We start from the raw sequence: 46,755 nt of genomic DNA, 5'->3' as shown, positions 1-46,755 counted from the left end.
GTTGTTTAATTATTATATCGTTTTGTTCGTTTGCTGAATATTCCGCATAAAAACGAGCGTTAAAACCGCACGAATTGTGCATACAAAACGCTTAAACCGTGCATGCTCGCCGCACCATTGTGCATATAGTTGAACGGCAAAAGATCCTGCGGTAAAATGTTGATACACGCAAATTGCGTGAATTCAACAAAAGGAGGTCATAGAAATGACCAATTATCGTGAGATCCTGAGGCTTCAATCACTCGGGATGAACAAATAGGAAACAGCCGCAAGCGTAGGCTGTTCCAGGAACACAGTTGCAGAAGTGCTGCGCAGAGCAAAGGAAAAAGGGCTCAGATATCCGCTTCCACCCGGAATGACAGATGTTATGCTTGCTCAAACCTTGTACCCGTCAGCAGCTATGAAGACTGTGTACAAAATGCCGGATTATGCGTATGTAGCAAAAGAAATGATGAAAGACGGCGTAACACTCAACCTGCTGTGGCTGGAATACTGCGAAAAATGCCTGTCATCAGGTGAAGTTCCTTATCAGTCTACACAGTTCAACAAGTATTACAGAGAATATCTGGCAAAGTCAAATCCGTCTATGCATCTGAACCATAAGCCCGGTGAGATGATGCAGGTAGACTGGGCGGGAGATACAGCATCTATTGTTGATACCGATACAGGCGAACTGATCCCGGTGTACGTTTTCGTTGCTGTACTCCCATATAGCGGTTATGCTTATGTCGAAGGCTTTTTATCTATGGATCAGCAGAGCTGGACAGCAGCACATGTGAATGCATACAAGTATTTCGGCGGTGTTGCAAGGATAATTCAGTGTGATAACCTGAAAACCGGTGTGCTGCATCATGGGCGAAATGAAATAGAACTTAACAAGTCTTATCAGGAGCTGGCTGAGCATTATGGTACAGCTGTTCTTCCGGCCCGTGTCCGTGCTCCAAAGGATAAAGCTATGGTAGAGGGCACGGTAGGCGTCATTTCAACATTCATATTGGCTGCACTAAGAAACCGAAAGTTCCTTTCGTTGTCAGAATTGAATGAGGCTGTCCATGAAAGGCTTTATGAGTTCAATCATAAGCCTTTCCAGAAGAGAGACGGCAGCAGAGCAAGCGAATATGAACAGGAAAAGCCGTTTTTACTGCCGCTGCCTGCACATCCCTATGAATTGTCGGTGTGGAAGGTCGCAACAGTTGGTCCGAATTATCATATCTCAGTTGACGGTATGAATTATTCTGTCCCGTATGAATACATCAAGCAAAAGGTCGATGTCAGACTCACACGCAGCGCTGTTGAAGTGTTTTTCAATGGCAGCAGGATATGCTCACACATACGTTTGTATGGCAGGAAGAATCAGTACAGTACTACCGAGAGTCATATGCCTGAAAAGCATCAGCAGTATCTGCAGTGGAACTCAGAAAGATTTATCAGCTGGGCAGGCAAGATCGGTCAGAACACCAGAACTGTTGTTTGTGCCATCTTATCCGGGTACAAGGTCGAACAGCAAGGCTACAAGGCTTGTATGGGACTATTGAAGCTATCTGACAAGTATACTCCTCAAAGGCTTGAAAATGCCTGCAGAAAGGCATTAACTTTTACGCCGAGGCCATCGCTTAAAAATGTTCAGGCTATTCTGGCCTCCGGGCAGGACAAGCAAGACAAGCCACAGGCGGTCACTAACTCTTCAAAATACGGATTTACAAGAGGAAACGAGTATTATGGAGGTAAAAAGTGATGCTTACAGGAAATACGATCACAAAGCTGCAGGAAATGCATATGACAATGATGGCAAAGGCGCTAAGGGAGCAGCTAACTGATCCAGAGATGAACTCGTTGAGTTTTGAGGACAGGATAGGACTTATCGTCGACCGTGAATGGACTTCAAGGAAAAGCAATCACTTGAAGCGTCTGATCAAAAATGCCGGATTCTCTGACACAGAGGCTTGCATAGAGAATGTTGAATATCACAGTGACAGAAATCTCGATAAAGCCCAGATAACAAGGCTGGCTGCCTGCAATTACATTACACAGCATCACAATGTTATTCTCCTTGGCGCCACAGGTTCGGGCAAGACTTATCTTGCATGTGCATTGGGAATGGCGGCAGCAAGGAATTTTATGAGTGTGAGATACATTCGTCTGCCTGACTTGCTCGTGGAATTATCGATCGCAAGAAACAACGGAACCTTTCCAAGAACGATGCAGCAATTCAAAAAGCCGGCGCTTCTGATAATAGACGAGTGGCTACTGTATCCGCTTCGGGAAACAGAGGCGAGAGATATCCTTGAGATAGTTGAGACCAGATACAAGAAAGCATCTACGATATTCTGTTCTCAATTTGATATCCCGGGCTGGAGAGAAAAGATCGGTGATCCAATAATGGCTGATGCGATATGTGACCGCATTGTTCACGACTCTTACACGATAGTTATCGACTGCAAGGAATCGATGAGAAAGAGAAAAGGTGTGAACGAAGAGGGTTGATATGGCACCTGCGTTGCATCAAACAGACCGACTTGCGTCGGTCATGAGTTTAACGCATTAAGGTTTTCCAAGGAGAGTGGGTCTATGCTTAAGCATAAAAAAAGAGTGACGCACCCGGCATCACTCTCCTTGCTAAACCCCGTATCAGGCGCTCAGGTCGCACTCCTGCGTTGCCTTATCCTCCTGTACGGCTAAAAGCATACTAATGATACCATGGCACAATGTATATTGTCAATACTCAACCGCGCGGAATCCATGCACAATTCAAGCGTTCTCCGTGCACGGTTTCAGCGGAAACCATGCACAAAACGAACGGTTTATGTGCACTCACGGAGCGGAATATGCAGTTTGCTTTCTTTGTGTATGTACCTATGTTTATTATGCTTATCAATGCTCCTAAAATTAGTAAACAAACTATAATATAGGTTATCAATGCTATTATTTCAGCTGCATCTTTTGGTACTCCTATATATTCTAATAGAACTACTAAAAATAATGTATTCATAATCTTCAACTCCCATATATTAATAGAACTCTTTTATTTTATCATGTTTTACTTCATCTGTCAAATATAGCCATATCTCCTTAACTGTGGAGAGGGACAAGAGGGAAGGTCTGACTGTTGAGAGTACTTTTAGGGGTTGACAATGGACTTGTAAAGTGATATGCTGGAACAGTGGTAATTTCCGGCAAGGGGGAGTTGCTAAGGGCTTAGTATTACCTTTAGCAATTTCTGTGCAGTGTGCAAAACTGCACAGAAATAATGTATTTACGCTGTTTTAATGATATTAAATAGCTGTGCAACTAATTGTGCAATTATGAAATATAATTACTTTTTAACAACGTATTTACGCACTTTGAATGATATTTTATATCTGTAAGATTATTTTTTTAACTTCTGTGCAATTGTCACACTTAACTTCCGTGACAAAATTGAGTGTAATTGCAAATGAGCGAACTTATAACAAGAAACCTCTTTACCATTTTGATTTACAATGAAAAAAGAGAGGGCGCTTGTAAGGGTACAGCAACCCCAAGGAGCTAATCAAAGGTCAGTTCTAGCAGGTAAGCTCCGTTTTTAAAAATAGAAAGTTTCACTAAATAAAAATTTAGTGAAACTAAGAGAGGCGTTGTAAATGTTAGTATTGCTGATCTACTGAATTACGTGTGCAAAGAAATTTACAAAGCTTCTCAGCACATAGTACGATACAGCTGATAGTATAAATAGTCCCGGCAAGTTCATACCGAGACTATTTATAATTTTCTTTCTTTTTACAAAAGTATTCCTAAGAAAAATAAGAATCTATTACATCATAACTAACTTTGTCACTTGACCTGACCTTTTCGGTATCTGCCAAAAAGAATACCATCATCAACATATTTATCAGCCTGAGAGACCCACATTGGAAACTTTCCCGTTGTCAAAGCAGTTTGTCCGTTAAGCATTTCCCGTATGGAACGAGATGTGGCGAAATTGTCTGAGTATCAGCTCCATTCTCGTATACTCACAGTTTTCAGGACATTCATACAGCATTTCAACTGTTAGAGAATCAAGATATGCATAGGTTTTCTTCTCTACACTGTCAAGATAATCAAGGAGCTGCTCATCAGACAATACAACCGAGGCAGGCTTATTGGGATTGTCAAGACATTCTTCATGAAACGGTGGTTCATCTAATATATAGAGCATTTTTTATTGTTTCAAATTTATGACAAACTCATACACTTTTTCCGACCACGACCAAATATCTTCCATATCGCAATGCAGATAATGCGTCCGTTTGCACAGTTCAGCCGGAACATGCGGTTCAAGAACGTTTTTATATTCCTTTGGTGAGATCATTGCGTATAGCCAGTCTTTCAGCACAACTTCGTCCCTGACTTTAAGCGGCAGAACACCATCGAACACAGCATCAGGGTGATTGATAAGCCTGTCGTAGTGAAAAAAATATCTGACCCCCGGAGTAAAACCTGCACTAAGTTCCTTATCTGTCGGTGAGTGCCCGAGCCTACGTTCGGTCACAAGCCTGTCGCCCGCCTGACAGTTTCCCCAGGCGAACATTATGTAGTCAAAGTAGTCCTCAGGATCATTCGCAGCATTTCGGCTTTCTTTTTTCAGCTCCGAAGCCGATAGTCCTCTTGCCCTTACCGGGGACAGCAAGCTGCCGCATTCAAGTATATCTATTGCTTTTTCGAGAGGCGAGGTGTGGCATACAAGATTGGTCAAACACCCCTTGTATTGGGGACAGGCGGTACATTCGGTGATCTTTGCGGGAACGGGAATGCGCTTACGGTTCTCTTTACTGCAAAAAGCTTCTATCGCTTTCAGGATACTGCTGTCAGCCTCAATAGTGCAGCTTCGCCCATGCTTTTTCTCATAAGCAATAAAATCAAGAACAGACTGTATCTCCCATTCCGTAATCTCCGGATAGTTTGAAAGTGCCTTGTAAAATACGCCATCCCAACATTCGGTGTATTCAAAATCCCTTACCTTTATCAGCATTTTCAAACCTCTTTCTTAAGTTCGAACAGCCACTGTCGAAAAAATCGGGTTTGCCTTTTTATTATTGTTCTGTATTATTTTTATTTTTAGAATACTATATTTACTATTCCCACTCGATAGTTGCGCTTGGTTTTGGTGTAAGATCAAAAAGCACTCTGTTTACATTTTCCACCTCGTGGGTTATTCTATCGGTTATATGCTGCAAAAGCTCAAACGGAACATTCTCAACGGTTGCAGTCATAGCGTCCTTGGTATTTACAGCACGTATAATAACAGGATAAGCAAATGTGCGTTTTCCGTCTTTTACACCCACAGATCTGAAATCAGGAACAGCTGTAAAGTACTGCCAAACCTTACCTTCAAGTCCATTCTTAGCAAATTCCTCTCTGAGGATCGCATCGCTTTCACGAACTGCCTCAAGGCGGTCACGAGTGATTGCACCAAGGCACCTTACGCCAAGACCGGGTCCCGGGAACGGCTGACGATACACCATATTATCAGGCAGTCCCAGTGCTTTACCTACAACTCTTACTTCATCCTTGAACAGAAGCTTAATCGGCTCAACAAGTTCAAATTTCATATCTTCAGGCAGACCGCCAACATTATGATGAGCTTTTACTCCGTCGCTTTCAAGTATATCAGGATAGATCGTACCCTGAGCAAGAAACTCAATGTTATCCTGTTTACGTGCTTCTTCCTCAAAAACACGGATAAATTCAGCACCGATTATCTTTCTCTTTTTTTCAGGCTCGCTGACACCTGCCAGCTTATCAAGGAACCTGTCCACGGCATCAACATAAACAAGGTTAGCGTTCATCTGGTTTCTGAACACCTCTACGACCTGTTCGGGCTCCCCTTTTCTCAGCAATCCATGGTTTACATGAACACAAACAAGCTGCTGCCCCACAGCTTTTATAAGCAAAGCAGCAACAACGGAACTGTCAACGCCGCCTGATAATGCAAGAAGAACCTTCTTATCACCTATCTGCGACCTGAGTTCTTTTACCTGCTGGTCGATAAAAGCGTTTGCAAGGGCCTCGTTTGTAATTCTCTCCATGTTTTCGGGTCTTACATTTGAACTCATGATAAATCACACTCCAATTTATTTAATAAAATCCTACAAATTAATTATAACACAGCTGGTTACTGCTGTCAACGTCCGTCTCTCTTGACAGCAGTTAAAAGTTGAATTATAATACTATTATAAAGATTTAGATTAAGTTTTTTCAGAATGGAGTTTTCAAATGAAAAGCGAATATCTTGATGACTGCCCATATTATCTGAATGATTTTCTTACATATATGAAGGTCGTTAAAGACCGTGGTGAGCGTACCATTGAGGCATATTACATTGATATCAGGACATTTTTGAGGTATCTCAATATAAAGCACCGGGTCGCCAAAGAATCTGACTTTTACAGCATTCCTATCAAGGACACACCCATTGAGTGGCTTGAAAGATTCAGTCTGAACGATGCATATGTTTATCTTGGATATCTTGCTCAGAACCGAGGAAATTCCGTAAAAACAAGGGCAAGAAAATGCTCGGCGCTTAAACAGCTGTATTCATATCTGAATAAAAAGGCTGCACTAATAACAGACGATCCTTTGAAAGATCTGGAACTTCCAAGAATAAATCAGGCATTGCCTAAATATCTGACCGCCGAGCAAAGTGTACAGCTTCTGAACAGTGTTGATTCCAAGCACAAAGAGCGTGACTTTTGTATGCTGGTATTATTTTTATCATGCGGTATGCGTTTAAGTGAACTTGTAGGAATCGACCTTAACGATTACAGCCGTGAAAACAAGACTCTGCGCTTATTTGGCAAGGGCAGAAAAGAAAGAATAGTATATCTTAACGATGTTTGTATACAGGCACTTGATGACTACATAAACAATTACAGACCACAGGTGGAGCAACAGGCTATCTTTTTATCGGCGAACAAAACCAGGATAAATAAACGGCGTGTCCAGCAGATCGTTGAGGAACAATTAAAAGCCGCAGGACTTTCTAATCTTGGAATAACTACTCATAAGCTTCGACATTCCGCCGCAACAATGATGTACAAAAACGGTGTTGACACATTGGTTTTAAAAGAGGTCCTGGGACACAAAAGCATTTCCACGACCGAGATATATACACACATTACAAATTCCGACCTGAAAGATGCTTCACAAGCATCGCCTATTGCGGCATATAAAAAAGATAAAAAATAAGAGTGCTTTTTATGGCACTCTTTATTTTTTGCTTTTCATTCTTATAATAGAATTCTTTGGCACAACTATATCAGACAGGATCGAAAGTTCCATTGTTGCATGGTTCGCCGTTTCGATCTCTTCCCCGCTGCCGTTGAATATGTGCTCTGCTGTAAAGCTTATAGGAGGTGAATCGGGAGGTAATATCTCCAGCTCGTCTCCCCTGTTGAACTTATTTCTCTGCTGTGCATATACCCTTCCGTTTGAACAGCCCTCGACTACAGCAACAACGTCGTATTCTCTTATATATCCGCCGTTTTCGTAATACTGGCTCTGTTTCGGGTGACCAAAATAAAAGCCTGTACAATAAGCTCTGTGGCTGACCTTAAAGACTTCGTCCCTGATCCACTGTGGTAACTTAAAGTTATCCGGATCTGAAATATATATATCCATTGCCTTGCGGTAAGCGTTTGTTATAACGGAAACATAGTAAGACGATTTGGCTCTGCCTTCGATCTTAAAGCTGTTTATACCCGCTTTAGCAAGCTTGTCAATGTGCTCGATAAGGCACATATCCTTGGCGTTGAGTATATACGTTCCGCTGTCATCTTCAAACACGGGGTAAAACTCATTAGTTCGTTTTTCCTCCATAAGGTGATATCCCCACCGGCAAGGCTGAGCACACTCTCCCCTGTTGGCATCTCTGTTCACAAGATACTGTGAAAGCAGGCACCTACCGGAAAAACTTACGCACATTGCACCGTGTACAAAGCATTCGATATCAAGCTCACCGGGAGTTTTAGCACGTATTTCGGCAATTTCTTCAATAGAAAGCTCTCGTGCCAGCACGACCCTCTTTGCGCCCATATTATAAAACTCGTTGGCGGTTGCATAATTTACGATTCCGGCCTGTGTGGAAACATGTATCTCCATATCAGGTGCAAACCGTTTTACCATGGCGAAAACACCGATGTCATTTACGATCAGCGCATCAACACCTGCATCAACAGCATCTTTAACAAAGCCCTCAAGAGCAGGTATCTCAAAGTTTCGAGGCAATGTATTACAGGTCAGATAAAGCTTTTTACCCTTTTCATGTGTTATTTTACAGGCTTGCACAAGTGATTGTGCATCAAAATTTGCAGATGCAGCTCTCATACCAAAGCAGGTGCCGCCAAGATAGACGGCATCTGCGCCAAAGTCAAGAGCTGCGTGCAATCTTTCCATATCACCCACCGGTGACAAGATTTCTAATAGGTCAGACATTTTATACCTCTGATTCAGGCAAGACCAGCCTTCTTGAGGTTTGCGTTATGCTCCTCAAGTGTTCTTGCAAAGAAGGTTTCACCTGTGGCAAGGTTATTACAGAAGTAATAGTAATCCGTCTTTGCAGGATTAAGGACCGCTTTTATTGCAGCCATTCCCGGGTTACATATCGGGCTTGCTGGCAGTCCTCTGCATGTGTATGTGTCATACACATTTGTATAGAACTCAACTGAGGACTGGTCGATAGCCTTTTTCTTTATTACTTTTTCAATATACTTTGAAGTTGTATCAGACTGAAGATTAGGATATGTAGTCTGATCGTTCATTCTGTTTACAAATACAGAAGCCACCTTTGGCATTTCAGCCTCGGATCCTGCCTCCATCTGTACTATGGAAGCAAGTGTAATGATCTGGTTAAGGGAGAATTTGCTCTCCTTCACCTGTCTCATCAGATCTGCGTTCATTGTACTCTGGAACTGTGTACGCACAAGCTTTGTAACATTGTAAGCTGTATCGTTTACATAGAAGTTATAGGTTTCCGGGAAGAAATAACCTTCCATTTTATAAAAGGCATCCTTGCTTACTCCCAGATCCTTTTCAAAGTCAAAGCCCTGATCCTTATTGAATTCAAACAGGAAATCGTCCGCTTTGCAAACCTTATTCTTCTCAAGAAGATTAGCCACATCAAGCAGGTTCATACCTTCTGTAAATGTTATGGTGACCGTTTCCATTCTCTCTCGCATTGTGGCAAGCTCCTCAATAACAGCTGCATAGCCCATCGACGGTTTCAGTGTAATATCTCCGGGGAAAATGGTTTGCGGCTTTTCGATCTTCAAAGCAAGTTTGAAGAGAGTCTTATTCTTTATAATACCGTTTTCATAAAGAATATCGGCAATTTTATCATTATCCGCTCCTTCGGGGATCTTAAATATAACGTCATTCTCGGATTTTCCGATTCCATAATACTCGGTTGCCACAGATATAGCCGTCAGTGATAAAACAACGGATACAGTAAGAATAATACAGGTAAGTATGATTCCTCCAAAGATAGATCCGTTAAATCGGCTGTTTTTCTGCTTAGCCTTTTTCTTTTTCCTTGCGGCAGGTCTTTTCCTGCGTGGTCTGACCGGATTTCTTTCACTGCTTTGAGGCATAACAACTGTAGGCGTATCGTCCAGATCATCGTCATATTCGTCCTCAGGATAGTCATCCGGTTCGTCAACCGGTTCCTCAACAGTCAGATCATCGCTGTTTTCAACCGCAGTATCAGGATCGCTCTGTAATACCTTGGGGGCGTCTTTGCCATCATATTCAAGGTCTTCATCAGAAAGTTTAAGGTCCTGTAGATCATCTCCCAGTATATCATCAACGGTAAGATAACCTTTATCAGCTGTATCGGAAGCATCGTGAGCATCTCCGGAGTTAATCTTATCCGTAGCATATGTATTTTCTGAATCGTCAAGAATGTCAGTAAGATCATTTTCGGCAATCTGATCTGAGATCTCCCCGGCTGTATCCTGCACCTCTTCAACAGCCTCATCAGATGGCAGAGTTTCACCCTTGTTCATGGCAATAACTTCCTCCAGTGACAGTTTCCTGTCTTTTACATCTGAGAGATTATCGGAAGCATTTGAGTTGATTTCAGATGCTTTTTCTGAGCCTTCTGCAAGTATCTCTTCAAGGCTCATCTCTTTATTATCCATAAATAACTTCCTTTCCATTACCTTAAGAAAATGATTCTATCCTCAGTAACAATATTGTCAACAAATACATCGTAGTCGTCTGCCGGCAAAACATCGCACAGCGAATTTTCGTAGCATAATCCTGTCTTTATTCCGTTGAATCCGCTAAGGAATCTATCATAATAACCTTTACCAAATCCCAGTCTGTACCCGTTTTTATCATAAGAAAGCGCAGGTACTATACAAAGCGATGTATCGGAAAAAGAATAAAACGGCTCCCCTGCCGACGGTTCAAGGATACCGTATGCTCCCGGCGAGAGATCATCAAAACTATTTATCCTATAAAACTCCATAACATTGGGTTCACTGTAACACTTTGGACAAAAAACCTTTTTTTCTTTTAGTGCACGACTGATAATGCTGTGTGTTCCCACCTCGATACCAAGCGAAACATATACAAGCAGCTCATCGCACTGCTTATACATATCACTGTTCAAAAAACGATCAGCCACAGCGTCATCAAGCGCAGTTTTCTCCTGTGGCAACATAAGCCGCCGCTTATTCTTATATATTTCACGAAGCTGTTTTTTAGTCATTATCTGCATTGCATAGATGCCTTTATACTATCGGATGTTTCTCTTGAAACAATAAGCTGTGCAAGAGTAAGACCAAATTCAATGCTGGCACCTGCTCCTTTGGCGGTAATGAATTTTCCGTCAACAGCAACAAGCTCATCAACAACATTTGCACCCTCAAGGTCACCGTTGAATTTTGGAAAACTTGTCGCCGTCTTGCCTTTAAGAAGACCCTTATGCCCCAGTATGGACGGGGCAGCGCATATAGCAGCTATATATCTGTCATTTTGCCAACAAAAGTCCACAGCACTCTGTACCTTATCGCTTGCCTCAAGATTCAGCGTTCCGGGCATTCCTCCCGGAAGAACTATCATCTCAAGATCGTCATCAAGGGTTATTTCATCGGCTGTTATATCCGTCTTTACAATAACACCACGGGAAGATGTTACTTCCTTGCCGGTTACACCGACAGTTTTCACATCAGCCTTGGCACGTCTTAATATATCCACCGGTGCAAGAGCTTCGATCTCTTCAAATCCGTTTGCAAGGAAAACATAAATCATATCATAACCTCCGGGATCTGTATTAATCTGTTAAGTAAAACTATTTCAATTCTTTATAAAAAGCTTTGACCTCGTTTATCTTTCCACAGGTCATCTTACCCTCCGGACATCTCCCGGTCATGACGCAGGATGGACCGGCGTTTTTAAACACATTGGGAGCGACCTGGCGGCAGAGTCTGAGCATTTCGTCGGCAACAGCCTTTATTTCCCACTGTGCTCTGTTGCAGCAGCGATGTCTGAAGAAATTAAACAGGCTTCTGATATTCATTGTAACAACGATCTTTGTTTCGCAGGCATTTGGCAAAACAAATCTTGCATCCTCGTTAGCCTTTTTTCTTGCTTTGGACCTGGCTTCCTTTTCATCCATGCCCTGGGCAAGAAATGATTTCAAATGCTTAGCGGTAAGTATTTCCGCAATTTTATTATAGCTCTCGGTGAGCGCAGCCATTTGCTTATCAAACTCGGCTTTTGCCTGCTCATCGGCTTCTATCTCGGGCGGAGTTATAAATTCAAACCCGTTTTCATTTACATATCGCTGACTTTTCTGAGAATATGAGGCAATGCGGTGCCTTACAAGCTGGTGTGAACAAGCACGTGAGATCCCCTCGATACCAAAAGTAAAGCAAACGTGCTCCATAGTGCTCTCGTGACCAATAGAGGCGATCATCGAAACGAAACTTTCCACTTTGTCATCCGTAAGCCCGTCTTTAAGCGATTCAATATCACTTGACGAATAACAAAGCTTTGCAGCAGTCGCAACGATCTTTTCAGGTTCAGGGGTATAAGCAAGCAATTTGACCTTCATTACCACACATCCTTTCTTATTCCATATACAGATATTATTATAGCATTTTTATATAAAATAGTCAACATTTAAACGACATTTTTTACGTGAAAAAGACAGGATATGATCCTGCCTTTTTATGTTTAATATGGTTTATTCTTCATTTTGGCGGCTTCATCGAGAAGCTGCTGTGCATTTTCAAGCAGCAAAGGAGTAATGCTGTTTCCACCCATTATCCTTGCGATCTCATTTTTTCGTTCATCTTTTTCCAAGGATCTGACTGATGTAACAGTTCTGTCGCCTACAACATTCTTTTCAATCAACAGATGATTGTCCGCAACAACAGCTATCTGTGCGAGATGAGTCACACAAAGCACCTGACGGAATCTTGATATCTCGCCAAGCTTCATTCCGATTTTCTGGGCAGCAATACCGCTTACACCTGTATCTATCTCGTCAAAAATAAGAGTATCGATGGAATCTTTCCGGGCAATAACATTTTTCAATGCCAGCATAATACGTGACAGTTCACCGCCGGATGCTATCTTAGCCATTGGTCTCGGTTCTTCACCCAGGTTAGCAGAGATAAGAAACTCAATGTTATCCATGCCCTTCAATGTCAGTTTACCCTTTTCCTGTTTAACTACAATTTTGACATTAGGCATATTCAAAAACTCAAGTTCTGCGGTGACCTGCTGAACAAATCGCTCCCCTGCTTTACTCCTATGCCGGGAAAGCTTCATAGCCTTTTTTGAAACCTCGGTTAGCAGAGCATTTTTCTCTTCTTCAAGCTTATCAAGGCTTTGTTCACTGCCTTGGAGTTTTTCAAGTTCAATTTGAGCATTGTTCAAAGCTTTGAGCACATCATCAAGTTCCGGACCGTATTTTTTGCATATTTTACGCAGATCCTCACTGCGCTGATTTAGCCAGTCAAACCTTTTGGGGTCAACATTGAGCTTGGAATTAAGGGACTCTATTTCGTCCGATATATCCTTTATCTCAATTCGTGCGTTATTCAGTCTTTCGCTCAATTCGCCAAGCTTGGGGATCACATCGGGGTAATTCTTTATGTAGGAGTCGGCATTCATAAGACTTTCAACAACACCGGTCGTGTTGTCAGAGCCGGAAAGAATGGTATTTACCGCATAGAAGGCTTCCGAAAGAGCAACGGCATTTTTAGAAACATTAAGCTCCCGGCTTATCTTTTTATCTTCATCAGGTGTTATTTTCAGACATTCGATCTCATTTATCATATCATAAAGCTGAGAGATCCTGAACTGGCGCTGGTTTGAGTCAGCTTTAATATGGCTTATCTCTTTAGCAATGCTTTGAAGCTTGTGGAAAGAGGATTGATAATCATCAAGCAGGCTTTGTGCGTCCGAATATGAATCAAGTATTTCTATATGTCTGTCGGGAGAAAGCAGGATCTGATTGTCATGCTGCCCGTGGATGTTTACAAGCAGATCACCTACCTGTTTTAGCAATGAAACGCTGACAGGACGGTTATTTATTCTTGCTACGCTGCCACCGTCGGTTTTTATTTCTCTTTCCAGAAAAAGCTGACCGTCATCGCAGGAAATGCCGCTGTTGCTAAGAAGATGCGAACACGCATCAGGTATCTTTTCAAACACTGCCGTGATAACGGCTTTATTGGCACCGGTCCTAACGATATCTTTACTGGTACGCTGACCGAGAATAGCATTGATACCGTTTATAAGAATTGATTTTCCTGCTCCGGTCTCACCGGTAAAAACGTTCAGATAAGGCGTAAGATCTATGCTTGCTTTCTCTATAACAGCAAGGTTTTCAATGTATAATTGAGATAACATAAGCCGTCTCCTGTTACTTTGAAGATATAATAGCGTTCAATTCACGCAGCAGTCTGTCTGCATCTTTTTCACTGCGCATCAGCAAAAATATAGTGTCATCGCCTGCAAGACTGCCGACTACGTTGTCTATCCCGGAATCGTCCAGCTTTGCACACACAGCCTGTGCCATTCCGGAATAACACTTTACTACCACAGTATTTCCTGCGTAATCAACACTTTTTACTGAATCGGTTATAAATCCCAGAACCGGGTCGGAGTCATTCTCCATTCCGCTTTTTTTCAGTGAGGGAACGCTGTATTTATACTCCCCTGTAGGGGTTATTGTCTTTATAAGGGAAAGCTCCCTGATATCCCTTGACACTGTTGCCTGAGTGACCTTGATGCCTTTTTTCAGAAGAGCTGCCTGCAAGCTTTCCTGTGTATCTATATTTTCCTCGCTTACAAGTGATAAGATCATCTGATGTCTTTTTGATTTCATATAGCCTTACTGTCCCTTTCTTTATCCGGAGGTAGAAATATCTTTAAGCGGCTGCATAAGCTTTTTGTTTACCGATTCAAAGAAGCTGTCGCCGTTTATATCTATTATTTCCACATACTTATCCGATTTTGATATTGTTATGATATCTCCCTGCGACATTTTATAGATCATATTGCCGTCAACGGTAACGTTTGTCATATACGCTCCGCCCGTAAAACACTTTGCGGTAAGTATACTGTCAGTATCAAAGATCATTGTTCTTGCAAACAAAGAGTGGGGACAGATCTGGGTGAACTCGATACAATTCATTCCGGGTTCGATTATCGGTCCTCCTGCGGACATTGAATACGCCGATGCACCTGTCGGTGTTGAAAAGATAATGCCGTCGGCTCGCAGCGACGAGATAATATGACCATTTCTGCTAACCTCAAAGTCAGCTATTTTACAGCCGTCTGTTTTGGAAATAACAACATCATTAAGAGCGGTATACTCGAACTTTTCCTTATCAGAATCAGTAATAACGCACGACAAAAGCATACGCTTGCTAAGCGTATATTCGCCGCTTACAAGCTTGACAAGATCGTCAATCTGGGAATGTTCGAGTGACGCCATAAAACCCAGCCTGCCGCAATTTATGCCAACAATAGGTTTCCCGTGCTTGGAACACATCTGAGCACATTTAAGTATCGTGCCGTCACCGCCAACAGCTACAACAACATCACATTCGCTGAAACAGTTTTCTTCCTGCAAATATACCGCAGAAATACTATTGCCAAATATATCACAATACTCATTTGAAAGCAAAACTTCACAACTTTGCTTTGAAAGTATGCTGCAAGCTTTGACAACATATTCCCTGCTGTTAGCTTTATTCAGATTAGGATAAATAAAAGCTTTCATATTAACTCCTGTTGTTTGAAAAATATTCAAATGCATCACTTACGATGCTGTTGATATCAAATGAATTATTATTAGCACATTCTTTTGAAACATGGATAAGATATTCGATATTTCCGTCTCCGCCTGTAATTGCGGAAAAAGTAATACCACAGACAAACTGACCCAAGCTTTCAAATGCAGCTGTAACTTTTCTTAAAACAGATGCGTGAGCCTTTTTATCCTTTACAATGCCTTTTTTGTTCAAGGCTTCCCTGCCGGCTTCAAACTGCGGCTTTACAAGGGCAACGATCTCACCGTCATCAGAAAGTATACTGCTGACTGAACCAATTATAAGTTCAAGAGAAATAAATGAAACATCAATACTGATAAAAGAGGGCTGCTGTTCAAAGTCGCTGATGTCAAGGCAACGGGCATTCATTCCCTCGTAGTTTACAACTCTTTCATCCTTCACAAGGCTTTCATCGAGCTGCCCATGTCCTACATCCACAGCATACACAAATTTTGCCCCGTGGTCAAGCAGGCACTGGGTAAACCCTCCTGTTGATGCACCGATATCGGCACACACTTTATCTTTCACATCAAGTGAAAACGCATCAAATGCCTTGCTGAGCTTCAGTCCTCCCCTGCTGACAAACATAAGGTCATCAGCTTCACAATTAACCTTATCATCAGCTTTGACCTCATAGGAAGGTTTAGAACAGATTTTATCATTAACCGTAACTTTGCCTGTTTTTATCAGTTCCTTTGCTCTGACGCGACTTTTTGCCAGGCCGCTTTCAACAAGAAAAATATCAATCCTGCTCATCGTTTATAAAGGCCTCTATTTGCCTTGACATCTGCTCAGGTGAAAACCCGAGCTCTTGAAGTATATCGCTGCACTCACCGTGTTTTACGAAATAATCTATTGTAAAAGATGCAACGTTATCACAAACCGACGAATACTTTTCGCTTATTGAGCCGCTGTCATAAACCTCTTCAAAGAAAAACGCAACATCATATCCCGATATGATCTCAGCAACCTTTTCACTTATTGGATATATTTCAACAAGTCTGAGAAGATCACATTGGATACCCTTATTTTTCAGAATTTCTATGGCTTTTAATGCATTAGCAGAAAGCCTGCCGTATGTAACGATCAGAAATTCGGAGTCTCTTTGATAGTGATAAAAAGAATCCGTTGGTTGATCAATTTTAGCGATAGGGTCTTCGTTACCACGGGGGTAACGCAAAGCAACTATGCAGTCATCATCTTTTATGGCTTTATTCAAACAAAGACGCACCTCAGCATAGTTGGAGGGCGAATATATCTTTGTATTGGGAATTGAGGTAAGGAAAGAAACGTCAAAAATACCCTGATGAGTTTCCCCGTCACTGCCGACTATACCCGCTCTGTCCACACACAAGACAGCGTGGGAATTAGATATAGCAAGATCATGTATGATCTGGTCGTATGATCTTTGCAAGAATGTTGAATACACCGCAAAAACAGGTATATACCCCATTTGTGCAAGTCCGCCGCTGAATGTAACAGCGTGTTCTTCGGCTATACCCACGTCAAAGAATCTTCCCGGGAATTGCTTTGCAAAATTCTGAAGCCCTGTACCATATTTCATTGCAGCTGTAATAGCGCAAACCTTATCGTTTGTTTTTGCTATCTTACACAGCTCATTACCCATTACCGATGAAAAACTGTCAACAGAAACATAGTCGGGATTTCCGGTTGCGATCTCAAAAGAACCAATACCGTGATACTCTCCGGGATTCTGTTCGGCAGGAGTATAGCCCTTGCCCTTAACGGTATTTACCTGGACAAGGACAGGTCTGTTCAATGCCTTTGCAGCATTAAGACCGTTTTCAAGCTCACCGATATTATGTCCGTTAATAGGACCTATATATTCAAAGCCCAGATCCTCAAACAATGTGCTGTGCAAAAGTGCATTTTTAAAAGCGTCTTTTGAGCCTTTGATTACTTTTTTGACGGGAGAACCGATAACAGGGGTTTTATCAAGTACCTTTTCCACTGCACTCTTGGTTTTATGATAGCCCTCACGTGTTCTTAATGTAGAAAGATACTTTGCCATGCCTCCTACATTTTTGGAGATAGACATCTCGTTATAGTTGAGTACTATTATAATGTTAGTATTGCTCTTACCGGCATTATTAAGACCTTCATAAAAAAGACCGCCGGACGAAGCACCGTCTCCCACAATAGCTATTGTATGATGATCGTCACCGTTGAGTTTCATAGCTGTAGCTATACCAAGTGCAGCAGAAACAGAGTTTGAGCTATGACCACTAATAAAGGCATCGTGAACGGACTCGTCCGGTCTGCAAAAGCCGGAAATACCGTCTTCTTTTCTGAGTGTTGAAAACCTGTCCGCTCTGCCTGTCAGTATTTTATGGGTATATGCCTGGTGCCCAACGTCCCAGACGATCTTATCCTTTGGCGAGTCAAAAATCCTGTGTACAGCCACAGTAAGCTCCACCGTTCCAAGATTAGACGCAAGGTGTCCTCCGTTTTGGGAAACGGTTGTTATCAAAAGCTTTCTGATCTGCTTGCAAAGGTCATCGCATTGCTGTAAACTGAGCTTTTTAAGATCAGACGGCAAATTCATTTTCATAAGGTCAAGTTTGTTTTTATATGCCATATAAAACATCCCTTATCAGTTTATTTTCTTCTGTTCAGCATATCTTCCGTAAGCTCGGACAAGAATTGGTTGTTTTCAAACTTGCTGAGATGACCCAGTGCCTGCATAGTAAGCTGTGCGGCTATCTGTCTTGAACGAGTCTCGCCCAGCAATGAAACATAGGTACTCTTGTTCTGTTCTTTATCGCTCCCGATAGGTTTTCCAAGTTCCTCAAACGAACCGTTGACATCAAGAAGATCATCGACTATCTGAAACGCTCTGCCCAAGGCAGAGGCATACTCAGCTGCATCAGGTATCTTTTCAAATGTACCTGAAAGAATAACGCCCATAACACAGGCAGATTCGATCAATGCACCGGTTTTGAGAGATTGAAGCTTATTAAGTGTATCAATATCTATATCTTTGTCCTCGCACATAAGGTCAATAACCTGTCCGCCTATCATTCCGTCTACGCCAACGCCCTTGCTAAGGACGGAAATAAGCATAACAGCACTTTGTGCAGATACTCTTCCTTCAAGCGCAGCATTGGAGATAACCTCAAATGCCAGGGTATTCAGAGCATCACCTGCAAGAAGTGCTATGTTTTCCGGAAAAGCCTTATGGCAAGAGGGCTTTCCCCGTCTGAAATCATCGTTATCCATACATGGGAGATCATCATGTATAAGAGAAAAAGTATGGATAAGCTCAACTGCACAGGCAACATCAAGGATACTGTCTATATCCTTTCCACCGCACATACGGTAAAACTCCAGGCACAAAACAGGTCTGAGCCTTTTACCGCCTGCCATAAGGGAGTACTCCATTGCCTGGCAGACTACTCCGTGAAGCTCCGGCTTATTCTCCGTAAATTTCAAAAGCTGCTGATCTATGGACGATACGTATTTATCAAGCAGCTGTTTATTCAGATCATTCATCATTTTTTGTCCTCGCTCACCTGTTTTACTGTCAGCCTGGCTTCTTCAAGTGTTTTTTTACACTTGCCGGAAAGGTCTACCCCTTCCTTATAAAGAGCAAGGGATTCCTCCAGTGACAGCTCATCACTTTCAAGCTTTTTTACTATTTCATTAAGTCTTGACATATCAGATTCAAAACTCATTTTATTCTTCCTTTCTCACAATATCAGATATGCTCACATCAGCTGAGCCGTGGGAAAATCTGATATTTATCCTGTCATTTTCTTTCAGGTCCTTCGGGCTTCTGATAATACTGTCCTTATTACTTACTATTGAGTAACCTCTTGAAATAACCTTCAGCGGACTAAGTCCTTCCAGAAGCACAACATCTTTTTCAAACGAAGATTCAAGCTTTGAAATAAGACTGTTGATGGAGTTTGCAAGACTCCGGGACAGCATCTCAATACGCTGGGCATTGTTCTCAAGCTTTCTCTGAGGAGAAAACAAACGCAGCCGGGAAATATAACGTGATACATCATTTTCCGCTCTGTCGATCCGTAAATTCAATGCCTTTGTCATCATATCGGAAAGCTTATCAACAGCAGCAAACAATTCCGACTTATCCGGAGTTGCAAGTTCGGCAGCAGCAGATGGAGTTGGTGCTCTCAGATCGGCCGCATAGTCAACCAAAGTAGTATCTGTTTCATGACCAACCGCTGAAATAACAGGTGTTTTGCAGCCATGGACAGCCAATGCAACAGATTCGGAATTAAAAGGCATAAGATCTTCCAGCGATCCGCCGCCCCGGGCAATAATGATCGTATCTGCGCCGCTGTCATCTGCGGTTTTAATGGAATTACAAATATCATCCGAAGCGTTTTCTCCCTGGACTCTGGTATGAAAAACGCTGACCTGACAGATCGGAAATCTTCTGCCGATAACATTCAGAATATCCTGCAATGCTGCGCCGGTAGAAGATGAGATAACGGCTATTTTTCGAGGGAAAAGCGGAACCGGCGTTTTTGCTGCGTCATCAAAAACGCCGCTTTTGGCAAGCTTTTCTTTTATCGCTTCGATCTGCATATATAAAAGACCGCTGCCGAGTGGATTAACATCGGTAACTATTATCTGAAATGTTCCGCCGGGTTCATAAAGCTCCACATTACCTGTTACAAGCACACTCATGCCATTTGATATATCATTTTTCAGTCTGCTGAAATTGTTTGCGAACATAACGGCTTTAATACAGCTCCGGTCATCCTTTACGGAAAAATATGCATGTCCCGATCTGTTAAGTGTAAAATTGGATACTTCGCCTTTAACACAAACACCTTTCAGCTTTACATCAGATTTAAGCTTGAAAGAAACATATTCATTCAGCTGTGAAACTGTTAATATGGAACTCATAAAGCTTTTCCTTCCTTGAGTGCGCCGAAAATCGCAACTCCTGCCGCATTATCGCAGGAATACTCCGGTTTGGCAAAATATGAATCGAAGCTTTCAGCAAGCATATCTCTGATTATGGAATCTGACATGACTCCACCTGCAAAGACCACAGGCATCTTACCGTATTGCTCCAGAGCGTTGAACGTTATACTTCGGATACTACTGCCAAGGTATTCAAGGCAGAACCTTGCGATATCGCAATACATTTCGCCGCTTTCCAGCATATGCCTGCACATATTTTCAAGTCCGGAAAGGCAGCATGAAGTACCTCTTATAACCGGATTTATCTTAAATGATCTTTCGCTTTTCATGGCGAGCCTTTCAAGCTCCGGACCGCATGGGAAATCCAGTCCCAGCATAACGCCTGTTCTGTCAACAGCCTGTCCGGCTTTAAGGTCAAGGGAACCGCCTATCTGCGAAATATCAAGCACATTTTCCTTGTTTCCTTTACAAAGCAAAAGGTCTGTTGTTCCTCCGCTGACATGAAGGGCAATGAAGCTATCACCTGATGCTGCAAGATCCAGCCGATTGCAGGAATACAAAGCGGCAAGAATATGACCGCACTGATGGAAAGTCCTGTAACAAGGGATATTACAAGCTGATGCTATCATCACTGCAGATGACTCACCAACAAGGAAGCAAGGCATATATGAGCCGTGAGCATTTCTTGGTGCGACCGAACAACTCACGCAATCCGGTTCGGGAGAATCGCCCAAAAGCTCCCGGATAAGCTGTGGAAGCTGCTTTGTATGATGAAAAACGGCATCAGATTGCCTGATACCTTTTTCTCCGCTTTTTACAGGAAGAAGTTTTTTCAGCGAAGTAACTTTTCCAATTTCGCTGTCATACAAAGCACAGGAGGTTGTATAATTGCTTGTATCTATGCCTAAAAACAAGCTCATCGCTTATCCTCTTCCTCATTTTTTACATATTCACTTTTGGAAAACGAACCCAGAACGCCATTGACAAAAGAAACGTCCGGTTCGAGAGCATACATCTGAGTAAGGCGTACTGCCTCGCTAATAGCTACATTCACAGGCACACGCTTATCATACATAGCTTCATAGATAGCTATTCTGAGTATGGCAAGATTTACACGAGGTATCCTGTTAACTGCTCGTTTGTCGCTGAACATTGCAACTATTTCATCAAGCTCGTCTTTTTTACCTTCCACCTGTCTGACAAGTTCTTCTGCTTCGGCATTAAATGTAAAATCATCAACTTCCCTTGCAAATTTGAAAATATCTTCAAGAGAGTCTTCTCTGAAAAGCTTTTCAAATGAAAGAAGAAATGCCGCTTCCCTTACCTTTTGTCTTGACGAAGACACATCGACACATCCTTTTAAAACTATTTATAACAGCACAAAGCTGACCTTTGCAATAATGCAAAAGTCAGGCTTTATCCTCCGATATATGTATACCGCAAACATTGATATTGACCTTAGCAACGGTCAGTCCAAGCATATTCTGGATAGAGCTTTTGACCTTATCCTGTATAGCCTCGGATACGGCAACAGCTTTTGAACCGTTTTCAAGTATTATGCCTATTGTAACCGAAATTACATCGTCAACAAGACCGATACGGATATTTCCGAAGTTTTCCTGTTTAAGCCATATCTGTCTTGGGGTTTTCATAACAGGAGCAACAGAGTAAACTCCCTCGACCTCATTGACACAGTTAACTATTATCTGGGCGATAACATCCTGACTGATATGCAGGCTTTTCTCAACAGTTTCACTTTTGTTGTTCATATATATCCTCCTCTTGTAAAGATTATGAATCATTATTTTTAGATGCGCATCCGGCCATGTGACAAACCCAGATCGGCATCCGTCTATAATCAATAGTATTATAACATATTTTTCATAAAGTTACAAGTGTTTTTATACATTTTTTTTATGCAAAGATATATTTGAACTGTATACAGGCATATTACCGCATAAAATCAGGCAACATCAAATATTCTTATATTCTCATTTGCCACAGAAACTTCAGAAAGAAGGATATCTTTTATCTTTGCTGCTTCGCTTGCCATAAGACCGTCCTTCTCACCTGTTTTGACAACTATATTGGCACTCTTTCCGTCAAGATATACAACGCAATCCTTGAATCCTGCTGCTTTTACAAGGTTTTCGATCTTTGATTCGGTTTCCATAAGACCTGTTATTGTCTGTGCTTTCTGAGAAACAGTCTTTTTCTCCTCGTCGGTGGCATCTCCGCCGTCGATTATGGATTTGAGTGTCTGCACAGCTTCGTCTCTTGATGTGGTTCTGTCTATCCTTGCTTTCGCAAAATAATCGGTATCCTCCGACTGCTTGCTGACAAGCTGGGATTGACCGTAATTAACCGACTGGTTTTTGACCACATCTGTTGCCTTTATCTTTCCTCCTGCGGCTGAATATGCGTAGTTAATGTATATTGCAAGTCCGAGAACAAGTGTCATTCCAGCCAGGAGAATCTGTTTCTTTCCGATAATTAGTGTTGGTTTTTTCATATCTGTCAACCTTTCTGTTTTATTTTTTTGCTTCAACACAGATCTTGCTGTATGAAATATTAAGTGCTGCCGATACGGCTTTTATCACCCTCTCTTTCACTATTTCATTTTCACCTCCTTTGCAGACCACGACTACACCGGTTATCTTAGGTCTGACTATCTTTTTGACCAATGCCTTGTCGTTACCCGAGTCGTCCGTAATAACTATCTCTGATTTTGTATCATCCGTTGACCCCTGGGGACCATAGTTCTGTTTTTTATCGATATTTTCAGCATATATATACTCTGCTGTGCCCTCAACGGAGATCATTACGCTGCAGTCACCTACTCCGGAAACATCAGAAAGTATATCTTCAAGCTCTGTTCGGATATTTTCCTTATACGTGTCCGAGTTATATATTTCCGTTTGCTCCGAAGAGATTTTCTTAGGCTCTGAGGTATTATTATCATCGCTTTTGATCCCCGAAAATGCTATAAGTAAAATCCCCACAAGACCAATAACCACAAATATCTTTACAATCTTATCATTATTTAGATATTTATTTATTTTACCGTTTAGTTTACCCGCCAATATCGTCACCCACTATGACATCGATTTTTGTATCTTTAAGTTCGGAAGCGATCATCTTCTCAATTCTTTCGTCTTCTCTGTCAACATATACCGTTACGGATTGTATTACTATCTGATTATATTCATCTTTGCCTGATTTTATAACCACATCTTTGAACGGTATCGCTGCACTGTTCAGTTTATTCTTCAAATATGCTGACATTTCCTGGTTTGTCTTCTCAAGCAATGCTTTGGATTCGTACTCCATTATCTCATTGTACACAGTACTGTCGCTTTGGGTATTAAGCTCCCTGGATAGACTGATCTTAAAATCTTTGCCGGTGAACGGATATATCATTGTGAGAAGCAGGATAAGTCCGATTACTATCTCAAGGTGCTTTTTCAGATTTCCTTCCGGTGATACAATATCTATCATAGTGCTTATAATACCTATGACACAGACAGCACACACTACCGTTTTAATTATCCCCATTTATCCCCCTATATTGAAAGCCGTAAACATAAGTATAGCCGTTGAAACAGTGAAAACCAGGACATATGCGACAATTACACCGCCAGCCAGTGAAAGGGTCGAATTAACGCCTTTGAGACACTTTGAAACTTTTGAACGCCCGAAAGCATCATTTGCCACGGAAGAAATAAAAATCATAAGTTTAACTGCCAAAAGAGCTATAAGCGGTTTAGATGCAATAATTATCAGAACTATTACCCCTACGCTGCCGACTGTTGATCTTATAACACCCAGGCTGCCCTTTACGGTCGAGTACGCCTCCGACACGGACGAACCAATGACCGGGATAAAGCTTGACGCAGCAAATTTAACTGCCTTTGAGGACATATTGTCAACAGATGCCCCTATAACGCCCTGTATCGTCATAAGACCTGTAAGGATAGTCATAGACAGTCCAAGAGAAAAAACAACTGCTTTTTTGATTCCTGCTGAAACATCTTCAAAACATATTCTTGAATTTATACTTGCGACAAGATTCAGAGCAAGGCAGACACTTATCAGCGGAAATAGTATTTTGGATGCAAATATGCCCATAAGCTCGCAAACGAACATCATTATTGCACTGTAACCGTTTGAGCCGATAACATTACCGCTGGCGGCAGTTATCCCGGAAAAAACAGGAAGATACGCTGCAAGAAACATATTCATGCTTTTTATTGAGCTCTGAACAGAGTCAAGCGTCTGCTTAACAGTTTCTATCAGCACCATTACAGTCGTCATAAGACAAATGATGTCTGACACTTTGCCTATGCCTTCATCCCGTATTGACAATGTACCAATAAAAGCTCCGATAAGGCTTATTGCCACCATTTTTCCCAGGAGTCTGAACGGCTTTTTCACCGCATCCTTAAAGGAAGTCCAAAAACTGTTGAAAATACCTTCCGGTTTTAAGCTGCCAAATGAATCCGGTGAATCTACTTTGACATTTTCTTTTTCAAGTGTTTCGGCTATATCCTTAGGTACACCAGAATCAAGCCTTTCTCGGATCTTTTCATTGAGTTCTTTCACATTTTTGTCAGTGTCACTTTGTGCAAAAGCACAGGGTGAGCAAACAAATAGCATTAACAAAACAGCAGTCAGACATATGGTCTTTTTTAAAACATTTCGCATCTTTATAATAATAGTCCTTTTACCATATCTACAAAAGCATTGAACAGCGGCAGGGAGATTATAAGCAGTGCGATCTTCCCTGCCAGCATTACCTGTGATGCAACTGCATTTTCTCCGCAATCCCTGCAATAATCAGTGGTAAACTGGGTCAGATAAACTACACCCAGACTCTTGAACAGTACCTTGATATATGTATTATCTATTCCCGACGAATCAAAGAGTGTTTTTACCGTGGAAACAAGCCGAGAGATAAGATCGGCTGAGGAAAGCAATATCATCACACAGACTATAAGTGTTAAAAGCAGCTTCAGCTGTCTGCTGTCACTTTCTATACTTTTACAGGCAATAACCGAAACTATACAGAATCCGCAAACCGTCAGTATATTCATCTTCCAAGTCCAAATACGTTTTTTATAGTATCAAATAGCTTTCCTATCTGATTAACGATCATAAACAGTACCACTATAAGTCCTGCAAGGGTTGTCATCATTGCCTGCTCATCTCTTTCAGCTCTTTTTAAAAGCTGATTTAGGACGGCAACAATTATGCCTATGGCAGCTATTTTAAATACAAGATCGATATCCATCGACATCAGTCCTTTATATCAGCATTATTGTAAGCAGTATCCCGGCGGAAAAACTAATGGATGAAGCGAGCTTTGAACGGCGCATCAAATCATTCTTATTACGGTTAATGATCTCTTTTTCCCTTTCGGCAGCAAGCTTTGAATAGGTGATCTGTCCTTGATTATCGGTAGTTCCCAGCTGTGAAAAGAAAGCTTTAAGATTGTCCTTTGACTCTTCATTTTCAATTTTATTCCAGCAGTCAATTTTGCTTAGCATATCATACCGTATGTTAATATCGGAAGTAGAAACGCACAGAAAATCAAACTCATAAAACGCCGGGGAATTATTCAGCGACTTTACAATCTCATCAAAGGTCATATAGGAGTATTCAAGCAGAACTGTGGTTTCATTATACATCTGCAATAGCTTTTCATGCAGCCTCAGCTTTTTTATGTAGCCCAGACCAACGTACTTACCCAGCAAAGAGCATGAAATGATTATAAATAACCCACCTGTCAGCTTCAGCATAATGATTTTTCCTTTTCCCCCATGCTCAGATCTCCAATTTCCGTTATTATCCCACACTTTATCCCTGTTCCCAGCACTGCATATTTACCGAAAGCACCGGCTTTGATAAGTTTTCTTATAACCGTTTTTCTCCGCACATCTCTTAACCCTGCCCCATGGCAGGAAGCAATAATATATACGCCGCTGTTAAGGGCATATCCGAGTGCTTCAATGTCGTCCCGGGAACCTATTTCGTCCACAACTATGAATTCAGGAGACATTACTCTGACTGCGATCATAATTCCGTCATATCGGTTATAGGAACTGAAAACATCTGTTTTTTGCCCCACATCGTTCTGAGGCATTCCACCGCAGACACAAGCTATTTCGTTACGTTCATCGATCAGACTTAATGTCATGGTCTGTCCCAGCTGTCTTGTAAGATCACGGATCAGGGTCGTTTTTCCACTTGATGGCGGACCAATGATAAGCAAACCTGTCCTGCCGCCTGAAATAAGCGATCTGTATAGTTCATCTGCACAGCCTATCATTTCTCTTGCAATTCGGATATTTACCGATGAAATATCCTTGATATTTTCAATTAGGGAGGTATTTGTCTCAGACTGCACAGCTGTTCCACAGAATCCTATGCGACACCCTCCGTCAACAGTCATGTAGCCGTTTACTATCTCACGATGAAAGCTATGTACGGAATTTCGCAAAGCAAGCTGATATATCCGAGCTATGTGCTCGTCTTTGACGAATAAGCCTTTTGTATAATTATTTGTCAGAGCACCGCTCTGTGTTACGAAGTATTCTTTTGAACCTGTATTTACAGAAAGTCTTTTGCTTCGGCGCAGTCTTATCTCGCTTATGCTCTCAAGCTCACATTGTGGGATCTTTTTAATTATATCTGAAATCTCAAGAGGCAAATATGGATATATATGTTCTATTTTGCTTATCATCTTCATTTATATTTTCCTTCCCTGTCTTGTCCTATTTGATTTTATGATTACAGATACTGATTTATTCCGGTATGAATAATCAATTTTTTCTTGCATTTTACTTGGTGTTATGATATAATGAGATGAATTGTTATTGGAGGAGATAAACAAATGGCATTTAATCTTAATGAAGATCAGAAAAAAGTATTAGCATTTTCTCAGAATGTTATCAATGAAGTTAAAAAAGTTGTTATCGGCAAGGATGAAATAATCATCAAGGTTCTTTTGTCAATTCTTTCAGGAGGACATATTCTTATCGAAGATATCCCCGGGGTTGGTAAAACTACACTTGCGATTGCCCTTTCAAAGGCACTTTCTCTTGATTATAAAAGAATGCAGTTTACGCCTGATGTTCTCCCTTCGGATGTAACCGGCTTCTCTGTACTGGACAAGCAGACAAATGAATTCAGATACAAAGAGGGCGCTGCAATGACAAATCTGTTCCTTGCAGATGAAATCAACAGGACCTCCTCAAAGACTCAGTCTGCACTTCTTGAGGTTATGGAAGAAGGCAAAGTGACTGTTGACGGTGTAACTCACACTGTGCCAGATCCTTATATTGTTATTGCTACTCAGAACCCTATGGGCTCCATCGGAACACAGATGCTGCCCGAGTCGCAGCTGGACAGATTCCTTGTAAGGCTCACAATGGGTTATCCTTCATTTGACAGCGAGATAAATATGCTCAAGTCAAAAAACACCAACGTATCTACAGAAGAAGTAAAAGGCGTGGCAACAAAGAACGAGATCATTCTGGCTAAAAAGACGGTGGACGATATATATGTTTCAGATGAAGTATTGGCCTATATCGCTGCACTTGCCAATGCGACCAGAAATAATTCCAACATAAAACTCGGACTTTCACCCAGAGGCTCTATCGCACTTCTAAAAATAAGCAAGGCTACTGCCCTTCTTAAAGGCAGGGATTATGTTATTCCCGACGATATTCTATATTGTTTTGAGGATGTAGTTAAGCACCGACTGATTTTTGAGTCCAAGGCAAAGCTCAATGGAATAACTCATTCTCAGATACTTCAGACGATCATATCCGGGGTTCAGGTTCCAAGGATCAACAGTTAGGAAAGGAAAAAAGATGCTTTTTGTTTATTTGATATTACTGGTTATATCGGTAGTGTTCTATATAATGTATCTGGGCACCTTTTCTTTTTACCTGATGATTTTTATGATCTCTATGCCGGTCATACTTTTTGCTTTGGATCTTTATATGTCCAGAAAACTAAAAGTCAGCTTCAGGCAAAAAAGCCTTAAATGCCCTGCAAGCTCTGTTATACATCCGGAACTGATTATTGAAAATCCAACGATATTTCCAATATCCAACCTGGAGATTACTCTGGAATACAACGGTGCCGTTGAGACAGGCAAAAATCTTACAAAAATCAATACTCCCGTGCTTCCTATGGAAACACAGAGTCTAAAGATGAATGTAGCATCGCTGCACATTGGAATAGTTGATTTCAGAATAAAAAAGTGCCGGATCTTCGACCTTTTAAGGCTGTTTCATTTTAAACTCCGCAGCAAAAGCTTTAAACAGGGGCAAAGAGAAATGTCTGTATTTGTTTTTCCACAGTACAGTCATCTTGACAATGCGGTGTCTGATTACAGTAACTTTGGTGTGGAGACCGACGAATATTCACCGGATAAAAAGGGCGATGATCCTTCACAGATTTTTGATATACACGAATATATTGAGGGCGATAAGCCCAATCGTATACACTGGAAGCTTACTGCGAAGCAGGACAAGGTCATGGTCAAGGATTACTCACTTATGATGACCTACGCTGTCAGGATATTTTTAAATCTTAATATCTCCAGATCGCAGGACTATGATATTATTGTTGAAAGCGCATTATCGGTTTCAATGCTGCTTGTTGAAAGAGGTATCGCCCATACACTTGAATGGCTTGATCCCAAAGCAAAGAAGCTAAAATCTTATAACATAAAAAATGAACAGGAGCATCTTGACTGTGTGGACAGGCTAATAATTGCAAGGACATATATAGATGAAAACAATGAAATAGCTTCGTTTACAGATGAATCCGACTTTCTTGTCTGCGGTCATCTGATAGTTGTATCAAAGCCGCTGTCGAATCAGAGCATTTCAAAAATTACTGAATCCGGATTTGCTTCAAAATATACCATAGCGTTAGTTCAGAATGAAACAGATACCGGTGAACAGACAGATTCAAAGATTTCGGATAATGCGGATATAATCTATCTTCACAAGGACCGGATCACAGCAGCTTTTTCAGACATTATATTATAAAACAAAGCCGGAGACGTTCATAAAATGAAAAAGAAAAAGAAAGCATATATTGACAACGGGTTTATAAGCAACAACGGTGTATGCTTCGGGAATGACATTTCACTGCAATACTCCAAAAGACATGAGTCTTCATATTTTGGCATATCAAGAGCGATATTTGCGCTTATAACCAGCTTTGCGGTTATGAGTATGTTTGCTTCGTTTATCCTTCAGCGTCCCAATTACTTCCCTATTTTCCTGTGCTGTGTCATACCCGTTGTACTGATTTGTGTAATAAGATCTAAAAACAGCGGAATTAAAACCATCGGAATTATATTTCTGGCAACATATTTCTTATATTTTTTATTCCAGCTAAACGATATATCAGACGGTTTTTTCTGTAATGTTTATCTATATCTTGAAAGAGCAAAACAACCAAGCGGTATACTTGGCAACTCACTCAGCGGTATTCCGAAGTCAATGTACAACGAGCTTGCAGGATTCTTCCTGCAATTCTTATCGTCTGTAGTCAGCGTGTTAGTAACGATTGCCTGCGTTGTAAGGATCGACTTCCCAATGCTGTTTATAACCACCTTCCCGTTGTTTGAGCTGGGAATATACTGGGGCTGGCAGCCTCCGCTTTTATCGGTGACGATCCTGATAATAAGCTGGGTCGTTATCATATCACTTCACACTATAAATCAAAGAACAAACAAAATAGGCAAAAAGAACACATTTGCTGTGCATGAGAAAAAGCAGACTTATTATTTGACAAATGATAAGGAAAAATCCAGAATGTTTTTTATGCTGCTCAGCTTTACTGTTATTCTGTGTACGGCAATGATGGCATTGATAATTGCCTTTTCAAATCTTTTCGGACATAAAAGATCAGACAAAGTCAACGATCTCAGATCAAAGATCAATAATTTTGTAAATAACTTTACACTGGAAGATCTTGGTGGTCTGTTTGCTGATTACGACGGCGGGCTGGACTTTTTCGGCACTAAAGCAGTTGGCGGAACAAACGGCGGAAAGCTTGGTGAAACAGACGGCATAAGCTTTAACGGGACTACTGCACTGGTGGTCACCACAAAACCGATCAACGAGACAATGTATATCCGAGGGTACGTTGCCGGTAAATACCATGACAATTCGTGGGATCCTGTGGATTATGATGACAGCAAAGAATTTGCAAAAGAGCTTGAAGAAATCGGGATCTGTCCGCAGGATATAAACTATTTTCAGCTCACAGATCTTACAAATTTCTTTGAAGCAAACAACATTGCCCAGAACTATACCACAACTGAGGAAATAGATATCAAGGTAAAAGGTGCAAGCAAAAAATATGTTTACGCTCCTTATGGAACATTGTATTCAAACGGCAAAAAGAAAAGCGAATATAAAATGCGCCCGTATCTTGATTCTTATGTCAAGCTTGGAACAAACAATTATACAGTTGTATTCAGAAGTCCCGGCAACGACTCTTTCGGTGAGATCAGAAACAGGATAGCTGACAAATCCGTGTTTTACGATGTGAACAGCACTGTAGAAAAAGATGCTGTGAAAGGATACGAAAAATTTATCAAGGAAAATTACAGCAAGGTTACCAGTTCCGACGGTCTTCAGGCTGCATATAAGGAGATAAACGAAAAATATCTTAAGGATTCTGACCGGTCCTACTCTTCAGTTGTATATGCTATCAAAAGATATTTTCAGGATAATTTCAAATACACACTTGAACCCGGCAAGACTCCTTCCGGTCGGGATTTTGTAGATTACTTCCTGTCAACCCAAAAGCAAGGTTATTGTTCATACTTTGCATCTGCCGGCGTTCAGCTACTGCGTAAATTCGGTTATCAGGCAAGATATGTTGAGGGTTATATCGTTCTCCCCGGCATGACAAAAACCACTAACGACACCGCAGATGTTGATGTTCCGGATAAATGCGCACACGCATGGACTGAGGTTTATATCGAAGACTTTGGTTGGTCGGGTGTTGAGTTTACTCCGGGGTATACAAATAATAACCCCAATATGACCGAAAAGGAGAAAAATCCTTACGAACAGAAGCCTCCTGAGGACAGCAGCTCTGTCAATGACAGCTCCTCATCTTCCACTGAAGAATCATCACAGCCGGAGTCCTCTGATCCGGACAGCACACTATCAATAGCGGATCAAAGTTCATCTGAGGTTTCCTCAAATGATGCAAGCTCCGAAAATGTCAACAGCAGCCAGGCTCCCATTGACTCAAGCAGCGATGGAGGCAACGAAGGCAGCGGCGACAGCGGCGGAGGCGGAGTCATTGGAAGCAGCGGAGAAAACAGCGGACATTCAGGGGATATTTCAGGCAGCAGCAGTTCGGACAGAAAAGAAAAAACTGAAAGCAGCTCAACAGTAAGAATGATAATATTTGTAATTGCATTTGTTATCATCTTTATAACAGTGATCGTTCTCAGAAGAATACTGTCACTTAAAACCATACAAAGCAACTGTCTTGAAGGCTCTAAGAAAAACAGACTGAAGCATATAGTCAGATATACGGTAAAATATCTTGAACTTATAGGAATCAGCGGCAGCGATAATATCACTGATATGCAGCTGTGTAAGCAGCTTGATTCCCAGCTCAGAAAAATGGATATCGATATCACAGACAAGCTGTACAGCTTATTTGAGATCGCCGAAGAAGCTTATATGGGTAATCACGAGATAGCTGAAAATGACGTCGACAATGCTTATTCCATACTCAGATCTATTTCTGATGACATTGTTAAGCCAAAGCTTGTGCCGTTAAAACTGTTCAGAGCAAAGTTTGTAAATTGCCTGTACTGATAATAAAAAAAGAGTTTGAACACAAAAAGTGTCCAGACTCTTTTTTCATTATAAAGACAAATACAAGGTCAATAAGGCTCGATAACCACTGCCCCGCCCTGTTTTAATGATTCCTTAACATCAATAAAACGCTGGTTCGAGCTTCCCATAAACTTCAGTTCAAGGCTTCTCTTTGCAAGAATAAAAGGACCGTCAACAAGAAAATCAAGCTCTTTTAAAAGCTCCATATACCCGTTGTCTTCGTTTGCATTTGCAATAAGGTACTCATAAGTGTAGCCTGTATATGAAATGATATTAAGCGGCGTAATAAAACCATTATACGACCGTATCTTTCTGGCAAGTTCGGTGAGAGGCTTACATTGGCAGAAAGGGTCTCCACCGCTAAATGTAACTCCATCCAAAAGTTTATCCTTGATGATCTCGTTAAACAGATCATCGGTATCCACAACTATACCACCGTTAAAATCATGCGTCTGTGGATTGTGACACCCCTCACAATGATGAGGGCATCCCTGCGTAAAAATTGTATATCTGAAACCCGGACCGTCCACGATAGATTCATTGACAGTCCCGGCGATCCTTAGCTTCATATTATTTACCTCCAAGAAAAAAATCGGGCTTCGTTTCATCTGCATTTGAAACGAAGCCCCAAAAGAGAGCATTTGACTATGCTTTGAGACGTTGGATTCTTTCGTGGCTTACCCTGTGGTGTTCAGCCTCAGTTCTGCCGCACTTTGGACACCTATCCCCTATAATTCCCGTATATCCGCAAACAGGGTCACGGTCAACAGGATGATTTATGGAGCCGTATCCAATGCCGACCTCTTTCATATATCTTACTACCTTTTCAAATGCAGTAAGATTATTGAGCGGGTCGCCGTCAAGCTCAATATAGCTTATATGTCCTGCGTTTGTCAACGCATGATAAGGAGCTTCGAGTTTAAGCTTTTCAAAAGCATTTATATGGAAATAAACAGGGATATGGAATGAGTTGGTATAATATTCTCTGTCGGTAACACCCTTGATAATACCAAAACGTTCTTTATCCATTTTTACAAATCTGCCGGACAGACCCTCGGCAGGTGTTGCAAGAAGTGAGAAATTCAGACCTGTGCGCTTTGTTTCCTCATCCATTCTAGCACGCATACGTGTTATGATCTCAAGACCGAGCTTCCTGGAATTCTCGTCCTCACCGTGATGCTTTCCTGTAAGTGCAACCAGGCACTCAGCAAGTCCGATAAAGCCGACAGAAAGTGTACCGTGTTTAAGAACTTCTTCAACAGTATCATCATATGACAGCTTCTCTGAGTCGATCCAGACACCCTGTCCCATAAGGAATGGATAATTCTTGACCTTCTTCATAGATTGTATCTTGAGTCTGTGCTTGAGCTGATCTATGCAAAGCTGCATCATATCATCAAGACTGTCAAAGAAAGCACCGATATTTTTATTTGCTTTAATTCCAAGACGAGGAAGATTGATAGATGTAAAGGAAAGGTTGCCCCTGCCTGTAACTATCTCTCTTGACGGGTCATGGGCATTTGAAATTACTCTTGTACGGCAGCCCATATATGCTATCTCGGTATCAGGATTGCCCTCTCTATAATACTGAAGGTTATAAGGAGCATCGATAAACGAGAAGTTAGGGAACAAGCGTTTAGCAGAAACCCTGCAAGCAAGCTTGAACAGATCGTAGTTAGGATCAGTAGGATTAAAGTTTACTCCCTCTTTTACCTTGAAAATATGGATCGGGAAGATCGGTGTCTCACCGTTTCCAAGACCTGCTTCCTCGGCGAGAAGAACGTTCTTGATAACCATTCTGCCCTCTATTGAAGTGTCGGTTCCATAATTGATAGAGCTGAACGGAGTCTGAGCACCTGCTCTTGAATTCATGGTATTGAGGTTATGTATAAGAGCCTCCATTGCCTGATAAGTAGCTCTGTCAGTCTCTTTGACAGAAGCTTTATAAGCAAAATTCTGGATTTTCTTAACAGTCTGAGCATCAACGATCTGCACAAGAAGCTTAGCTTCTGCCTCCTGGTAGCCGTTATCGTTGGCAAGTGTAGGCACATAGCCCTTTTCCTCCAGCTGGTCCACAAGCTTCTTGGCAATAGCCTGAGAATTATCGAAACCGCCCAGAAGGTTCAGTGCTCTGTGTACATTATCACGATATCTGTGCTTAAAAGTTTTTGCCACACCTGCAGCCATATCATAATCAAACTTAGGAAGTGACTGACCGCCGTGCTGGTCGTTCTGATTGGACTGGATAGCGATACAAGCAAGTGCAGCATAGCTGGCAATATCGTTAGGAGTCCTCAGATGACCGTGACCGGTAGAAAAGCCTTTGTTGAAAAGCTTTGTAAGATCGATCTGGGTACAAGTCGTCGTAAGGGTATAAAAATCCATATCGTGAATATGAATGTCGCCTTCAGCATGAGCTTTTGCATGAACAGGGTCAAGAACATACATTTCATAGAACTCTTTAGCGCCGACAGAGCCATATTTAAGCATTGTGCCCATTGCGGTATCTCCGTCGATATTGGCATTTTCACGCTTCAGATCAGAATCCTTTGCAGACTTGAAGGTCAAATCCTCATAAACCTTCATCAGCCTTGTATTCATCTCTCTTGCTCTGGTTCTTTCAGATCTGTACAATATATAAGCCTTAGCAGTAGCTGCATGACCTTCATTTATAAGGACCTTTTCAACACAATCTTGGATCTGTTCAACAGTAGGAGCAGTAAGATTCTGCTCCAGGAGCATATCAACAACCTTTCCGGAAAGCATCAAAGCCTCCTCCTGATCGGAACCTCCAACAGACTGTGCAGCCTTATAAATAGCATTGGCGATCTTCTCTATATTAAAAGTAACTGTACGCCCGTCACGTTTCTTTATTTTAATGATCATGTTAATATCCTCCGAAAATACTTATTTCAATGCGATATCAAGATATATAAATATATAAGTAATGTATTCTGCCGGTTTTGTATGCCAACCACAATATGTTGTGGTTTGTTTGGAACAATTCAAAGTATATAGTATTTGCTTCGGTCTGTCAATGTGTTTTTTGCCAAATTAGAAGCGCGCTTTTTGTATACGTTGCACAATTTACAGAAATTGTAATTTTAGAAATGCTTTAAAATGATTTTTCAGAAAATTTCATAAAGGGAAATAGCTTGACAGTACACTGCATAAAACAGGTATGTAAAGTAAATAGCTTTATAGATAAACAACGTAAATAGGCTTGTTTTTTCGGTAAACTAATTCAAATACACGGTCGTTTTCTTGCCAAATAATCAAAATTGTGTTGTGCTATTATCATAATATGTTGATTAAAATTTTAATTTATGTTGTAAAGCGTTTTACTTGTCACGGCTATTTTTTCAAAAAAATTTTTATCTTCCTCTCCCAGTTTAATATTCTTATATTGCTTTGAAATTTTACCGATCACCGAAAAAGACATATATAAAAAAGAGCTGACTTATCATCAGCTCTTTATGTCTTGTCTTAGAAAAACAGTTTTCTGCAAACAGGGATGTGACTATATACGCTCTTCTCAAAGGCATCCGCATCCGTGGGCTTGCCTACTACTGTACCATAATGCATCGGGACTGCGATCCTTGGTTTGATAAAGTTTACAAAATCAGCAGCCTGCTTTGCATCCATTGTATACGTTCCGCCTATGGGTACGCATACAATATCGCATTTTACTGCCCTTGCTTCCGGAGTATCATCAGTATCACCGCAAATATAAACTCTGCTTTCGTCGATAGTCACCACATATCCCAGCCAACCATTTGATTTTGGATGAAACGGCTTGCTGTGATTATAAGCAGCAACAGCCTGTATAGGGATTCCGGATACCAGCGCTGTCTGTCCCGGGACCATAGGATATATATGATCGGAGTCAATATCATTTTTAAGCATGGTGCTTTTCATACTTTGAGGAACTATATATATTGTTTTTTCATTAGCTGCTTTCTCAATATCCTTTGGTGAAAAGTGGTCATAATGCTCGTGGGTTATAAAAACAATGTCGGCATCATGTTTCTCATCAGGAAGATCAAAAGGGTCAAAATACAATATTCTCGATGCATTTATCCTTATGCTGCTTTGCTCATTAACAACCAGACGCGAAATGTTCATACACGTTCCCCCTCTCTAATCAACGGATCTTGTACTTATAACATTAACTCCTGTGTCAGACACGTTCTTAATAATAACGTCTCCCATTTTGACAGGCAGTTTTATCTTAACGGATTTTATGCTCTTTACAACATCAGATATTTTATCCTTAGCAACCGCTTCCTCTGTCTTCACGGGGACAGGCTTTCCGCTTTCAGCAAGTACAGTGGTCGTCACGATCCGAACAGAAGCCGTAAGCTCTGTTTTTGCGTAATTCTCACCACGCACACAGGTATTCCCCGTAACAGAAACTACTTCACCGGTTTCATTGACCTCTGTTTTAAGAGAACAGCCCATAGGACAACATATACACGTAAGCTCTTTTATCATTGTTATGCCTCCTCTATAAATACGGTCATCTCTTCGCCTGATTCTTTAAGCATTGACTTTTTAAGCAGTAGATCTACCATTTCGCTCGGCACAAGGATCATGGACTTTTTGCGCAAAAGCTCCTTATCCCCCGACTTTATAACTATACTTACATTTTTGTATACTCCGCTCACTCTGAATCTTATATGCGTCAGTTCTCCTGCGTTTTCAACGTTTATCCTGCATGGAACAGTATATCTTACACCGTATCCCGTTTTTACCTCTATGGTTTTCCCCTGAGATCTTTTACCGCTGAGTATATACCTTGCGGCGCTTTCTCCTGCTCTTGCAGACTCTTCAGATACAAAATCCACAAGGTCATGGACATGAAGGACATTTCCGCAAGAGAAAACACCCTCAACGCTTGTTTCGAGACTTTCGTCAACATATGCACCGTTAGTTCTCGGGTCGATCTCTACACCGCCGTCCAATGAAAGCTCGTTTTCGGGTATTAGACCGCAGGAAAGCAAAAGTGTATCGCATGGATAATACTCCTTGGTTTCCTCAATAGGCTGTTTTTTTTCGTCTACCTTGGCAATATATACGCCTTCGAGTTTTTCTTTACCCTTGATATCTACAACAGTATGGCTAAGCAAAAGCGGTATATTATAGTCATCAAGACACTGAACAATATTTCGCTTCAGTCCGCTTGAGTATGGCATAAGCTCAGCGACTGCAGCAACGTGTGCGCCTTCAAGGGTCATACGCCTTGCCATAATAAGTCCGATATCGCCCGAACCTAATATTACAACTTCTTTACCTATTTTTGCACCCTCAAGATTGATAAGCTTCTGGGCAGTACCTGCCGTATATACTCCCTGGGGTCTGTATCCCGGGATATTAAGTGCACCACGAGGTCTTTCACGGCAGCCCATTGCAAGAATTACTGCCTCGGCGTAAAGCGTCTGCACTCCTCTTTTTGAGCTTATGACAGTAACTGCCTTTTTATTGCTATCCTTTAGTTTTTCAACCGAAAGTACCATTGTATCCAGTTCATAAGGGATCTGCTCCTGTTTTACCATATTTGCGTATCTTTCAGCATATTCAGGACCTGTAAGCTCTTCCTTGAAGGTATGAAGCCCGAATCCGTTGTGTATGCACTGGTTTAAAATGCCTCCCAGGTGGCTGTCACGCTCAAGTATAAGCAGATCTTCTATCCCTGCTTTTTTAGCTGCAAGTGCAGCTGCCATTCCGGCAGGACCGCCGCCAATAATGATAAGACTATGGTCATTCATTGTCCTGCCCTCCATTCTCAGCGTATCTTCCTGTTTTTCTTACTTCTTCAATAGCTATTCCCAGTTTCTGCGCCAGCAAAGCCATTGTTGTAGGCGAACAGAACCCTGCCTGACATCTGCCCATACCTGCTCTTGTACGCCTCTTTACACCGTCAAGTGTTGTTGCTCCCAGAGGTCTGTTGATCGCATCAAGTATCTCCCCTTCAGTAACAGTTTCACAGCGGCAGACTATTTTTCCATACGCAGGCTGCTGTTTTATAAGCTCGTTTTGCTCCTCGGCGGATAGGGAGTTAAAGTGTGCTATCCCTTTTCTTGTATCAATATAACTTGTTTTCTTTTGAAGCGGTAGGATCTCCCCAACAAGTTCAGCAAGATACTGCCCGATGGCAGGGGCACTGGTTAGTCCCGGTGATTCTATACCTGCAGCGTCAATAAACCCTCTGACATCGCTGTGTCCGATAATAAAATCACCTGTATCTCCAACTGCACGAAGCCCGGTAAAGCTGGTGATAACTTTATTGAAAGGTATATTCTTTACAGAAAGCAAACCTTTGGACTTAACATCGTCAAGTCCTGATTTTGTAGTAGCAACATTTTCCTTATCGTCTATGTTCTCGGCTGTGGGACCCGCAAGAAGGTTACCGTGGACTGTTGGAGTCACAAGGATACCTTTGCCCATTTTCGTAGGCAGCTGGAAAATAGTCCGGCTGACCAGAGTTCCGGCAGACTTATCCATAAGCATATACTCGCCACGGCGAGGAGTGATCTTCATCGGTTTACTGCTGACCATAGAATGAATCTTGTCAGCGTAAAGACCTGCCGCATTTATGATACACCTGGTTTTCACATTTGTATTATTTGTTCTTATCTCAAAGCCCTCATCAAGCTTGTCTATAGAAAGCACCTGTGTGGACAGCTTGAACTCAACGCCATTTGCAAAGGCATTTTCAGCGAATGCAAGAGTCATTTCAAAAGGACAAACGATAGCCGATGTTTCTGCCAAAAGCGCAGCGCAAACACTGTCCGAAAGGGCAGGCTCGAGTTTTCTCGCCTCATCACCGGATATGATTGAAACGCCTTTTACACCGTTTTTATCAGCCTTTTCTTTTAATTCTTCAAGACCGGGCTTGTCATTTTCATCAAAGCAAAGCACCATTGCTCCGTTTTGCTTATAAGCAAAATCAAGCTTTTCGGACAATTCTTTCATCATATTGCTGCCCAGAACATTGAACTTTGCCTTCAGTGAACCCGGCTTTGCATCAAATCCTGCATGAACAATAGCACTATTTGCCTTCGTGGTACCCTCACAGACATCGCTGTTTTTCTCAAGCACACAGACATTGAGATCATACCGTCCAAGTGCCATAGCTGCTGCACAACCAACTGCACCAGCGCCGATTATTACTACATCATACAAAAAGCATCACCTTCTCGTTAAATTTGTATAAAAATATTTTTAACCTTTAATAATTATATCACATTTTCTCTAAAAAATCAATAGAAAAAGGACCGATGATAAATCGGTCCTTTAAAAAGCATTTTTATTTATTTTTCACTTGATGAATCTGTCGCAGCGGTATAATCCTGCTGGTGCAAGACGACTCCCTCCGGGTATTTATCTTTTAATACGTCTTCCAGCGACGTGTTTCCCATATAGGCCAAAAAAGATACTATCAGAATAAAAACACTCATTATAATCATAAGATCAAGTCTGTAACGACCTTTTCTTTTCCTCTTATATGCCATATCTTGTCTCCTCCGTTTTTACACATCCTTATTATACTACAATCTACAAATGATTGCAAGTGGTTAAGAACAATTTTAACAAAACAAAAAGGCAGCCGAATGGCTACCCTTTGCTTGTGTAAAAATTTTGGAGAGAATGAAACGAGCTAAGATATATTATCTTAGTGTTCATATAATTCCCTTCTTGTCCTACAGTTTACATTATAACTACAAATACCAAAAATATCAAGAACAGACGAGTTACATATTACTACAATTAAATTACAAATGTTTTCAATTTGTAACTAAATCATAATTTATTAGCACCGTAGGTGTCTCTGTACTCCAGCATTTTGTCAAGAAACTCTTTTCCCTCAACAACTCCGTTTCTAATCGCATCGATAATATCATTGATATTAACAATAGAATATACCTTTACACCAAAATCCTTATAAGCCTGGTCAACCGCAGAAAGATCGCTGTCAAGGGCTTTTTCCATTCTATCAACGGTTATTACCATAGCCGTAACGTCAACATTTGCAGCTCCGATAAGCTTTGGCATAACCTCACGAAGAGCTTTTCCTGATGTCATAACGTCTTCGATAATAACAACTTTTTCTCCGTCGCCCAGCTTTTTGCCTACAAACATTCCGCCCTCGCCATGGTCCTTGACTTCCTTTCTGTCAAAGCAATAGCTGACTTCCATGCCGTATTTATTATACAAAGCAACAGATGCAGAAACTGCAAGAGGAATGCCTTTATATGCAGGTCCGAAAAGTGTCTGGACCTCAATATTGTTTTCCTTTATGCACTCGGCATAAAACTCGCCAAGCTTAGCAAGCTGTGCTCCGGTCTTATAGTTTCCGGTATTTACAAAATACGGTGCTTTCCTTCCGCTTTTAAGGGTAAAGTCGCCAAAAGTCAGCACTCCGCAATCCACCATAAATCTGATAAAGTTTTCCTTATAAGTCATGTTAAGCAATTCCTTTCTGTTAATTACTATATGTATTGTATCACATATCTTCATTTTTTTCAATAGATATTTCCAATAAAGCAAGGTGTTTTTGTTGACAGTGATTTTATATAGTGATATACTTTCCCTTGGGTGATAAAATGAAAACTCTATACGTATCCGACCTTGACGGAACTTTGCTCTCAAGCGACCAGTGCACATCTGATTTTACCAACTCAACTATAAACAGTCTTGTCAGCAAGGGTATGCTTTTTTCATATGCAACGGCACGTTCATTCAATACTTCACAAAAAGTGACCAAGGGTCTGACAGCAAAAATACCCGTTATAGTCTACAACGGCACGCTTATAAAGGACAGCTTGACAGGTGAGCTGCTTATAAAGAATACTTTTGAAAAACATCAGGCAGAGAAGCTAACATATGAGCTTATACACAATGGTATTTATCCCATAATCTATTCATTTTCGGACGGCATCGAGAGTTTTTCATACATAAAGGAAAATGTCAGCAAGGCTGAATCAGATTTTCTGATTACAAGAAAAGGTGATCCCAGAGACAGACCTGTTAAAAACCTGACAGAGCTTACCGCTGGTGAGATATACTATTTCACCTGTATTGACGAGCCGCAAAGGCTTGAGCCGGTATACAAAAAGTACAAAGACGTATACAACTGTTTCTATCAAAGTGATATTTACTCAGGGGAGCAATGGCTTGAGATTATCCCAAAGTCTGCTTCTAAGGCAAATGCAGTAAAACAACTCAAAAAGCTCTGTGACTGTGACAAAACTATTGTATTTGGCGACGGTATAAACGATATTGATATGTTTATGATCGCAGATGAAGCATATGCAGTGGAAAATGCCGACGAAAGGCTTAAAGAAAATGCAACGGGCATTATTGCATCAAACAACGATGACGGAGTTGCAAGATTTCTGCTTGAACACTTTTGAATAACAACAAAGCCTTGCTATCACAACAGCAAGGCTTGTTTTCATTATTTATTTTTAAGCCAATCCTCTTTAGTGAGAAGTGACACATGACCTGTACGCTTTTCCTTTAAAAGCGGCACATCAATGTCATGACTTGTAAACTGATAAACAAATCCGCATTTTTCCTGGACTCGCTTTGATTTTTCGTTACCATCGTAATATCCACACCAGACAGCAGACATTTTCAGATCCTCAAATGCGTATCTGAGTATTTCCCCGGCAGCCTCGGGGATAATACCTCTGCCCCAGAACGGTTTGCCTATCCAGTAGCCCAGTTCACACTCATCACTTTTATCCGTAAGATCAGTGTTATCACCAATTTTTAGTCCGACGCAGCCGATAGCCTTATTGTCCTGCTTCAGGCACACAGCAAAAGTGTATGGATCATTAAAAAAATTTCTGATTATATCAAGACTTTCTTCAACATTCTTGTGTGGAGGCCAGCCGGCGATAGGACCTACATCGGGATCTTTGGCATATTCATAAAGGCTCTGTGCATCGCTTTCTTCCCACTTTCGCAGTATAAGACGCTCAGTTTCAAGGATCATTTACGCCCTCCTTTTTGACAGCTTTCTTATGTTTTTACAACGTGCAAGCTTTTTAACATACTTCTTCGTATCACCTGCCACTACCCCATTTAGTGCCACAAGAGCAACCAGGTTAGGTATCGCCATCAATCCGTTGAATATATCCGCTATTGTCCAGACAGCTGAAACTGTCATGTAAGGACCAATGGCTATGGCAAGGATATAAAGATATCTATATACTTTTACAGCCTTTGTATTTCCGCCGGTAAGATACTCCATACACCGCTCACCGTAATAGTTCCAACCAAGTATGGTCGTAAAGGCAAAGAATACAAGGCAGATCATCAGCACAAAAGCTGGAATTGATGACGGAAGGAAAGAAAATCCGTTGCGGAAAGCATGAGTTGTCACCTCAACGCCCTCATATGGTGCATTTGTAACAGGATTTATCGCATCGTAACTGCCCATCATGACAATTGCAAATCCCGTCATAGTGCAGATCACAACAGTATCTATAAATGTACCCATCATAGAGACAAGTCCCTGTCTTACAGGCTCTTTCGTCTGTGCAGCAGCCGCAGCAATCGGCGCAGAGCCAAGTCCGGCTTCATTTGAGAATATACCCCTTGCAACACCCTTTTGCATTGCCAGAAACATCATCGGAATTGTTCCGCCGGCAACAGCTTTCATATTAAATGCACTTTTAAAAATAACTGAAACAGCTCCCGGCAGCTTATTTATATTCAGAACTATCAGGCTAACCGCAGCGATAGCATACAGAACAGCCATAAACGGTACAACCACCTGAGAAACACCGGATATACGCTTGATACCGCCGACTATAACCAACGCAGCACAAACAGTTATAATTGCGCCGGATATGACTACAGCTAAGGTATACTCTTTTCCAAAAATGGAGATCGTATTGGTTCTGTTCTCGTCAAAAAAATTCTGGAAAGCCGTAGTTATTCCGTTGATCTGGGAAAATGTACCAATACCGAAAATTCCTACGCAGGTACCGAAAAATGCAAAGACTTTTGCAAGCCATTTCCATTTTTTGCCCATACCGTATTCAATATAATAAAAAGGTCCTCCGAGAATATGTCCGTCCTTATCGATTTTTCTGTATTTAACCGCCAGAAAACACTCTGCATATTTTGTAGCCATTCCAAACAGAGCAGCGATCCACATCCAGAAAAGTGCTCCCGGACCGCCCGCAAGGATACCCACAGCTGTTGCAACGCCAACTATATTTCCTGTTCCTATTGTTGCAGAAAGAGCTGTACAAAGTGCTGCAAAGCTTGATATTTCCCCTCCGTCAGTTCCTTTTTCATTTTTGAACATAAAATAAAAAGCTCTGGGAAGATGAAAGAGCTGTATAAACCTGACTCTGAATGTAAGGAAAATCCCGACAAAAAGTATTGCAACAATCAGCGGTATCCCCCATACATAGTCATCCAGAGACTGGAGAAAATCATTTAATGCAGTCATTATAATATCCTTTCTAAACTTAATCATCTAATTTTACCATATTTACGCTTTTATTTCGTTGAAATTATACCAATTTTTATTTAACAACTTAATAACAGTATAAACTATTGAAAAAAATGCTTGTATATAGTATAATGTAAATGAGGTGAAAAAAATGCTAAAGGGATACTTTGATCTGCCTACTATTTCATTCTTTACGCAGAAAAATATCTGGGCAGGAAGTTTATATACCAATTTCAGTTACAGAATAGAGCCTGTTGATCAAAAGGGTGATGAAAACACACCTGCATTGAAAGAACTGCACACATATGTATGGTACGGGACACAATGTTTCAGCAATGTAAATGAATTTGTCTGCGAATTTCATGAGCCTATGACAGCCCAGGGTCTTGAAAACACACGCAATGACCTTACACAGGCAGTAGAAGAATTCAAAAAAGTCCGCAGAACCATAACACCGGATTTCAAACTTCACTAAAAAAACAACCTTACACGTTGTGCGAAAGACACAATATGTAAGGTTGATTGTTTTTATGAATATACCAAAGACCTATGCATCAGTTGCTGCTATTCCACAAGTGTTCTTTCGTCACAGTACTCACAAACAAGGGTTGTTCCGTCCCCGTGAAAATAATGGGGCAAATATGTTTCCTGGTGAGTGATACAATTCGGATTTGAGCATTTGGTATGAATATGCTCGCTGCCAACTATAAGCGGTGCAGGTTTATCGGTATTCTCAAGCACAGTCAATATCAGCGCCATACGAATAAACATTCCGTATTTAGCCTGTTTGAAATACATTGCCCTGGGATCGTCATCCACCTCGATAGCAATTTCATCCACACGTGGCAGCGGATGAAGCACAACAAGATCATCCTTGGCGTGCGACATTTTTTTATTGTCAAGGATATAATTGCCTTTTTGCTTTTCATAATCCTCAATACTTGCAAACCTCTCACGCTGGATCCTTGTCATATAAAGCACATCAAGCCCGTCAATAGCCTTATCAAGATCAGTCTCTTCAATAAAATCATGCCCGCCTGCACACAGCATATCCTTAATATATGTAGGCAAAGTCAACTCAGGTGTGGAGATCAGCACAAACTTATTGTTTTTGAAACAGGACATAGCTTTTATAAGGGAATGAACGGTACGCCCATTTTTAAGATCACCGCAGAAACCGATCGTCATATTATCAAGGTGTCCCTTTTCTTCTTTGAGTGTAAGCAGATCAGTGAGTGTCTGGGTAGGGTGAAGATGACCGCCGTCCCCTGCATTTATTATGGGACATTCTGTGGTAAGGGCAGCTGCCTTTACAGAACCTGCGACTGGATGACGCATTACCACTACATCGGCATATCCGGAAACGATCTTGGTAGTATCCTTAATATTTTCACCCTTTGCAACAGATGAGGTAGCGGGATTATCAAAGCCTATGATAGTTCCTCCAAGTCTTAGCATAGCTGTCTGAAAAGACATCTGTGTTCTTGTGGAAGGTTCATAAAAAAGAGTTCCCATGATCTTTCCTTCACAAGCCTTGGAGTACTTTGCCGGGTCGGCAATTATATCGTGAGCCCTGGACAAAAGTTTCTCCCACCACTGAACAGGGTAATCGTTGAGATCTATCAGATTAAGATTATTATAGATCAATTTACACATCTCCTTATCCGGATATATTATATCATAAAAGTCTGATAGTTTCAAGGTGTATCATTTAATATTTGGCTTATGGCATTATAAAAAGCTGAGTGGTCAACGGAAGAATTTATATAATCCATAAGTGCCTTGGTGCTTAATCCTACGGGGATCGAAAGCTTTTTACAAAGCTGTTTGCGCATATTGGAGCTGAAAGGTTTTCCACTCAGTCCGAGCTGATAAAAGTCATTGGCTGTAACTTTATCTTCCCCGTCTTTATCCTGTGCAAGCACTCCGGATTTTTCAAACACATCCCTAAGAACTGTGACGTCGATACCCTCCACTCCAAGCTTTCCTTCTTTTGAGGCAGTGCTCTTGCGTTTTTCCTTGCCGAATATCTCAGGGATATAGAGATTTATTATTTTGCCGCTTGAAACAATGCCTTTGATATGGTTTCTTATCATCATTCCTGCGTAGTCCGAATCGGTAAGAATTATTATCCCTGTGTTGGAAGCATAATGTCTTATAAGCTCAGATTTGTTTTTGTCGTTGAATATCCCGAATCCGTTTGTACAGATTATTACCGCATCAACTATGGCAGAAAGCTTTATTTTATCGTATTTTCCCTCAACAATAATTGTCTGGCGGATCTTTAGTTTATCCATTATATCAGTTCCTTAGTGCCATACATCTGGCAATTCCTTGTTCAAGCGTTAGCATATCAGATGATTTACCGGAAGAATGGGTCTTTAAAGTCAGATCGGTATCTGAAAGTATTTCAAGTATACTCTTTATTCTGTTAAGTGAGATATTGGCACAGTCGTTATACATATTCTTAACAGCAAATTCTCTGTTCTTAGGGTAATCAAAGTCGCTGACGACATCACTGATATTAAGAGAAGAAGATCTTGCAAGCTTGGCTCTGAGCATATCCCCTATTGAAAAGCTGATAATGCCAAGTATCTCAAAGGGCTCATAGTTTTGTTGGGAAAGTTCGTCAAGTCTTGTGAAAACAAGATCTGCCCTTGAACGGACAATGTTCATTGCAAGAGAATATCCGTCCGATTCAACGTGTTTTATACACAAAAGGTCGATGATCTCTTTTGTTATCTCCCCACAGCCTGTGTAGTCGGCAAGCTTTTTGACCTCCTGCTTTACATAGCCCGTATTGCAAAGGCATAACTCGGCAAGATATTCAGCGTTCTTCCTGGAAATTGTGCATCCCAGCTTACTCAGTTCACCTGCTATTGACCTACCCATTTCGTATGTATTTTTAAGTGCAAAATCGCAGACGCACCCTATCTTATTGCAGAAATCACAGAACCGTTTGTTTTTATCAGTCAGATTTTTCTTGTTCTTATAAAGATCCGTTCCGGTAGCATAAATAATTACAGTTGTACCCTCCTGAACGCTCTTTAGTATCTTTCGTATAGCATCTGCGTCATCTTTATTGACACTGTCCATATTCAGATCGTTTATTGTAATGACTACCCTATCGGCAAACATAGGCAAAGCCTGGGCAGCA

The 46,755-nt window shown here is 41.2% G+C and carries 47 protein-coding genes and 1 pseudogene (1 of these 48 running past the window's edge); 8 read left to right on the top strand and 40 right to left on the bottom strand.

What is annotated here, in order from left to right:
- Positions 1–277: 277 nt before the first annotated feature.
- Together istA and istB are read left to right on the top strand one after the other, a co-directional pair.
- A pseudogene (gene istA, locus T494_RS11880) lies at positions 278–1,735 on the top strand (IS21 family transposase); the annotation flags it as partial.
- Positions 1,735–2,484 carry an IS21-like element helper ATPase IstB gene (gene istB / locus T494_RS0101305; RefSeq protein WP_028504741.1) on the top strand — a complete coding sequence of 250 codons (750 nt, stop codon included), beginning with the start codon at positions 1,735–1,737 and terminating at the stop codon, positions 2,482–2,484. The pseudogene istA and the gene istB, both read left to right, overlap by 1 nt.
- A 1,438-nt stretch (positions 2,485–3,922) precedes the next feature.
- Here the strand turns inward: istB and T494_RS13580 are convergent.
- The 3 genes from T494_RS13580 to guaA all read right to left on the bottom strand — a co-directional run bounded on the left by T494_RS13580 (position 3,923) and on the right by guaA (position 6,044).
- Positions 3,923–4,174: a hypothetical protein gene (locus T494_RS13580; RefSeq protein ID WP_242836357.1), complete on the bottom strand. Its 252-nt coding sequence runs from the start codon at positions 4,172–4,174 to the stop codon at positions 3,923–3,925.
- A gap of 3 nt (positions 4,175–4,177) precedes the next feature.
- Positions 4,178–4,987, bottom strand: coding sequence for a hypothetical protein (locus tag T494_RS0101295; protein ID WP_028504739.1), 810 nt, complete (start codon positions 4,985–4,987; stop codon positions 4,178–4,180).
- 103 nt (positions 4,988–5,090) lie between these two features.
- Positions 5,091–6,044 carry a glutamine-hydrolyzing GMP synthase gene (gene guaA, locus T494_RS11875; protein ID WP_347490831.1) on the bottom strand — a complete coding sequence of 318 codons (954 nt, stop codon included), beginning with the start codon at positions 6,042–6,044 and terminating at the stop codon, positions 5,091–5,093.
- 187 nt (positions 6,045–6,231) lie between these two features.
- Here guaA and T494_RS0101280 point away from each other — a divergent pair, with 187 nt between their 5' ends.
- On the top strand, positions 6,232–7,203 hold the full coding sequence (locus tag T494_RS0101280) for a tyrosine-type recombinase/integrase (RefSeq protein ID WP_028504738.1): 972 nt from the start codon (positions 6,232–6,234) through the stop codon (positions 7,201–7,203).
- Positions 7,204–7,224: 21 nt separating this feature from the next.
- Here the strand turns inward: T494_RS0101280 and T494_RS0101275 are convergent, their stop codons facing one another.
- The 24 genes from T494_RS0101275 to T494_RS11865 all read right to left on the bottom strand — a co-directional run bounded on the left by T494_RS0101275 (position 7,225) and on the right by T494_RS11865 (position 26,970).
- Complete coding sequence (locus T494_RS0101275; RefSeq protein WP_028504737.1) at positions 7,225–8,448, bottom strand: U32 family peptidase; 1,224 nt, start codon at positions 8,446–8,448, stop codon at positions 7,225–7,227.
- A 14-nt stretch (positions 8,449–8,462) separates the two neighbouring features.
- Complete coding sequence (gene mltG, locus T494_RS13220) at positions 8,463–10,151, bottom strand: endolytic transglycosylase MltG (RefSeq protein WP_051539824.1); 1,689 nt, start codon at positions 10,149–10,151, stop codon at positions 8,463–8,465.
- Between the two features lie 17 nt (positions 10,152–10,168).
- A complete protein-coding gene (locus T494_RS0101265) occupies positions 10,169–10,726 on the bottom strand; it encodes a 5-formyltetrahydrofolate cyclo-ligase (RefSeq protein ID WP_242836356.1) in 558 nt (185 codons plus the stop codon).
- The gene (locus T494_RS0101260; RefSeq protein WP_028504735.1) at positions 10,726–11,268 is read right to left on the bottom strand and encodes a DJ-1 family glyoxalase III; all 543 of its coding nucleotides are present in this window, start codon (positions 11,266–11,268) and stop codon (positions 10,726–10,728) included. Before T494_RS0101260 ends, T494_RS0101265 begins: the two co-directional genes overlap by 1 nt.
- A 40-nt stretch (positions 11,269–11,308) precedes the next feature.
- Positions 11,309–12,073, bottom strand: a complete 765-nt coding sequence (gene thyX, locus T494_RS0101255; protein ID WP_028504734.1) for an FAD-dependent thymidylate synthase — start codon at positions 12,071–12,073, stop codon at positions 11,309–11,311.
- A 122-nt stretch (positions 12,074–12,195) separates the two neighbouring features.
- Positions 12,196–13,881: a DNA repair protein RecN gene (recN, locus tag T494_RS0101250; protein WP_028504733.1), complete on the bottom strand. Its 1,686-nt coding sequence runs from the start codon at positions 13,879–13,881 to the stop codon at positions 12,196–12,198.
- A gap of 13 nt (positions 13,882–13,894) precedes the next feature.
- On the bottom strand, positions 13,895–14,359 hold the full coding sequence (gene argR, locus T494_RS0101245; RefSeq protein WP_028504732.1) for an arginine repressor: 465 nt from the start codon (positions 14,357–14,359) through the stop codon (positions 13,895–13,897).
- 21 nt (positions 14,360–14,380) lie between these two features.
- Positions 14,381–15,259 (bottom strand): NAD(+)/NADH kinase, encoded by an 879-nt coding sequence (locus T494_RS0101240; RefSeq protein ID WP_028504731.1) that lies wholly within the window; start codon positions 15,257–15,259, stop codon positions 14,381–14,383.
- 1 nt (position 15,260) lies between these two features.
- Positions 15,261–16,064 carry a TlyA family RNA methyltransferase gene (locus T494_RS0101235; RefSeq protein ID WP_028504730.1) on the bottom strand — a complete coding sequence of 268 codons (804 nt, stop codon included), beginning with the start codon at positions 16,062–16,064 and terminating at the stop codon, positions 15,261–15,263.
- The gene (gene dxs, locus T494_RS0101230) at positions 16,051–17,907 is read right to left on the bottom strand and encodes a 1-deoxy-D-xylulose-5-phosphate synthase (RefSeq protein WP_028504729.1); all 1,857 of its coding nucleotides are present in this window, start codon (positions 17,905–17,907) and stop codon (positions 16,051–16,053) included. Before dxs ends, T494_RS0101235 begins: the two co-directional genes overlap by 14 nt.
- Positions 17,908–17,927: 20 nt before the next feature.
- Positions 17,928–18,824, bottom strand: a complete 897-nt coding sequence (locus tag T494_RS0101225) for a polyprenyl synthetase family protein (protein ID WP_242836355.1) — start codon at positions 18,822–18,824, stop codon at positions 17,928–17,930.
- A complete protein-coding gene (gene xseB / locus T494_RS0101220) occupies positions 18,821–19,003 on the bottom strand; it encodes an exodeoxyribonuclease VII small subunit (RefSeq protein WP_028504727.1) in 183 nt (60 codons plus the stop codon). The genes T494_RS0101225 and xseB overlap by 4 nt, the downstream gene beginning before the upstream one ends.
- A 1-nt stretch (position 19,004) precedes the next feature.
- Positions 19,005–20,207 carry an exodeoxyribonuclease VII large subunit gene (xseA, locus tag T494_RS0101215; RefSeq protein ID WP_028504726.1) on the bottom strand — a complete coding sequence of 401 codons (1,203 nt, stop codon included), beginning with the start codon at positions 20,205–20,207 and terminating at the stop codon, positions 19,005–19,007.
- The gene (locus T494_RS0101210; RefSeq protein ID WP_028504725.1) at positions 20,204–21,148 is read right to left on the bottom strand and encodes a peptidase M22; all 945 of its coding nucleotides are present in this window, start codon (positions 21,146–21,148) and stop codon (positions 20,204–20,206) included. The genes xseA and T494_RS0101210 overlap by 4 nt, the downstream gene beginning before the upstream one ends.
- Positions 21,145–21,573: a transcription antitermination factor NusB gene (nusB, locus tag T494_RS0101205; protein WP_037343519.1), complete on the bottom strand. Its 429-nt coding sequence runs from the start codon at positions 21,571–21,573 to the stop codon at positions 21,145–21,147. The genes T494_RS0101210 and nusB overlap by 4 nt, the downstream gene beginning before the upstream one ends.
- A gap of 64 nt (positions 21,574–21,637) precedes the next feature.
- Positions 21,638–21,997 carry an Asp23/Gls24 family envelope stress response protein gene (locus T494_RS0101200; RefSeq protein ID WP_028504723.1) on the bottom strand — a complete coding sequence of 120 codons (360 nt, stop codon included), beginning with the start codon at positions 21,995–21,997 and terminating at the stop codon, positions 21,638–21,640.
- Between the two features lie 194 nt (positions 21,998–22,191).
- Positions 22,192–22,740, bottom strand: a complete 549-nt coding sequence (locus T494_RS0101195) for a SpoIIIAH-like family protein (RefSeq protein ID WP_028504722.1) — start codon at positions 22,738–22,740, stop codon at positions 22,192–22,194.
- A gap of 19 nt (positions 22,741–22,759) precedes the next feature.
- Positions 22,760–23,311, bottom strand: coding sequence for a hypothetical protein (locus T494_RS0101190; protein WP_037343518.1), 552 nt, complete (start codon positions 23,309–23,311; stop codon positions 22,760–22,762).
- Positions 23,301–23,783 (bottom strand): stage III sporulation protein AF, encoded by a 483-nt coding sequence (locus T494_RS0101185; RefSeq protein WP_028504720.1) that lies wholly within the window; start codon positions 23,781–23,783, stop codon positions 23,301–23,303. Before T494_RS0101185 ends, T494_RS0101190 begins: the two co-directional genes overlap by 11 nt.
- Complete coding sequence (locus T494_RS0101180) at positions 23,784–24,830, bottom strand: stage III sporulation protein AE (RefSeq protein ID WP_197021104.1); 1,047 nt, start codon at positions 24,828–24,830, stop codon at positions 23,784–23,786.
- A 104-nt stretch (positions 24,831–24,934) separates the two neighbouring features.
- Entirely contained in the window at positions 24,935–25,321 is a 387-nt protein-coding gene (locus T494_RS0101175) for a SpoIIIAC/SpoIIIAD family protein (protein WP_028504718.1), read from the bottom strand.
- Positions 25,318–25,518, bottom strand: coding sequence for a stage III sporulation protein AC (gene spoIIIAC, locus T494_RS0101170; protein ID WP_028504717.1), 201 nt, complete (start codon positions 25,516–25,518; stop codon positions 25,318–25,320). Before spoIIIAC ends, T494_RS0101175 begins: the two co-directional genes overlap by 4 nt.
- 13 nt (positions 25,519–25,531) lie before the next feature.
- Positions 25,532–26,026: a stage III sporulation protein AB gene (locus T494_RS0101165; RefSeq protein WP_028504716.1), complete on the bottom strand. Its 495-nt coding sequence runs from the start codon at positions 26,024–26,026 to the stop codon at positions 25,532–25,534.
- Complete coding sequence (locus T494_RS11865; protein ID WP_278244637.1) at positions 26,020–26,970, bottom strand: ATPase, T2SS/T4P/T4SS family; 951 nt, start codon at positions 26,968–26,970, stop codon at positions 26,020–26,022. Before T494_RS11865 ends, T494_RS0101165 begins: the two co-directional genes overlap by 7 nt.
- A 150-nt stretch (positions 26,971–27,120) precedes the next feature.
- On the opposite strand from T494_RS11865, the gene T494_RS0101155 reads away from it, so the two are divergent.
- Genes T494_RS0101155 through T494_RS0101145 form a run of 3 tightly spaced genes read left to right on the top strand, consistent with a single transcriptional unit; the run spans position 27,121 to position 32,101 of the window.
- Positions 27,121–28,089, top strand: a complete 969-nt coding sequence (locus T494_RS0101155; RefSeq protein ID WP_028504715.1) for a MoxR family ATPase — start codon at positions 27,121–27,123, stop codon at positions 28,087–28,089.
- Positions 28,090–28,117: 28 nt separating this feature from the next.
- Positions 28,118–29,293: a DUF58 domain-containing protein gene (locus tag T494_RS0101150; protein WP_242836354.1), complete on the top strand. Its 1,176-nt coding sequence runs from the start codon at positions 28,118–28,120 to the stop codon at positions 29,291–29,293.
- A 24-nt stretch (positions 29,294–29,317) separates the two neighbouring features.
- Positions 29,318–32,101 (top strand): transglutaminase domain-containing protein, encoded by a 2,784-nt coding sequence (locus T494_RS0101145; protein ID WP_028504713.1) that lies wholly within the window; start codon positions 29,318–29,320, stop codon positions 32,099–32,101.
- A 68-nt stretch (positions 32,102–32,169) separates the two neighbouring features.
- On the opposite strand, the gene nrdG is transcribed toward T494_RS0101145, so the two are convergent.
- From nrdG to pyrE, 8 genes are all read right to left on the bottom strand, one after another.
- A complete protein-coding gene (gene nrdG / locus T494_RS0101140) occupies positions 32,170–32,691 on the bottom strand; it encodes an anaerobic ribonucleoside-triphosphate reductase activating protein (protein ID WP_028504712.1) in 522 nt (173 codons plus the stop codon).
- A gap of 76 nt (positions 32,692–32,767) precedes the next feature.
- Positions 32,768–35,008, bottom strand: a complete 2,241-nt coding sequence (locus tag T494_RS11860; RefSeq protein WP_037343517.1) for an anaerobic ribonucleoside triphosphate reductase — start codon at positions 35,006–35,008, stop codon at positions 32,768–32,770.
- Positions 35,009–35,608: 600 nt separating this feature from the next.
- Positions 35,609–36,247 carry an MBL fold metallo-hydrolase gene (locus T494_RS0101125; protein ID WP_028504711.1) on the bottom strand — a complete coding sequence of 213 codons (639 nt, stop codon included), beginning with the start codon at positions 36,245–36,247 and terminating at the stop codon, positions 35,609–35,611.
- 15 nt (positions 36,248–36,262) lie between these two features.
- Positions 36,263–36,616, bottom strand: coding sequence for a DUF1667 domain-containing protein (locus T494_RS0101120; protein WP_028504710.1), 354 nt, complete (start codon positions 36,614–36,616; stop codon positions 36,263–36,265).
- A 2-nt stretch (positions 36,617–36,618) separates the two neighbouring features.
- A complete protein-coding gene (locus T494_RS0101115; RefSeq protein ID WP_028504709.1) occupies positions 36,619–37,890 on the bottom strand; it encodes an FAD-dependent oxidoreductase in 1,272 nt (423 codons plus the stop codon).
- A complete protein-coding gene (locus T494_RS0101110; protein WP_028504708.1) occupies positions 37,883–39,307 on the bottom strand; it encodes an NAD(P)/FAD-dependent oxidoreductase in 1,425 nt (474 codons plus the stop codon). The genes T494_RS0101115 and T494_RS0101110 overlap by 8 nt, the downstream gene beginning before the upstream one ends.
- 128 nt (positions 39,308–39,435) lie before the next feature.
- Positions 39,436–39,636 (bottom strand): hypothetical protein, encoded by a 201-nt coding sequence (locus T494_RS0101105; RefSeq protein ID WP_028504707.1) that lies wholly within the window; start codon positions 39,634–39,636, stop codon positions 39,436–39,438.
- Between the two features lie 289 nt (positions 39,637–39,925).
- On the bottom strand, positions 39,926–40,588 hold the full coding sequence (gene pyrE, locus T494_RS0101100; RefSeq protein WP_028504706.1) for an orotate phosphoribosyltransferase: 663 nt from the start codon (positions 40,586–40,588) through the stop codon (positions 39,926–39,928).
- Between the two features lie 140 nt (positions 40,589–40,728).
- Between pyrE and T494_RS0101095 the strand changes: the two genes are divergently transcribed.
- Positions 40,729–41,538 (top strand): Cof-type HAD-IIB family hydrolase, encoded by an 810-nt coding sequence (locus T494_RS0101095; protein WP_028504705.1) that lies wholly within the window; start codon positions 40,729–40,731, stop codon positions 41,536–41,538.
- Between the two features lie 44 nt (positions 41,539–41,582).
- Here T494_RS0101095 and T494_RS0101090 read toward each other — a convergent pair whose 3' ends face one another.
- Both T494_RS0101090 and T494_RS0101085 read right to left on the bottom strand, forming a co-directional pair.
- Positions 41,583–42,125, bottom strand: coding sequence for a GNAT family N-acetyltransferase (locus T494_RS0101090; RefSeq protein ID WP_028504704.1), 543 nt, complete (start codon positions 42,123–42,125; stop codon positions 41,583–41,585).
- Positions 42,126–43,622, bottom strand: a complete 1,497-nt coding sequence (locus T494_RS0101085) for a sodium:alanine symporter family protein (protein WP_242836353.1) — start codon at positions 43,620–43,622, stop codon at positions 42,126–42,128.
- Between the two features lie 127 nt (positions 43,623–43,749).
- Here T494_RS0101085 and T494_RS0101080 point away from each other — a divergent pair, with 127 nt between their 5' ends.
- Entirely contained in the window at positions 43,750–44,073 is a 324-nt protein-coding gene (locus T494_RS0101080) for a hypothetical protein (RefSeq protein ID WP_028504702.1), read from the top strand.
- Between the two features lie 89 nt (positions 44,074–44,162).
- On the opposite strand, the gene pyrB is transcribed toward T494_RS0101080, so the two are convergent.
- The 3 genes in view from pyrB to holA are tightly spaced (at most 50 nt apart) and all read right to left on the bottom strand, a layout consistent with a single transcriptional unit that may run on beyond the window.
- A complete protein-coding gene (gene pyrB / locus T494_RS0101075) occupies positions 44,163–45,245 on the bottom strand; it encodes an aspartate carbamoyltransferase (RefSeq protein ID WP_242836352.1) in 1,083 nt (360 codons plus the stop codon).
- Between the two features lie 50 nt (positions 45,246–45,295).
- Positions 45,296–45,895 (bottom strand): DUF4093 domain-containing protein, encoded by a 600-nt coding sequence (locus tag T494_RS11855; RefSeq protein WP_037343515.1) that lies wholly within the window; start codon positions 45,893–45,895, stop codon positions 45,296–45,298.
- A gap of 4 nt (positions 45,896–45,899) precedes the next feature.
- Positions 45,900–46,755: the 3' portion of a DNA polymerase III subunit delta gene (gene holA / locus T494_RS0101065; RefSeq protein WP_028504700.1), read on the bottom strand. It continues 203 nt past the right edge of the window; the window shows 856 of its 1,059 coding nt (coding positions 204–1,059); its start codon lies off the right edge, out of view — the gene reads right to left on this strand; it ends in the stop codon at positions 45,900–45,902.

This window comes from Ruminococcus sp. FC2018, assembly GCF_000621805.1.
Classification (GTDB): domain Bacteria; phylum Bacillota; class Clostridia; order Oscillospirales; family Ruminococcaceae; genus Hominimerdicola.
Note: the sequence above shows the minus strand (reverse complement) of the source record. Positions and strands in the feature narration are given on the sequence as shown.

What these genes read in the sequence shown, in the direction of transcription:
- istB (WP_028504741.1), top strand. Translation starts at nt 1,735, where the DNA reads ATGCTTACAGGAAATACGATCACAAAGCTGCAGGAAATGCATATGACA.
- T494_RS13580 (WP_242836357.1), bottom strand. Translation starts at nt 4,174, where the DNA reads ATGCTCTATATATTAGATGAACCACCGTTTCATGAAGAATGTCTTGAC.
- T494_RS0101295 (WP_028504739.1), bottom strand. Translation starts at nt 4,987, where the DNA reads ATGCTGATAAAGGTAAGGGATTTTGAATACACCGAATGTTGGGATGGC.
- guaA (WP_347490831.1), bottom strand. Translation starts at nt 6,044, where the DNA reads ATGGAGAGAATTACAAACGAGGCCCTTGCAAACGCTTTTATCGACCAG.
- T494_RS0101280 (WP_028504738.1), top strand. Translation starts at nt 6,232, where the DNA reads ATGAAAAGCGAATATCTTGATGACTGCCCATATTATCTGAATGATTTT.
- T494_RS0101275 (WP_028504737.1), bottom strand. Translation starts at nt 8,448, where the DNA reads ATGTCTGACCTATTAGAAATCTTGTCACCGGTGGGTGATATGGAAAGA.
- mltG (WP_051539824.1), bottom strand. Translation starts at nt 10,151, where the DNA reads ATGGATAATAAAGAGATGAGCCTTGAAGAGATACTTGCAGAAGGCTCA.
- T494_RS0101265 (WP_242836356.1), bottom strand. Translation starts at nt 10,726, where the DNA reads ATGACTAAAAAACAGCTTCGTGAAATATATAAGAATAAGCGGCGGCTT.
- T494_RS0101260 (WP_028504735.1), bottom strand. Translation starts at nt 11,268, where the DNA reads ATGATTTATGTTTTCCTTGCAAACGGATTTGAAGAGATCGAAGCTCTT.
- thyX (WP_028504734.1), bottom strand. Translation starts at nt 12,073, where the DNA reads ATGAAGGTCAAATTGCTTGCTTATACCCCTGAACCTGAAAAGATCGTT.
- recN (WP_028504733.1), bottom strand. Translation starts at nt 13,881, where the DNA reads ATGTTATCTCAATTATACATTGAAAACCTTGCTGTTATAGAGAAAGCA.
- argR (WP_028504732.1), bottom strand. Translation starts at nt 14,359, where the DNA reads ATGAAATCAAAAAGACATCAGATGATCTTATCACTTGTAAGCGAGGAA.
- T494_RS0101240 (WP_028504731.1), bottom strand. Translation starts at nt 15,259, where the DNA reads ATGAAAGCTTTTATTTATCCTAATCTGAATAAAGCTAACAGCAGGGAA.
- T494_RS0101235 (WP_028504730.1), bottom strand. Translation starts at nt 16,064, where the DNA reads ATGAGCAGGATTGATATTTTTCTTGTTGAAAGCGGCCTGGCAAAAAGT.
- dxs (WP_028504729.1), bottom strand. Translation starts at nt 17,907, where the DNA reads ATGGCATATAAAAACAAACTTGACCTTATGAAAATGAATTTGCCGTCT.
- T494_RS0101225 (WP_242836355.1), bottom strand. Translation starts at nt 18,824, where the DNA reads ATGATGAATGATCTGAATAAACAGCTGCTTGATAAATACGTATCGTCC.
- xseB (WP_028504727.1), bottom strand. Translation starts at nt 19,003, where the DNA reads ATGAGTTTTGAATCTGATATGTCAAGACTTAATGAAATAGTAAAAAAG.
- xseA (WP_028504726.1), bottom strand. Translation starts at nt 20,207, where the DNA reads ATGAGTTCCATATTAACAGTTTCACAGCTGAATGAATATGTTTCTTTC.
- T494_RS0101210 (WP_028504725.1), bottom strand. Translation starts at nt 21,148, where the DNA reads ATGAGCTTGTTTTTAGGCATAGATACAAGCAATTATACAACCTCCTGT.
- T494_RS0101200 (WP_028504723.1), bottom strand. Translation starts at nt 21,997, where the DNA reads ATGAACAACAAAAGTGAAACTGTTGAGAAAAGCCTGCATATCAGTCAG.
- T494_RS0101195 (WP_028504722.1), bottom strand. Translation starts at nt 22,740, where the DNA reads ATGAAAAAACCAACACTAATTATCGGAAAGAAACAGATTCTCCTGGCT.
- T494_RS0101185 (WP_028504720.1), bottom strand. Translation starts at nt 23,783, where the DNA reads ATGGGGATAATTAAAACGGTAGTGTGTGCTGTCTGTGTCATAGGTATT.
- T494_RS0101175 (WP_028504718.1), bottom strand. Translation starts at nt 25,321, where the DNA reads ATGAATATACTGACGGTTTGCGGATTCTGTATAGTTTCGGTTATTGCC.
- spoIIIAC (WP_028504717.1), bottom strand. Translation starts at nt 25,518, where the DNA reads ATGGATATCGATCTTGTATTTAAAATAGCTGCCATAGGCATAATTGTT.
- T494_RS0101165 (WP_028504716.1), bottom strand. Translation starts at nt 26,026, where the DNA reads ATGCTGAAGCTGACAGGTGGGTTATTTATAATCATTTCATGCTCTTTG.
- T494_RS11865 (WP_278244637.1), bottom strand. Translation starts at nt 26,970, where the DNA reads ATGATAAGCAAAATAGAACATATATATCCATATTTGCCTCTTGAGATT.
- T494_RS0101155 (WP_028504715.1), top strand. Translation starts at nt 27,121, where the DNA reads ATGGCATTTAATCTTAATGAAGATCAGAAAAAAGTATTAGCATTTTCT.
- T494_RS0101145 (WP_028504713.1), top strand. Translation starts at nt 29,318, where the DNA reads ATGAAAAAGAAAAAGAAAGCATATATTGACAACGGGTTTATAAGCAAC.
- nrdG (WP_028504712.1), bottom strand. Translation starts at nt 32,691, where the DNA reads ATGAAGCTAAGGATCGCCGGGACTGTCAATGAATCTATCGTGGACGGT.
- T494_RS11860 (WP_037343517.1), bottom strand. Translation starts at nt 35,008, where the DNA reads ATGATCATTAAAATAAAGAAACGTGACGGGCGTACAGTTACTTTTAAT.
- T494_RS0101125 (WP_028504711.1), bottom strand. Translation starts at nt 36,247, where the DNA reads ATGAACATTTCGCGTCTGGTTGTTAATGAGCAAAGCAGCATAAGGATA.
- T494_RS0101120 (WP_028504710.1), bottom strand. Translation starts at nt 36,616, where the DNA reads ATGATAAAAGAGCTTACGTGTATATGTTGTCCTATGGGCTGTTCTCTT.
- T494_RS0101115 (WP_028504709.1), bottom strand. Translation starts at nt 37,890, where the DNA reads ATGAATGACCATAGTCTTATCATTATTGGCGGCGGTCCTGCCGGAATG.
- T494_RS0101105 (WP_028504707.1), bottom strand. Translation starts at nt 39,636, where the DNA reads ATGGCATATAAGAGGAAAAGAAAAGGTCGTTACAGACTTGATCTTATG.
- pyrE (WP_028504706.1), bottom strand. Translation starts at nt 40,588, where the DNA reads ATGACTTATAAGGAAAACTTTATCAGATTTATGGTGGATTGCGGAGTG.
- T494_RS0101095 (WP_028504705.1), top strand. Translation starts at nt 40,729, where the DNA reads ATGAAAACTCTATACGTATCCGACCTTGACGGAACTTTGCTCTCAAGC.
- T494_RS0101090 (WP_028504704.1), bottom strand. Translation starts at nt 42,125, where the DNA reads ATGATCCTTGAAACTGAGCGTCTTATACTGCGAAAGTGGGAAGAAAGC.
- T494_RS0101085 (WP_242836353.1), bottom strand. Translation starts at nt 43,622, where the DNA reads ATGATTAAGTTTAGAAAGGATATTATAATGACTGCATTAAATGATTTT.
- T494_RS0101080 (WP_028504702.1), top strand. Translation starts at nt 43,750, where the DNA reads ATGCTAAAGGGATACTTTGATCTGCCTACTATTTCATTCTTTACGCAG.
- T494_RS11855 (WP_037343515.1), bottom strand. Translation starts at nt 45,895, where the DNA reads ATGGATAAACTAAAGATCCGCCAGACAATTATTGTTGAGGGAAAATAC.